General features: G+C 69.7%; 50 protein-coding genes and 3 pseudogenes (1 of these 53 running past the window's edge). 26 read left to right on the plus strand and 27 right to left on the minus strand.

Features of this window, described 5'->3' with window-relative positions:
* A partial coding sequence (locus ACZ592_RS37910) for a sigma factor-like helix-turn-helix DNA-binding protein (RefSeq protein ID WP_471586354.1) occupies positions 1 to 139 on the plus strand: 139 nt, incomplete at its 5' end.
* Between the two features lie 123 nt (positions 140 to 262).
* Here ACZ592_RS37910 and ACZ592_RS37915 read toward each other — a convergent pair.
* From ACZ592_RS37915 to ACZ592_RS37935, 5 genes are all read right to left on the minus strand, one after another.
* Positions 263 to 616: an STAS domain-containing protein gene (locus ACZ592_RS37915; RefSeq protein ID WP_471586307.1), complete on the minus strand. Its 354-nt coding sequence runs from the start codon at positions 614 to 616 to the stop codon at positions 263 to 265.
* Between the two features lies 1 nt (position 617).
* Complete coding sequence (locus ACZ592_RS37920) at positions 618 to 1898, minus strand: PP2C family protein-serine/threonine phosphatase (protein WP_471586308.1); 1281 nt, start codon at positions 1896 to 1898, stop codon at positions 618 to 620.
* A complete protein-coding gene (locus tag ACZ592_RS37925; RefSeq protein ID WP_471586309.1) occupies positions 1895 to 2698 on the minus strand; it encodes an alpha/beta fold hydrolase in 804 nt (267 codons plus the stop codon). The genes ACZ592_RS37920 and ACZ592_RS37925 overlap by 4 nt, the downstream gene beginning before the upstream one ends.
* Before the next feature lie 264 nt (positions 2699 to 2962).
* Complete coding sequence (locus ACZ592_RS37930) at positions 2963 to 3205, minus strand: DUF6411 family protein (RefSeq protein WP_471586310.1); 243 nt, start codon at positions 3203 to 3205, stop codon at positions 2963 to 2965.
* A 172-nt stretch (positions 3206 to 3377) separates the two neighbouring features.
* Positions 3378 to 4034, minus strand: a complete 657-nt coding sequence (locus ACZ592_RS37935) for a type III effector protein (RefSeq protein ID WP_471586311.1) — start codon at positions 4032 to 4034, stop codon at positions 3378 to 3380.
* Positions 4035 to 4134: 100 nt separating this feature from the next.
* Between ACZ592_RS37935 and ACZ592_RS37940 the strand changes: the two genes are divergently transcribed.
* From ACZ592_RS37940 to ACZ592_RS37960, 5 genes are all read left to right on the plus strand, one after another.
* A complete protein-coding gene (locus tag ACZ592_RS37940) occupies positions 4135 to 4566 on the plus strand; it encodes an Hsp20/alpha crystallin family protein (protein ID WP_471586312.1) in 432 nt (143 codons plus the stop codon).
* 220 nt (positions 4567 to 4786) lie between these two features.
* Positions 4787 to 5230, plus strand: coding sequence for a DUF2267 domain-containing protein (locus tag ACZ592_RS37945; RefSeq protein WP_471586313.1), 444 nt, complete (start codon positions 4787 to 4789; stop codon positions 5228 to 5230).
* A 124-nt stretch (positions 5231 to 5354) separates the two neighbouring features.
* Positions 5355 to 5483: an LPFR motif small protein gene (locus ACZ592_RS37950; RefSeq protein WP_471586314.1), complete on the plus strand. Its 129-nt coding sequence runs from the start codon at positions 5355 to 5357 to the stop codon at positions 5481 to 5483.
* Between the two features lie 243 nt (positions 5484 to 5726).
* Positions 5727 to 6908, plus strand: a complete 1182-nt coding sequence (locus ACZ592_RS37955; RefSeq protein ID WP_471586315.1) for an FUSC family protein — start codon at positions 5727 to 5729, stop codon at positions 6906 to 6908.
* A gap of 642 nt (positions 6909 to 7550) precedes the next feature.
* Positions 7551 to 7889: a MerR family transcriptional regulator gene (locus ACZ592_RS37960; protein ID WP_471586316.1), complete on the plus strand. Its 339-nt coding sequence runs from the start codon at positions 7551 to 7553 to the stop codon at positions 7887 to 7889.
* A gap of 351 nt (positions 7890 to 8240) precedes the next feature.
* On the opposite strand, the gene ACZ592_RS37965 is transcribed toward ACZ592_RS37960, so the two are convergent.
* Entirely contained in the window at positions 8241 to 8435 is a 195-nt protein-coding gene (locus ACZ592_RS37965) for a DUF1214 domain-containing protein (RefSeq protein ID WP_471586317.1), read from the minus strand.
* Positions 8436 to 8521: 86 nt separating this feature from the next.
* Between ACZ592_RS37965 and ACZ592_RS37970 the strand changes: the two genes are divergently transcribed.
* Positions 8522 to 8845 (plus strand): DUF1330 domain-containing protein, encoded by a 324-nt coding sequence (locus ACZ592_RS37970; protein ID WP_471586318.1) that lies wholly within the window; start codon positions 8522 to 8524, stop codon positions 8843 to 8845.
* A 152-nt stretch (positions 8846 to 8997) separates the two neighbouring features.
* Here the strand turns inward: ACZ592_RS37970 and ACZ592_RS37975 are convergent, their stop codons facing one another.
* Both ACZ592_RS37975 and ACZ592_RS37980 read right to left on the minus strand, forming a co-directional pair.
* Positions 8998 to 11013: a HEAT repeat domain-containing protein gene (locus tag ACZ592_RS37975; protein WP_471586319.1), complete on the minus strand. Its 2016-nt coding sequence runs from the start codon at positions 11011 to 11013 to the stop codon at positions 8998 to 9000.
* Positions 11014 to 11691: a DUF7019 family protein gene (locus tag ACZ592_RS37980; protein ID WP_471586320.1), complete on the minus strand. Its 678-nt coding sequence runs from the start codon at positions 11689 to 11691 to the stop codon at positions 11014 to 11016.
* Between the two features lie 722 nt (positions 11692 to 12413).
* Between ACZ592_RS37980 and ACZ592_RS37985 the strand changes: the two genes are divergently transcribed.
* Positions 12414 to 13826 (plus strand): hypothetical protein, encoded by a 1413-nt coding sequence (locus ACZ592_RS37985; RefSeq protein ID WP_471586355.1) that lies wholly within the window; start codon positions 12414 to 12416, stop codon positions 13824 to 13826.
* A gap of 145 nt (positions 13827 to 13971) precedes the next feature.
* Here the strand turns inward: ACZ592_RS37985 and ACZ592_RS37990 are convergent, their stop codons facing one another.
* Entirely contained in the window at positions 13972 to 14511 is a 540-nt protein-coding gene (locus ACZ592_RS37990; RefSeq protein ID WP_471586321.1) for a YbhB/YbcL family Raf kinase inhibitor-like protein, read from the minus strand.
* A 149-nt stretch (positions 14512 to 14660) separates the two neighbouring features.
* On the opposite strand from ACZ592_RS37990, the gene ACZ592_RS37995 reads away from it, so the two are divergent.
* The 3 genes and pseudogenes from ACZ592_RS37995 to ACZ592_RS38005 form a co-directional block, all read left to right on the plus strand.
* Positions 14661 to 15365, plus strand: a complete 705-nt coding sequence (locus ACZ592_RS37995; protein WP_471586322.1) for a GntR family transcriptional regulator — start codon at positions 14661 to 14663, stop codon at positions 15363 to 15365.
* A 70-nt stretch (positions 15366 to 15435) separates the two neighbouring features.
* Complete coding sequence (locus ACZ592_RS38000; RefSeq protein ID WP_471586323.1) at positions 15436 to 16299, plus strand: SCO6745 family protein; 864 nt, start codon at positions 15436 to 15438, stop codon at positions 16297 to 16299.
* 134 nt (positions 16300 to 16433) lie between these two features.
* A pseudogene (locus ACZ592_RS38005) lies at positions 16434 to 16810 on the plus strand (helix-turn-helix domain-containing protein); the annotation flags it as partial.
* Positions 16811 to 17013: 203 nt separating this feature from the next.
* Here the strand turns inward: ACZ592_RS38005 and ACZ592_RS38010 are convergent.
* Positions 17014 to 19686, minus strand: coding sequence for a hypothetical protein (locus ACZ592_RS38010; protein ID WP_471586324.1), 2673 nt, complete (start codon positions 19684 to 19686; stop codon positions 17014 to 17016).
* A gap of 974 nt (positions 19687 to 20660) precedes the next feature.
* On the opposite strand from ACZ592_RS38010, the gene ACZ592_RS38015 reads away from it, so the two are divergent.
* From ACZ592_RS38015 to ACZ592_RS38025, 3 genes are all read left to right on the plus strand, one after another.
* Complete coding sequence (locus tag ACZ592_RS38015; RefSeq protein ID WP_471586325.1) at positions 20661 to 22220, plus strand: class I adenylate-forming enzyme family protein; 1560 nt, start codon at positions 20661 to 20663, stop codon at positions 22218 to 22220.
* Positions 22221 to 22926: 706 nt separating this feature from the next.
* On the plus strand, positions 22927 to 23091 hold the full coding sequence (locus ACZ592_RS38020; RefSeq protein ID WP_471586326.1) for a hypothetical protein: 165 nt from the start codon (positions 22927 to 22929) through the stop codon (positions 23089 to 23091).
* Between the two features lie 185 nt (positions 23092 to 23276).
* A complete protein-coding gene (locus ACZ592_RS38025) occupies positions 23277 to 23660 on the plus strand; it encodes an acyl-CoA thioesterase (protein ID WP_471586327.1) in 384 nt (127 codons plus the stop codon).
* A gap of 477 nt (positions 23661 to 24137) precedes the next feature.
* Here the strand turns inward: ACZ592_RS38025 and ACZ592_RS38030 are convergent, their stop codons facing one another.
* Positions 24138 to 24383 carry a hypothetical protein gene (locus tag ACZ592_RS38030; RefSeq protein ID WP_471586328.1) on the minus strand — a complete coding sequence of 82 codons (246 nt, stop codon included), beginning with the start codon at positions 24381 to 24383 and terminating at the stop codon, positions 24138 to 24140.
* Positions 24384 to 24937: 554 nt separating this feature from the next.
* Complete coding sequence (locus tag ACZ592_RS38035) at positions 24938 to 26080, minus strand: FAD-dependent monooxygenase (protein WP_471586329.1); 1143 nt, start codon at positions 26078 to 26080, stop codon at positions 24938 to 24940.
* Between the two features lie 173 nt (positions 26081 to 26253).
* Between ACZ592_RS38035 and ACZ592_RS38040 the strand changes: the two genes are divergently transcribed.
* Positions 26254 to 26589: an ArsR/SmtB family transcription factor gene (locus tag ACZ592_RS38040; protein WP_471586330.1), complete on the plus strand. Its 336-nt coding sequence runs from the start codon at positions 26254 to 26256 to the stop codon at positions 26587 to 26589.
* Between the two features lie 875 nt (positions 26590 to 27464).
* Here the strand turns inward: ACZ592_RS38040 and ACZ592_RS38045 are convergent.
* From ACZ592_RS38045 to ACZ592_RS38060, 4 genes are all read right to left on the minus strand, one after another.
* Entirely contained in the window at positions 27465 to 27719 is a 255-nt protein-coding gene (locus ACZ592_RS38045; RefSeq protein ID WP_471586331.1) for a hypothetical protein, read from the minus strand.
* Positions 27720 to 27794: 75 nt separating this feature from the next.
* Positions 27795 to 28511: a hypothetical protein gene (locus ACZ592_RS38050; protein WP_471586332.1), complete on the minus strand. Its 717-nt coding sequence runs from the start codon at positions 28509 to 28511 to the stop codon at positions 27795 to 27797.
* Positions 28508 to 29089 carry an RNA polymerase sigma factor gene (locus ACZ592_RS38055; RefSeq protein ID WP_471586333.1) on the minus strand — a complete coding sequence of 194 codons (582 nt, stop codon included), beginning with the start codon at positions 29087 to 29089 and terminating at the stop codon, positions 28508 to 28510. The genes ACZ592_RS38050 and ACZ592_RS38055 overlap by 4 nt, the downstream gene beginning before the upstream one ends.
* Before the next feature lie 202 nt (positions 29090 to 29291).
* Positions 29292 to 30596 (minus strand): MFS transporter, encoded by a 1305-nt coding sequence (locus tag ACZ592_RS38060; protein WP_471586334.1) that lies wholly within the window; start codon positions 30594 to 30596, stop codon positions 29292 to 29294.
* A 55-nt stretch (positions 30597 to 30651) separates the two neighbouring features.
* On the opposite strand from ACZ592_RS38060, the gene ACZ592_RS38065 reads away from it, so the two are divergent.
* Entirely contained in the window at positions 30652 to 31188 is a 537-nt protein-coding gene (locus ACZ592_RS38065; RefSeq protein ID WP_471586335.1) for a CGNR zinc finger domain-containing protein, read from the plus strand.
* Between the two features lie 1021 nt (positions 31189 to 32209).
* On the opposite strand, the gene ACZ592_RS38070 is transcribed toward ACZ592_RS38065, so the two are convergent.
* Positions 32210 to 32590: an ArsR/SmtB family transcription factor gene (locus ACZ592_RS38070; RefSeq protein WP_471586336.1), complete on the minus strand. Its 381-nt coding sequence runs from the start codon at positions 32588 to 32590 to the stop codon at positions 32210 to 32212.
* Between the two features lie 92 nt (positions 32591 to 32682).
* Between ACZ592_RS38070 and ACZ592_RS38075 the strand changes: the two genes are divergently transcribed.
* The 5 genes from ACZ592_RS38075 (at position 32683) to ACZ592_RS38095 (ending at position 36502) form a co-directional block, all read left to right on the plus strand.
* The gene (locus ACZ592_RS38075; protein WP_471586337.1) at positions 32683 to 34656 is read left to right on the plus strand and encodes a heavy metal translocating P-type ATPase; all 1974 of its coding nucleotides are present in this window, start codon (positions 32683 to 32685) and stop codon (positions 34654 to 34656) included.
* On the plus strand, positions 34653 to 35081 hold the full coding sequence (locus ACZ592_RS38080) for a (2Fe-2S) ferredoxin domain-containing protein (RefSeq protein ID WP_471586338.1): 429 nt from the start codon (positions 34653 to 34655) through the stop codon (positions 35079 to 35081). Before ACZ592_RS38075 ends, ACZ592_RS38080 begins: the two co-directional genes overlap by 4 nt.
* Before the next feature lie 302 nt (positions 35082 to 35383).
* Positions 35384 to 35734 (plus strand): hypothetical protein, encoded by a 351-nt coding sequence (locus ACZ592_RS38085; protein WP_471586339.1) that lies wholly within the window; start codon positions 35384 to 35386, stop codon positions 35732 to 35734.
* The gene (locus tag ACZ592_RS38090; RefSeq protein ID WP_471586340.1) at positions 35731 to 35913 is read left to right on the plus strand and encodes a hypothetical protein; all 183 of its coding nucleotides are present in this window, start codon (positions 35731 to 35733) and stop codon (positions 35911 to 35913) included. Before ACZ592_RS38085 ends, ACZ592_RS38090 begins: the two co-directional genes overlap by 4 nt.
* Positions 35914 to 36043: 130 nt before the next feature.
* On the plus strand, positions 36044 to 36502 hold the full coding sequence (locus tag ACZ592_RS38095) for a toxin-antitoxin system YwqK family antitoxin (RefSeq protein ID WP_471586341.1): 459 nt from the start codon (positions 36044 to 36046) through the stop codon (positions 36500 to 36502).
* Positions 36503 to 36729: 227 nt separating this feature from the next.
* On the opposite strand, the gene ACZ592_RS38100 is transcribed toward ACZ592_RS38095, so the two are convergent.
* Both ACZ592_RS38100 and ACZ592_RS38105 read right to left on the minus strand, forming a co-directional pair.
* A complete protein-coding gene (locus ACZ592_RS38100) occupies positions 36730 to 36915 on the minus strand; it encodes a hypothetical protein (RefSeq protein ID WP_471586342.1) in 186 nt (61 codons plus the stop codon).
* Between the two features lie 2169 nt (positions 36916 to 39084).
* Positions 39085 to 39306 carry a hypothetical protein gene (locus tag ACZ592_RS38105; protein WP_471586343.1) on the minus strand — a complete coding sequence of 74 codons (222 nt, stop codon included), beginning with the start codon at positions 39304 to 39306 and terminating at the stop codon, positions 39085 to 39087.
* Positions 39307 to 39824: 518 nt separating this feature from the next.
* Between ACZ592_RS38105 and ACZ592_RS38110 the strand changes: the two genes are divergently transcribed.
* The 3 genes from ACZ592_RS38110 (at position 39825) to ACZ592_RS38120 (ending at position 43211) form a co-directional block, all read left to right on the plus strand.
* Complete coding sequence (locus ACZ592_RS38110; RefSeq protein ID WP_471586344.1) at positions 39825 to 42581, plus strand: DNRLRE domain-containing protein; 2757 nt, start codon at positions 39825 to 39827, stop codon at positions 42579 to 42581.
* Entirely contained in the window at positions 42575 to 42781 is a 207-nt protein-coding gene (locus ACZ592_RS38115; protein ID WP_471586345.1) for a hypothetical protein, read from the plus strand. Before ACZ592_RS38110 ends, ACZ592_RS38115 begins: the two co-directional genes overlap by 7 nt.
* Positions 42782 to 42860: 79 nt before the next feature.
* Entirely contained in the window at positions 42861 to 43211 is a 351-nt protein-coding gene (locus ACZ592_RS38120) for a hypothetical protein (protein ID WP_471586346.1), read from the plus strand.
* A gap of 60 nt (positions 43212 to 43271) precedes the next feature.
* Here ACZ592_RS38120 and ACZ592_RS38125 read toward each other — a convergent pair.
* The 7 genes and pseudogenes from ACZ592_RS38125 to ACZ592_RS38155 all read right to left on the minus strand — a co-directional run.
* Positions 43272 to 43568: pseudogene (locus tag ACZ592_RS38125) on the minus strand (transposase); the annotation flags it as partial.
* 246 nt (positions 43569 to 43814) lie between these two features.
* Positions 43815 to 44659 (minus strand): annotated as a pseudogene (locus ACZ592_RS38130) (DUF6192 family protein).
* Between the two features lie 291 nt (positions 44660 to 44950).
* On the minus strand, positions 44951 to 47362 hold the full coding sequence (locus tag ACZ592_RS38135; protein ID WP_471586347.1) for a preprotein translocase subunit SecA: 2412 nt from the start codon (positions 47360 to 47362) through the stop codon (positions 44951 to 44953).
* A gap of 469 nt (positions 47363 to 47831) precedes the next feature.
* On the minus strand, positions 47832 to 48662 hold the full coding sequence (locus tag ACZ592_RS38140) for a hypothetical protein (protein ID WP_471586348.1): 831 nt from the start codon (positions 48660 to 48662) through the stop codon (positions 47832 to 47834).
* Between the two features lie 119 nt (positions 48663 to 48781).
* Positions 48782 to 49768 (minus strand): ATP-binding protein, encoded by a 987-nt coding sequence (locus ACZ592_RS38145; RefSeq protein ID WP_365771354.1) that lies wholly within the window; start codon positions 49766 to 49768, stop codon positions 48782 to 48784.
* 116 nt (positions 49769 to 49884) lie between these two features.
* Complete coding sequence (locus tag ACZ592_RS38150; protein WP_365771343.1) at positions 49885 to 52041, minus strand: transposase; 2157 nt, start codon at positions 52039 to 52041, stop codon at positions 49885 to 49887.
* Positions 52022 to 52876, minus strand: a complete 855-nt coding sequence (locus tag ACZ592_RS38155) for a TnsA-like heteromeric transposase endonuclease subunit (protein ID WP_365227088.1) — start codon at positions 52874 to 52876, stop codon at positions 52022 to 52024. The genes ACZ592_RS38150 and ACZ592_RS38155 overlap by 20 nt, the downstream gene beginning before the upstream one ends.
* A gap of 184 nt (positions 52877 to 53060) precedes the next feature.
* Between ACZ592_RS38155 and ACZ592_RS38160 the strand changes: the two genes are divergently transcribed.
* Positions 53061 to 53801 carry a TIGR02391 family protein gene (locus ACZ592_RS38160; protein ID WP_365227086.1) on the plus strand — a complete coding sequence of 247 codons (741 nt, stop codon included), beginning with the start codon at positions 53061 to 53063 and terminating at the stop codon, positions 53799 to 53801.
* Positions 53802 to 53915: 114 nt separating this feature from the next.
* On the opposite strand, the gene ACZ592_RS38165 is transcribed toward ACZ592_RS38160, so the two are convergent.
* Positions 53916 to 57266 carry a Helicase associated domain protein gene (locus ACZ592_RS38165; protein WP_471586349.1) on the minus strand — a complete coding sequence of 1117 codons (3351 nt, stop codon included), beginning with the start codon at positions 57264 to 57266 and terminating at the stop codon, positions 53916 to 53918.
* A gap of 111 nt (positions 57267 to 57377) precedes the next feature.
* Between ACZ592_RS38165 and ACZ592_RS38170 the strand changes: the two genes are divergently transcribed.
* Positions 57378 to 57671, plus strand: the beginning of a protein-coding gene (locus ACZ592_RS38170; RefSeq protein ID WP_471586350.1) for a hypothetical protein. Its footprint extends 705 nt past the window's final position; only the first 294 of its 999 coding nucleotides appear in the window; it begins with the start codon at positions 57378 to 57380; the stop codon falls past the right edge of the window.

Raw genomic sequence — 57671 nt, forward strand, 5'->3', positions numbered from 1 at the left:
TCTGATCCACATGCGTTTCGTCGAGGAGCGCACCCAGAGCGACATCGCCGCCGAACTCGGCTACTCCCAGATGCACGTCTCCCGCCTGATCAGCAAGGTCATCGCCACACTGCGCACCGGCCTGACCACCGAGGAGTAGGCCGCACCCGCCCTCCTGGCCCGGGAGCTCCGCACCGCCTTCGGGCGGCTGCGGAGCTCTGCCGCGTACGGGGGAAAGCCCTCGCCGGCGCGGCAACCACCGCGGTGCCACGGGGGCGTTGGATCAGGACGCGGTGGAGGTGCGGGCGGTGGCCGTGGAGGTGTCGGGGTGGATGGCGAAGACCCGGTCCAGGCCGACGATGCGCAGGATGCGGGCGGTGTTGGCGGGGACGGCGGCCAGGGCTATGCCGGCGTTCCGCTCGATGGCCAGGTTGCGGGCCGCCAGGAGGGCGGTGATGCCGCTGGAGTCGCAGAACTCCAGGCCGGCCAGGTCCAGGACGAGCAGCTGTTCCGTGTCCAGGGTGAGGCTGTCCAGGACGTGGCGCAGTTCGGGCGCGCTGTGATGGTCGAGGTCACCGGTGATCTCCAGTACGGGGCCGGTGGCGGCGGAGTGGGAGGTGATCGTCAGCGGGGTCATCTCAGATTTCACTCACGGGGGCGGGAGCAGGGGCCGGCGGCATGCCGAGGGCGAGCAGCGCGGTGTCGTCGTCGAGTCCGTCACCGAAGGAGGCGAGCAGGGAGCTCAGGGCCGTGACCAGGGCTTGCGGGCCCGCCGGCGGTTGCGTGGTGGCGAAGGCGCGCAGGGCGTCCTCACCGTAGAGCTCGCGCTCGGGGCCGGTGCGTGCCTCGGTCAGGCCGTCGGTGTAGAGGAGCAGGGTGTCGCCGGGCAGCAGTTGGGCGCGGGCGGCGGTGAACTCGGCCTGGGGCAGCACGCCGATGAGCATCCCGCCGGGGGTGGGGAGGTAGTCGGCAGTGCCGTCCGCGCGCTGGATGAGCGCCGAGGGGTGCCCGCCGGAGGCCAGGTGCACGCCCACCTGGCCGGTGCCGGGCTCCAGGACGCCGAATATGGCGGTGCAGTAGCGGGTGTCGCCGCTGGTGTACCGCTGGTGGAGCACGGTGTTGAGCGTGCTCAGCACGGTGACCGGGTCGGGATCGTGCAGGGCGGCGGCGCGCAGGGTGTAGCGGGTCAAAGAGGTGACGGCGGCGGCCTGGGGGCCCTTGCCGCACACGTCTCCGAGGAAGAACGCCCACCGGCCGGTGTCCAGGGGGAACAGGTCGTAGAAGTCTCCGCCCAGCAGATCAGGGGAGGCCGTGTGGTAGTAGGAGCCGGCGTCCAGGCCCGGGATGACGGGCAGTTCGGCGGGCAGCAGGTTCTGCTGCAGGACGGCGAGGGCCTCCTGGAGCCGTGCACGGTCGGCTTCGGCCCGGCGGCGTGCCTCCTCGGCGGCCTTGCGGCCGCGCAGGAGCTCGGCCTCGTAGGCGCGCCGGTCCCGCGCGTCGAAGACGGTGGTGCGGATCAGCAGTGGATCGCCGCCCTCACTCACCTTCACTTTCGAGGTGATCAGCACCGGAAGCCGCAGGCCGCCGGCGGCCTTGATCTCCAGGGCGACACCGCTGACCTCGCCCTGCATCTGGAGCATCGGGGCGAAGTGCGTCTCGTGGTAGAGCTTGCCGCCCACGGTGAGCAGATCGGTGAACCGCATCCGTCCCACCACCTCGGTGCGGGCCAGGCCCAGCCAGTCCAGCAGCGTGGTGTTGATCTTCGCGATGGTGCCGTCCATCAGCGTCGACAGGTAGCCGCACGGCGCCTGCTCGTACAGCTCCTCGGCACTGTCCTCCAGCAGGGAGGTGAACGCCGCGTCCATGGTGTTCGCCTCCTCCTCACCCGGATCGGGCGTCTGATCGGTGCGGCGCATCATCGTGCCGTGCCGATGAACGTGGTGATGGCCTCGGCGGTGGCCTGCGGGGCGCTCAGGTGAGGGCAGTGGCCCGTCGCCTCCAGCGTCACCAGCCGGCTGCCGGGGATCGCGGCATGCACGTAGGCGCCGACCTCGCGGGGGGCGATGACGTCCTGCGTGCACTCCAGGACCAGCGTCGGCACCGTGACCGTCTTCAGCTCCGCGCGGCTGTCGGACAAGAACGTGGTGCGGGCGAAGACCCGCGCCATGTCCGGGTCCGTGGCGCAGAACGAGGCCGTCAGTTCCTGGCCGAGCTCCGGCCGGTCCGCGTTGCCCATGATCACCGGAGCCATCGCCGCCGACCAGCCCAGATAGTTCGAGTCCAGGGACTCCAGCAGCTCCTCGATGTCCTGGGTGCTGAACCCGCCGCGGTATCCCTCGTCGTCGATGTACCGGGGGGAGGGGGCGACCATCACCAGACGGGAGAAGCGCTGCGGCGCCGCGGCCGCCGCGAGGACACCGACCATCGCGCTGACGGAATGCCCCACGAAGGTCACGTCGTGCAGGTCGAGGTCCTCACAGATGTCCAGCACATCGCGGGCGTAGCCCTCAAGGGAGCTGTAGCGGCGCTCGTCCCAGGCCGAGGCGTCCGCACGGCCGGAGCCGACGTAGTCGAAGAGGACCACCCGGTACTCCTCGGCCAGGCCGGGGAGCAGCAGGCGCCACATGTTCTGATCACAGCCGAACCCGTGAGCCAGCAGGAGCACCGGCCCGTCCGCACGGCCGGTGACGGTGATGTTGTTCCTGCGACGGATGTCCATACCCGCCAGTTTCCCATCAGTCCCACCAGCGACAGAAGGCGCCCGATGTTCCGGCCGCCGGGCGTCCCGGCCCCCGGCCGGCCGCAGCGCCCGGAGTGCTGTGCGGCGGGGGAGGCGCACCGCTCACAGGGCGGGCCGGGGCGTCATCCGCGGCGTGCGTTCGGCCGTACGCAGCCTACGCAGCCACCGGCGCGGTGCTGCCGAAGCGGGGACGTGCGGCCCGCTCTTCGCGTGCGGGCGAGGGGTCCCGTACGGGCCATGGGGTCAGAAGGGCATGCGGCTGCGTGCGCGGCGGCCGGCGGAGCCGCTGCGGCCAACCGCCTTGGAGCTGCTGCGGAAGGGCTTGCTGAAGATCCGCCCCAGGATGCCGGGGGCCTTGCCGCCGGCGCGTGACCCGGCGCCCAGCGTGCGCTGGGTGCCGCGTTCGGGGTGCCGGGACAGCCGGGGTACGAAGAACGCGAGTATCGCCAGAACGACGCACACGGCGACAATGCCGACAATCACCATGACAGGCTCCTTGCGTTGAGGTGTGCCTGCCGATTGCCCGGTCGGCGCCGGAGCATGCCCCGTCTGCTGTGGTCTCCCGGACCGGCTGCCCGGGGGCGAGGCTCCGCGCGGCCCGGGCCGAGCCCCTCCCTCCCCTTGCGCGATGCGCTGGATGGTCCCCGGGGTCCCGGCTCTAGGGCGGCGTGAGGGCGTCGAGACGCTCGGCCAGGTCGGGATGAGGGGCGGCCAGGTGGGGGCGGGCGGCGGTCAGCGGGGCGAGGAGGCCGGCGGGGTCGTCGTGGGCCAGGGCCTCGTGGAGTTCGCCGACCGGACCGCGGGCCGCGGCGGGGAGGTCGGTGAGGGACGTGATCTGGCCGGCGATGCGGCGCAGGTCAGCCGCATGGCGGCGGGCCCAGATGGCGGTGGTGCGGTCGGCGGCGCGGCGCTGGCGGGTGGCCTGGACGCGCTGCTCGCCGGTGGTCCCGGCCGCGCCGGGGCGCCCGCGCAGGTAGCGGCGCTCGGCGGCCTGGCGGCTCGCCACACCGAGCGGGTGCGCCAGGTCGGCCCAGCTGGCGCCCGCGTCGCGGGCCGTTTCGATCAGGCCGGTCTCCCATCCGGCGAGCTGCTCACGGACCTGCCGCAGCAGCAGCAGGGAGGCCAGGGCCTGGTCCGGGCCGGGTGCGCTGCCGGGCGGGGGATCGGGGTCTTCGTGCCGGGAGCTCCGCAGGGCGTCGTCGATGGCGTGCAGGGCCGCGGCGGCGGCGAGGAGTGAGGCCGGGGCGTGGGCGGCGGCGCTGGACGGGGGCGTCGGGTCGGCCGGTGTCACAGGAACCTTCCTCTCGTCATCCATGCGATGACCATCGTGTTTGTCATCCATTGGATGACATGTTACAACGGTTCCAGCACGGCGCATTGGCAGCAACTGCCCGAACCTCTGGAGGTGTCTTTCCGTGTTGATGCGCACCGATCCCTTCCGTGAGCTCGACCGCCTCGCCCAGCAGCTGATGGGCCCGGGTACCGGATCCCGTCCCTCGGCGATGCCCATGGACGCCTACCGCGAAGGCGACGAGTACGTGGTGGCGTTCGACCTCCCCGGCGTGAGCGCCGAGAGCATCGACATCGATGTCGAGCGGAACATGCTGACCGTCAAGGCCGAGCGCCGCCCGGTCACGAAGGCCGCCGAGGCGCACATCGAGCTGTCCGAGCGGCCGGTGGGCTCCTTCTCCCGCCAGCTCGTGCTCGCCGACACCCTCGACACCGAGCACATCAAGGCCGACTACGAAGCGGGCGTGCTCACCCTTCGCATCCCGATCGCCGAGCGCGCCAAGCCCCGCAAGATCTCTGTCGGCGCCGGCTCCGCCCCCCGGGAGATCTCGGGCTGACACGGCCGGACGGAAGCGGAGGGCAGACGCTCATCCCCCTCGCCGCCCTCCGCTCCCCGCCCTGCGCCTGTCGGCGTCGGCGCCGCCCCGGCGGGACGGCCTGCACCCCGGCACCCCGGCACCCCGCCCCGGGCGGGACCTCCTGCCCGGCCCCTCCCGCCCTCCACCCGGTGCCCTGGCGGCACCTCCACCCCCGACCTCACGAAAGGCATGCACCCCAGTGATCACCGACGCGCGCGCACCGCAGGAGTACCAGCAGCCGTACGGGGCGGCGTATGAGCAGATGCTGGAGAAGGTCCGCTACGAGGGCGCCTACCCCACCCGCGAGCGGGCCGACGAGGCCGTCCGCCTGGTCCTGGCGGGGCTGGGACGCCAGCTGACCGGGGACGAACGCGTCGAGTTGGCCGCCCGGCTGCCCCTGGAAGCCGCCCGCACACTGACCGCGCAGATCCCCGACGCCCAGCCGCTCACCGGATGGGCCTTCGTCAAGAACCTCGCCGCCCGCACCGGCGCCTCCCTGGCCACCACCCGCTGGGACACCGGATCGGTCTTCTCCGCGGTCGCCGCCCATGCCGGCCCCGACCTGGTCACCCGCATCCTGCGCCACCTGCCCTCCGGCTACGCCTTGCTGTTCGGCAGGGCGGAGCTCACCCCCGCCGCATAGACGAGGGGTCCAAGAAGACACAAGTTTCTGGTCGTCACTCCACGGGCAACCGGGAGGGACCAGCTTGTGCAGGAGTTCGCAGCTCGTGATGCAAGAAAGCAAGAACGTACCTGGAGGTCCCGACATGCTGAAGGCCATCGCAGATGTCCTGCGCGCCATCGGTGGAGCCATCGCCACCGTCGTCACGCTCCCCTTCCGCGCCCTCGCGCGGCTCTTCGGAGGCGCTTCCGCCAGCGCCCACGGACACCACTGACACCCGCGCGGGCCCAGGACGAGGGCGGTGCCGGCCACTGGCCGGCGCCGCCCTCGCGTATGCGCCCCCGGTGAGAGCCCGGGCGCCGGACAGCTCCCCACCGCGGGAAGGAAGGCACGGCCATGCGCGTGTTCGTGACACACATATGGAAGATCTATAGATAGATCTACATATTTGGCATATTTGCCTGATCCCGGGCTATTCCGTGGGTGACGGTGCGGAACGGAGAAGGGCAGCACAGAAGTGATCGGGCATCTGCAGAACGGCTGGGCCTGGCTGACACGGGCGTACGGCGCACCCGGCCACGAACGCCACCAGGCCTTGCTGGTGGGCAAGAGCGCGCTGGCGGCGACGCTGGCCTGGTGGGTCTCCCACGACCTGCTGAACGCCACATCCCCGGCGTTCGCACCGTTCTCCGCCGTCCTGATCATGAACGTCACGATCTACAAATCCGTGTGGCAGGCCCTTCGCTACGCGGCCGCGGTCTCCGTCGGCGTGGCGCTCCAGGCGGCGATCGGTTTCCTCGCGGGACCCGACCTCTTCGCCTTCGTCCTGGTCGCGGTGATCGCCCTGTGGATCGGGCAGTGGCCGGCACTGGGGGAGCAGCGCTCCCAGGTCGCCACCGCCGCCTTCTTCGCGTTCTCCACCTACGCCACGGCCGCCACGACCGGTGACAAGGTCACCCAGCTCGGCCAGATCGTCCTGCTCGTCCTCATCGGGTGCGGCATCGGCCTGAGCGTGAACCTGTGCATCGCGCCCCCGCTGCGCTACCGAAGCGCCGAGCAGGGGCTGCACTCCCTGGCGAGCGCGCTCGAATCCCTGCTGGACGACATGGCCGACGGCCTGTGCACCGGCGACGTGGATGCTCAGCGCGCCGAACAGTGGCGGGTCTCCGCGGAGAGCGCACAGCGTGCCGTCGGACAGGCCCGGGCCGGCCTGAGCACGGCGGAGAACAGCCTGCCCTTCAACCCCCGGCGCCTGCTGCCGTCCCACCGCAGCTATCTCACGTTCGGGCGCTACCGCCAGACCGCCGACGCCCTGGAACGCGCGGTGTACCAGCTGGGCTCGCTCACCCGGAGCCTGGGCCGGTGGCGCGAGACGGAGGACACCTATACCTACAGGCCCGCCCTGACGGCGTACGCCGAATTCGCCGCCAGCCTGCGCGACATCGCCCATGTCATCGCCGAACTCGACAGCGACACCCTGAGCGAACAAGCACGTCAGATGTGCCAGCTGGCCGACACGTCGCAGAAAGCGCTGCAAAAGGTCCTGGACGCGGCCCAGGACAACGAACTGCCGCTGCCGGACGCCTCACGGCCCTACGGAGTCCTGGTGGTGGAGGCCGTGCGGTTGATGGAGGAGTTCCAGAACACCTGCGACGTCCTCCAGGACACCGCCGACTCCGAAGAACAGTCACAAGCGTGAGCGGCCGGGCCTCGGGCCAACCTCCACCGCCTGCGATTACCTCACCAAGGAACACGCGGAAATCTATGCTGGCGCGAGTAGACATTGAGTGTCGGACTGGTTATGGTTTCTCTCGTAGCCCAAAGAGACCGCAAGGCCGGGCAGAGACGAACTGCCTGGCAGTACCCAGCAGAGTCAGTGAGCAGTACCTCGGTGAAGGCGTCGGCTGCGGGCGCGCGCACCGGGAAGTCCGGCAGTGGGGTTCCAAGCCAGAGCAGACGCAGGACGGGCGACGGGGCTGGCTGCCGGAGAGTGGCGCTGCCACAGGCCACCGAGCAGTACGCAACACAGCAGTACGCAGAAAAGCAGTACCAGCAATGAGCAGTTGATCGCCGAGGGAAAGAACGGAGGAGCCAGGCGCCATCAGGATCGCCCGGGTGGAGTGCTGAGCCCGGGTACCGCAGGACATCGACAGTGAGGTGGTCTCCGGTCAAGCAACCGCGATCCCCGCACCCCCGACAGCGTTCCGGTCGGGGCGGCGGACACAGAAGGCCGGCGCAGGAACAGGGCCGGCAGATGGTGTAGAAGTTCCTTCGGGGCCTTGGTGCCAGTACGGCACCAAGGCCCCTCCACGTATTTCCCACGCTCCACAGAGAGGTGCAAATGACAGCGGATGATTCGCTCGACCGTCTCGATGACGACGACTACCCCGCCTACACCATGGGCCGGGCCGCCGAGATACTCGGCACCACCCAGGGCTTCCTCCGGGCCATCGGCGAAGCCCGCCTCATCACCCCGCTGCGCTCCGCGGGCGGCCACCGCCGCTACTCCCGCTACCAGCTGCGCATCGCCGCCCGGGCGCGGGAGATCGTCGACCAGGGCACCCCGATCGAGGCCGCCTGCCGCATCGTCATCCTCGAAGACCAACTCGAGGAAGCCCAGCGCCTCAACGCCGAATACCGCCGCGCCGCCGAACCGGCGACCCAGGACACCGCGACCTGAGACGGCGCGGAACGCCGGGGCTGACACCCGCGGGTTCCACGCCCGCTGCCGGCGCCCCGGCCAAGCTCCGCAGGTACCTCAGGCACCTCAGGCACCTCAGGCACCCCGGTCCCTCGACACCGCCACCGGTGAGACAACGCTTGACCTTGCCGCGTATTGCCGCGTATTGCCGGGTGTCCGCGTGGGGCGGAGCGGAGCACCTCCACATGGACTGCCTGTTCCTGCGCGCTCGGGCCTGGGCGGGCCCAGTGGCGGACACCGCCGTGGAACACGGACACGATCAGTTTCTCCGACCGGCTCTTTGTCCCAGCCGGTTGGGGCAGGTGCTCCTGCCGCGCTGCGCGTCCGCGCTCAGCGGTCGACGCGGACGACGGCCGGAGGTGCGTAGCGACCGGTGAGGATGTCGGGGGTGGGCAGGTACTGGCGCAGGATGAGGCGGAACAGGACACCGGGTTCGGTGGTGGGGAGCCAGTTGGACTCCTTGTCCGGGCCGGGGTTCTCGCGCTGGAGGTAGAGGGTGGGGGAGCCGAGCAAGCGCGAGAACACTGATCCTCTGGTGCTCCTCTGGTGCGTCTCCCGAATAGTCTCGGCCCTGACATCAGTGCACGCCGCGCCCTAAGGACGGGGATCTCATGCCCGCTTACGTCATTGTCAACGTCGATGTGCTCGACGAGGAGGCCGGCCTGGCCTACGCACCTGTGGCTCAGGAGTCCATCCTCAGCCACGGCGGCCGTTACCTGGCCGCGGGCCCGACCCCCGAGCCCGTCGAAGGCACCTGGGATTCCTCCCGGTTCGTGGTCATCGAGTTTCCCGACATGGACCGGATCCGGGAGTGGTACGACTCCCCGGAGTACCGGCGCGCCCGGGGGATACGTGAGGGCAAGATTCGTGTGGGGATGCTGTTCGTTGAGGGCACGCTGCCCGAGGGCTTCTCGCTCCCGGCCCAGACCGTTTGAGGTGGCTCTCGGGCGGTGTCGCGGAGCCGCCGCCGCACGCTTTCCTCCTCGACGGCCCTTGGCCGGCGCCCCGTCGGGGTCGGCGACGTCAGGCGCGGCTGCCCGGCCGGAGCACTGATCCACCCACCCCGGCGAGAGCCATCAGGGACGACCTAGGGCCCGAGCCGGACCCCGCGCGCTTCGGCGATGACGTCCAGGGCGTGGACGTGCCAGTCGTAGAAGTGGGTCGTCCTGCGGCAGAACGCCAGCACGTGCTCGTACGCCTCGTCGGTGCCGATCTTCAGGAGAGCGGCAGCGGCGGGCTCGTGCGCGCCGAACCAGGAGCCGGGGGCGAGGAGCGCCGTCAGCGGTGTGAGGCACTCGGCCGTGCCCCGCTCGACGAGCGCGAGGGACGCGGCCTCCTGCGCGGGGCGGCCGGTGGCCAGTGGCCCTCCGAGGGGCGCGGCATACCGGACCCGATGCGGCGGGGGCGGTGCCGCGGCGAGTCGGCTCAGGGCGGCGGTCGCCTCGGCCTCGGGGCGCGCGGCGAGTGCCCCGACGAGCTGGGCACCCAGATCGTCGCCCAAGTCGTCCACGGGGCCCTCGGCGAGCGCGACGAGGACCGCCAGCGCCGGGGCGCCGATCCGGGACAGGGCCCGCACGGCGGCACGCGCGAGGAAGGGATCGGCCCGGGGAATGACGAACTCCCCGAGTGCCCGGGCCGCCTCCGTTGCCGGGAACTCGCCCAGGGCCACGACCGCCCGTGCCCGCACCGCCTCGTGAGACGAACGGGCGCAGCCCAGCACCACCACGAGACTGTCAGGGGCACCGATCGCGCCGAGGGCCCGCACCGCATGCGCGCGCAGGGTGCCGGGCTGCTCCTCGTCGGATGCCAGGGCTGCGAGCACTGCGGTGGCCTCCGCGTGCCGCAGGGTGCCGAGCGCGTCGGCGGCGGCCGCGCGCACGGCGACCGGTGCCGCGTCCTGCGTCAGGACGGACAGGAGGGCCGGGGCGGCCTCCGGGCGCCCCATGAGCCCCAATGCGCGTGCGGCGCCGCCGCGTTGGGCCGCGGAACCGTCCGGCCGCGTCAACAGCCCCACCATCTCGGGCAGCGCGACGGGCACAGCGGCGACGAGGCCCGCGACCGCGTCGCTGATGTGCGCGTCGCCCAGTGCCGCAAGGAGTGACCCGGCCGCCTCGGCGCCCGCGTAAGCGGCGAGGGCGCCGGCCGCCGCCCGGCGCACCGGCGGTGCCGCCGACTCGCGCAGATGGTGCCGGAGCGCGGCGATGTGCCCGTCCCGGTCTGCTCCCGCGAAGAGTTCGGGTTCCGCCGCGAGGTGGGCGCAGACGGCGGCCACGGCGTGCGGCGGGCACTCGGGGCCGGCGGACCGCACCGCTTGGTGGAGCACGGACCACAGGAGGTCCCGGCCTTCCCCGGTCCTGGCGAGCAGGGCGGTCGCGAGGCGTGCCGTCTCGGGGTCCGGGTCGCGCTGCGGTGCCTGCAGGAGCTGTTCGGCGGACGGCCACACATGCGTGGGCGGCCATGCGGCGGCGGGCAACGCGTGCAGCGCCGTGAGCGCCGCCCGGCGCAGGTGCGTGTGCGAGGCGGACGAGTGCGCCAGAACCAGGAGCGCGGAGGCCGCCCGTGGGTCACCGATCGCGCCGAGCGTGCGCACCACGCGTTCCGCACGGTCGGGCAGGTACTCCCACAGCGCGGCAAGGAGCGGCGTCACGGCCTGTGGCGCCCGCAGGTCAGCCAGCGCGTCCAGCACCCGCACCGTCCAGTGCCCGCGGCTGGTCGCCAACTGCCCGCACAGAGCGACCAGTCCACGCACGACGTCCGGTCCGCCGATGGCGACCAGGACCTCCACCGCGGACTCTTCCAACTGCTCGCGAGGGTCGTTCGGCTCGGTGAGAAGACGCAGTAGGAGGGGGACGGCGTGGGGGACGTGCAGCCTTGCCAGGGACCTGACGGCAAGCCAACGCACTCCGGTGTACGGCTGATCCCGTCTGTTAACGCACAAGTCGAGCGCCGCCACGACGTCCGGGGTGGGCGTGCCGCTCCCCAGCATCGCGGCGGCGTACACGGCGACGTCCTGGTTCGGGGACCGGATGGTCGCACACAGTCCCGCCACGTCGCCGGCCATCCGCATGTCCATCAGCTCCGCGATCGACGAGGCCCTTTCCACTCAGGCCCCCTCGCCCTCGGCCATCCGGTCCGACATCGCCACGAACAGCGGAGTCCCGACGACGATCGTCATCTCCCGCCCGTCCGCACGCGTCACGGTGTCCCGCAGCAACTCCCGTGCCAGGAACTCGCAGTACATGGGCGGTACGGTCAACGACTCGGCGCAGCGCAGCACGTTCTCGGTGATGCTTCCACGGCTCGGCATGCTGTTCCGGAACCTCACTTCGAATTGTCTTTCCCACTCGGGAGGGGCCTCCTGAAGCAGCCGGAAGAGCCCCGGCAGACCCGAGAAGCCGAGCTGCTTCATCTCGGGGGACGCCTGATGGCCGATCAGATGACGCGCTGACCCGATGAGGGCGACGACCGTGTCGCCGTCGAACCCCGTCATCAGCGTGGGGCCATCCGCGTCCCCGTACCCCGCGACCCGCAGAGCCGCTTCCCCCCGGAACCAGGCCGACGGCTCCGTCATCCAGCTGATGTCGTATTCCCGGTCGAGATACGCCTCCACGAGGTCGAGCTGGTCGTAGGCGGTCGTCTCGGAGCGCGGAGACTGGAGGGCCAGGCTGACGACCTTCAGGTCGAGCTTGGCCTCCACGGCGAGCCGCCGCAGGAGCTTCTGGGGGATCTGCCCGTACAGCATGTCCACCTTGGCGGTGGAGACGTAGAGGTAGTAGCGCATGGGCGTGGTCAGGCGCCGGGCCGGTGGGGGAGAGCGGCAAGGCGGATACCCCGAGCGGCGCGGGCGAGGCGCGCTCCCCAGGCGGTGCCCGCACTGCCGCCGCAGCTCGACTTGAACCACACAAGCGCGGTGCCGCCGCTCATCGCTCTCCCCGTGAATCGTCCAACAGGTCCTGGTGCAGGTGGTGTTGAGGAACTCCGAGCGGCAGCATCCCATACTCGTGTGCCGGGAGTGACGCATCATCCGGCCCGGGCGAGGCCAGGTCCCTGTACCGCTGTGACAGCTCCTGCCACTGTCAACACGCCGAATGCGACCCGCCCGCCCGGCGCGACGCGCCGGAGAACACGCCTTGCGACGCGGCGGCGGCAGCGCTCCCAGCGGCGAGCGCCGCCCCCGGCACCCTGTCGGCGCACCTGCGCCTCACATCACCAGTCGTCCCTCAATGTCTTTGCCGAGCAGGGGAGTGGACCGCCTTCCGGCCCCTGCAGCCTGCTCGGGGCTCGGTGGAGAAGGGAGACGATGTCCGCGATACGAGGCACAGCCACCCGTCCCCGAGAACTTCATGGTGAACACAATGACCGTAAGGCCCGGGGCGTAGCCATCCGTTCACCTCCTCCTTAGCGTCCTGTGCGCAACGCGATAAGCGTCGTGCACGGACTAGGAGCCGTATTTTGAACAGCCTGAGATCCTTTGCTTCCTTTCCCCGGCGGCCGCAATTCCGGGTGAAGCGCCGCATCGTATGGGCGGCCTTCCTCACCGGCGCAGTGGCCGGTGGCCTGACGAGCGCGCCGGCCGCCCACGCCGGTCCGGAGCGTCCCGCCTCCACCGCCTGCCCGGCGGACCTGACGGGTACCGCCACCTGCTACAGGGGGCAGGACGCCCATGGCGCGTACTACACCGTCGCTGTTCCCAAGAGGTGGAACGGTTCGCTCGTCGTGCACGCCCACGGCGGCCCCGACCTCGGCGGCAGTTCGGACCCCGAGCGCAGCGCCGGTGACCTGGAGCGCTGGTCGGTGATGGTGAAGGAGGGCTATGCCTGGGCCGGCTCGTCGTATCGTCGCGGCGGCTTCGGGACCCGGATGGCAGCCGAGGACACCGAGAACGTGCGCCGCCTGTTCGTGAAGAAGTTCGGCACGCCGAGGCGGACCTACGTGCACGGTCAGTCCTGGGGCGGGAACGTCGCCGCAAAGGTGGTCGAGACATACGCGTCCAAGCACGGCCCGTACGACGGTGCTCTTCTGACCAACGGCGTCCTGGCCGGCGCATCACGCGGCTACGACTACCGCGTCGACCTGCGTGCGGTGTACCAGTACTACTGCCGCAACCACCCCCGCCCGAGCGAGCCTCAGTACCCTTTGTGGGAAGGCCTGCGCGCCGACTCGGCCATGACCGCCACCGGCCTGCGTGCCCGGCTCCAGGAATGCACCGGCTACGCGTCGCCGTCGCGGGACCGGACGGCGCTGCAGCAGCGCAACCTCGACGACATCCTGGCCGTCACCAAGGTCCCCGAGCGGACCTTGGAATCGCACCTGAGCTTCGCGACCTTCACATTCCGCGACATCGTCCACAAGCGTCTGGGCGGCCGTAACCCCTTCAGCAACAAGGGTGTGACGTACGCCGGTTCGCACGACGACAAGGCCCTCAACGCCGGCGTCCAGCGCTTCGGGGCGGACCCGACCGCCGCGCGCGATCTGTCTTACGACAGTGACCTGACCGGCAAGGTCTCGATCCCCGTCCTGACGATGCATGCGACCGACGACCCGACCGCGTTCGTGCAACACGAGGCGGCCTACCGCGCCACCCTCGAGGGCGCGCACCGAAGCCGGTACCTCGTGCAGACGTTCACCAGGGAAAGCGAGCACAGTGAACTGAGCAACGCCGAATACGCCAACTCGATAACGGCGCTCGACACGTGGACACGTACCGGCAAGAAGCCGACCGCCCTGACCGTTGCCAACTCGTGCCCCGCATTTGACCGCGTCTACAGGACCGGCTGCTTCTACGATCCCGGCTACCGCCCGAGCGCCTACGCGTCCCGGGTCAACCCCCGGCCCGGCGGCTTGAGGTGGCCTGCCATGACTGCCGCCCAGGAGAAGTCCTGGAGCCGCATCGACGGCGTCGGAATCGCTTACTGACCGGGCCAGGCCTGGGGACTGGTGGCCGGGAGGCGACGCAGGTGGGGCGAGCGGCCGACCGGTTCACCGCGGTCCTCGGCGCCTCCCGCCGGACGTCGGCCGGGCGGAGGGCCCCGTTGCGCTCGGCGGGTCCCCCCGCTGTTTGTCAGGCGGAAGTCTCGGCGGTGGCGGTCAGGACCGCACGGCCCAGGATGTGGCCGGCCATGGTGAAGCCGAGGGCGGCCGGGGTGGCGTCGGCGGGGACGCCGATGGTCTCGACGTCGAGGGCGTGCACCACCGTGAAGTAGCGGTGCGGGCCGTGTCCGGCCGGCGGGGCGGCGCCGATGAAGCGGGCCGCGCGGGCGTCGTTGGGCAGCTGGAAGGCGGTCTCGGGCAGACCCGAGCCGGTGTCGTCGCCGGCGCCTTCGGGCAGTTCGGTGACGGTGGCGGGGATGTCGGCGACCGCCCAGTGCCAGAACCCGGAGCCGGTGGGGGCGTCGGGGTCGTAGACCGTGACGGCATAGCTCCTGGTGCCTTCCGGGGCGCCGCTCCAGGACAGCTGCGGGGAGGCGTCCTTCCCGCCGGGAACACCGGAGAGGCCGGAGTACTGCTCGATCGGCCAGGCGGCGCCGTCGCTGACGGTGGTGCTGGCGACGGTGAAGGAGGCCGCCTCGGGGAGGCGGGCGAAGGGGTCGTTGGCGTTCATGGCGTCGTTCCTTTCATGCCGTGCTGCGGGGTGGCGGTGATGCGGCCGAGGAGGCTCCGTCCGGGCGGACCCCGCCGGTGCGGCTCACTCGCCGAGATCGACGATAACACTAGTAATCGATTATCTATCTGATCGTCTACTATGCAGGTATGCCCCAGACGACCCACACCTCGCCCTCGGCGGGGAAGCAGATGCTCTCCGAGCAGATCCACACACACCTGCGGGACGCGATCATGCGCGGGGACCACGCCCCTGGTGACGCCCTCAAACCCCAGGACCTCGCCAAGGAACAGGGAGTGAGCCTGGCCGTCGTGCGCGAGGCACTCGTGCGGCTGGTCGGCGAGGGCCTCGCCGACCGGCTGCCCAACCGAGGCTTCGCCGTCCCGGCCTTCTCCGACCGCCGCTGGCAGGAGATCGCGGAGGCTCGCCGGACCATCGAACCGGCCATGCTGCGCATGGCCGTCGAACGCGGCGACGTCGACTGGGAAGCCCGCGTACGAGCCGCCCACCACCGTCTGACGCGCACCCCCGCGTACACACCCCAGGAGGGCGAGCACTACAGCAACGCATGGGCCGAAGCCCACCGCCTCTTCCACCGCACCCTGCTGGAGGGCTGCGGCAACCCCGTCCTGCTGGAGACCTTCGACCGGCTGTGGACCGCGAGCGAGTTGGCCCGCCGCTGGTCGGCGCACCGCCACCCCGACCGGGACGGTGCCGCCGAGCACCGCCGGCTGGAAGAGGCCGCACTCGCCCGTGACGCCGGCACCGCAGCCGAGGTCCTGACCCAGCACCTCACCCAGACCGCGGCCGGACTGACCCCCTGCACCCACCACGAACCCACGGACGACGCCTGATGCGCCTCGCCCACCCGGCACGACCCCACCCGGCACGACCCCACCCGATCACCGACACCGGAGCCACCGCATGACGTCCTTCCAGGCGAGCACGGGCCGCCACTGCCACAACGCCGTCAGCCCTCTGCACTCAGCCGTGTACTTCACGCCGGAACGGCAGGACGAACTCGCGGCACTCGGACTGGAGCGAGGCGCCATGTCCTACTACGCGGGCCGCGCTGCCCCGCTCGGCGCGGTCGGCGCGGGCACCGTCACGGCGACGTTCTACAACTTCAACCACGAGCATGTGAAGCGCTACATCCCCGCCGCGTGGACGGTCACCACACCGGAGGCGGTGCTCGCGGCGCTACTGCGCGGCGCGGACAGGATGCTGCGGCGACAACTCGGACAGGACGCCCTCGCGTCCAAGGAGATGGCCGAGGCGGCCTCGCTGGCGCTGCACGCCACCGAGGCGTGCCACCGCGAGGCGCGCCCGCTGTACGCCGCGCACGCCGGCCTCCCGGTGCCCGAGGAACCGCACCTGGCCCTGTGGCATGCCGCGACACTGCTGCGCGAGCACCGGGGCGACGGTCACCTCGCCGCCCTGGCGATGGCCGGCCTGTCCGGCATCGAGGCACTGGTCCTGCACAACGCCACCGGCACAGCACCGACATCGGCACTGTTCATGCGCACCCGCGGATGGTCCGCGCAGCAGTGGGCCGCCGCCCGGGAGCGGTTGCGCGAGCGCGGCCTGCTGGACGAGGCAGGGGACCTCACGGAGTCGGGTACGGCCCTGCGCGGTGAGGCCGAGGTGCTCACCGACCGCCTCGACGCCGCCCCGTACGACCACCTCGGCCCGGCCAACACCGCACGCCTCACCGAACTGGCCGGCGCCTTCTCCGGAACCCTCAGAGCGGCGGGCGCCTTCCCCGCGGTGTACTTCGGCAAGGGCTGAGCGCCCGGTTCGGAAGGCATGCACACGTAAGCGCCGGCCAGCCGATGTCGTCCACGACCGGGCCACCGCCGACCCGCGCGCCGCCGTGCTCCTGCGGGATCGCCCGCGAGGAGGCCCAGCGCTGCCTCCCGGGACGCGCCTGGCTGACCCGCCACCCGCAGGAACGGTCCGGCTCATGGCTGGGAGCGATGCGTGACATTGGCTGCTGCCGGTCCGGCGGCGGTGTGGTGCTTGTGGAACGGTGTCGGGCCCTGCCGTCGGCCGGAGGGAGCCGGCGCCTTCGCTCCCGCGGGTATTCCGGTCCCGGTGGTCCGGGGCTCCGGCTCCCAGCCGTACGTACGTGACGCAGTGGCGCATCGACCTGGCGTCCGTCCGGCTCCGCGATACCGATGAAGCGGTCGAGTCGCTCTCCGGCGCGGTCGGATACGGCTCACCGCACGCTTTCAGCCGCGCCTTCAGACGTGCCCGGGGCGCGGCACCCGGCCAGTACCGGTCCCGACTTCGCAAGTGATCCGGCCCCGGGACCGGTGTGCTCGCATGGTGCGCGCACCGCGCAGGCCCTGGCCGCCCAGCCGCCCCCCCCCGCATCCGGGCCGCGCCCCTGGTCTGGGCGGTCTGGGCGGTCTGGGCGGTCCGCGCGGGAGTTCGGCGCGGGGCGGGGAACCCCTCGAAAAGCTGACCGCGCACCTGCTTGCCGTACGGGGCGCCGGGCTGTCACAGCGGGATCTGGTAGCGGTTGAGCAGACAGCGGCAGGTGTCGGCGATCTGCTGGTCGGTCAGTGCCGCGTCGCAGAGGACCGCCGCGGCCACCAGGCCCTGCAGCCCATGGCCGTGGTCCGGGCGGTAGCCGAAGACCGGCCCGGACCAGCCCACCGTGCGGACCCGGTCGTCCCTGCGCAGCTCGTAGGGGTACCCGTTGGTGTACGTCTGGAGCCTGCGGGCCGCGCCCGCCGTGCAGCGCACGGCGTACACCGCCCACTGGTTGTCCGACTCGGCGCTGCGGGACATCAGCAGGTGGTCCAGCTGCCACCCCTGCCCGTTGCTGCGCAGCGAGCCCGGGCGTCCGGGGGCGGAGTCGAAGGTGGGCAGGCGCTTGGCCACGAAGAACCAGGTCGCGGCGCCACTGGAACCCTGGAGGGCCGGGAAGGCGTAGTGGCCGCCGGTGAAGCGCAGGGCCGCCAGGCCGTTCACGGCGTCGGTCTGGAGCACGGCGGGACTGCCCACCGGCACGCCGTGGCGGTGGGCGGGGCTCAGGTCGGTGAGCTCGGTGACGGCGCTCCCGTCGCGCAGCGGGATGCCGTCGCTGTCGCGCAGGGCGTCGGCGCGGTAGTAGCCGATCAGACCGGGCAGGCTCGGCAGCGGATCGTGGGGCGGGGGAGCGAGCGGCGGCACCGACACCGGGGGCGGCACCGCACCGATGCCGATCCTGGCGGAGGCACCGGGGGTGGCCGTGTTGACGGCCAGGGCCATGCCCGCAGGCGGGAGGCCTTCGTACAGGCCCTGCCAGAGCGGGCCGTCCACCGCGATCAGGGCCGGCATCCGCGGATCGGCGTGGTGGTTGAACGACCGCTCGACCTTGCACCAGCCGACGCCTTTGTGCGTGTCCGCGAGCGCTCCGCGCTCGCTGCCGACGAGCCGGATCGCGACCGTGTGTTCACCTCCGGCGCTTCCGACGCAGTCGCGCACGACCAGCTGGGTCGGGCCTCCGACGTCGTCCGCGAGGCTCGCCCAGATGTAGCTGTCGCGCGGCAGGTCCGCGTGGAAGCCCTCGAAGTCGATCATCCAGTTGTCGAGCACCGCCTCGGTCTGGAACAGCTTCACCACCGATTCGCACACGTTGGAGTCGGTGCAGGGGACATCGCGGTAGGCCACCCGGGACCTCAGCGCCTTGAACGCGGAGCGGCCGTAGTGGGCGAGGGCCAGATCGGTGGCCGTGGTGTACTGCCCGAAGCTGTAGATCGCGCAGTCGGTCTGGTGCTCGAAGCTGCAGGAACGCAGCGACACCGGGTAGTTCACTCCGAAGTGGTGCGAGCTCAGGCCCTGGGCCCCGAACTCCACGACCACGTCGTCCATCGAGAAGTTGTAGACGAGCCCGAGGCCGATGGCCTGCCCGTAGTGGGTCGCCTTGGGCGCGAAGGAGAAGCCCCTGACGTTGAGCTTCTCGCAGCCGTTGCCCTCGACGTACTCGCGCAGGTCGTCCGGTACGAAGAAGCCGCGTCCGAACACCCCCACGTCGCCCTCCCACAGCATCTGCAGATCGGGCACGCCCGAGGCGCTCTTGTGCACCGGATCCCTCATCGTCAGGGCACCGAAGACCCGGCTCTCGACGGTGAGGCAGCGCAGGTCGTCGACCTTGCCGCGCGCGTCCTGCTGCTCCTGGCCCTCTTCCAGGACCTTGTAGCGCAGGACGTCGGAGAAGCGCAGCGCGCCGAAGGTGAGGTCGACGGGACTGTTCTCGCTGCCGGGCAGGCCCGCCCGGCCCGACGAGTTCTGCCCGATCGCGGCCAGCCGGAACGGGGCGTACCAGTTGGGGGTGAAGGCCAGATCCCGGCCGGGCTCCCGCGGGTCCCAGCCGTCGTTGACCAACGAGAGGTCGGGCTGGACCTGGACGCGCTGGGTCGCCTGCCGCCTGTTCGTCCACGCGGTCACGGTGCGGGCGTCCAGGTCGAGTTGGAAGGAGCAGCGCAGCACGGGCTGCGCCGGATCGAAGGGGATGCGGATCTCGCGGTGCAGGCCGTCGCCCGTGCGGAAGACGAAGACGACCGCCGGCGGGTTCTCGTGCGCGTTGACGTACGCGTAGAACGGGGACGGCCGGTTGAAGGCGTCCTTCATGCCGAACAGCGGCTGCACCGACCAGGGCATGACGTCGTTGCGGACCACGAAGTCGACGGTGAACTGGCGCACCGCCGACCAGTAGGCGCCGTCCGTCGGGCCGAACTGGAAGGGCGAGCAGGGCAGGGTCACCGTGGCCTCGCTCGTCGGCCCGCCGGCGACCGGGGAGGGCACGCGGGTGCGGCAGCCCCAGCGCTGGTCGGTCACCGAGGCGTCGAGCATGCCGCGCAGATCGGCCCAGTGGCCGTCGCTGAGCGGCTGCCCATGAGTGACGCGGCGCAGCCCGAAGGTCAGCGGGGGCGTGGCCCCGATGGCCCGCAGCGCGCTGGTGCGCCTGCCCTCGCCGACGATGCGGACCCGGTTGCGGTCCACCAGCACCGAGCGCAGGAACTCATAGGGCTGGGGGCCGGCGGGGACGAACACGACTCCGCCGGTGTCCTTGTCCAGGGCGTCCACGGCGTTTTGGAACGCGTCCGAACAGGTCGAGCGGCCCTCGGGGCCGGGGATGGCGTGGAAGTCACGGACATTGACGAATACGGGGGCCGAAGGCGCCATGACCCGAGCATATGCACGCCCGGTGCGAGGGCAGAAGGCGTCAACTCCTCTTCATATAAGGCGACTTACTCGCTCGTCGTCCCTTACTCCTGCGCGGCGCGGGGGCCCGTCGCAGGTCGCGACAGCTTCGCGGGGCTGCGTACGAAGCGCAGCCCCGCTGACGCGTCCAGCGCTCCTCGCCGTGCGCCCGCGCGGCCCCCAGGGCCACAAGGCCTGCGCACGACCCGCCAGGACCGGCAGCCCGGCCGGCCCCGTGCTGCCCATGTACGAAGTGCGCTCGTAACCGAAAGACGCGCCCCCGGGCGGGGTGTACCACTGCTGGGCCTGAATCCTCTCCACCAGGAGTGTGGGCTTCCGTGTCCATCCGGTCCGGGACCTTTGGGCAGGGGCCTGACCGGGCCACAGGCCCGTATCGCGCGGGAGATCTGGCAGGTTCACACGTACACGCCGCTCGCTGGTCACCTTGCGTGTTCGCATTGCCGATCATGGAAATTCTGTTCCTGATATCGCCGCGCTGCCGCCAACGCGCAGTTCAGGGCACACATGTGAACCGCCGTCGGCAAAGCTGGGTGCATCAGCGCGTCCGGCAGTGGCTTTGCGGGCGGTGGTTGTGCCGTTTCTGAAATGTGCCAGGCTCGAAAGCCGAACGACTTCCCTGGCCAGGCGAGAGCCGCCCCCCCCGTACGCGGTTTCCGCACGGACCGGCCGGGAGGCCCGCTCCGGGGGCGAAAGGGGTTCTTCCCCGTGCACCATTCTGTGAGCCATCCCAACGATCCGCCGGAAACGGACTCCGGGCCGGCGCCGGAAGAAGCATCGCGCGCCGATCCGACACGCCGCGTGTCCGAGTTCGCCTCACCCGCAACACGCTTCCTCTCGCCTCAGCCGCTGCCCGATACCACCGGCCACCCGGCGGCCGGCCGTACGGCTGCCGGGCACGACGAGCCGCTGTCCCTGCCGACTGGAGATGATTACTGATGTTCCGTCTGGGCCTGCTCAACGCCATCACTGCCGGCACACAGCAGTATGCGGTCGTCGACGACTGGGGACGCTGCTCGTACCAGGACCTGGACCGGTGGTCCGCCCACCTGGCCGCGGACATCGGCGCTCAGGGCGCCGGCGACGAGCCGGACTGCGTCGCCGTGCTCGCGCCCAACGGCGCGAGCTGGATCGCCGCGTACCTGGCAGCGTTCAAGGCCGGGGCCACGGTATCCCCGCTGAACATGCTGCTCACCCCCGACGAGATCTCCCGCGCCCTGCGCCTCACCCGCCCGCGCCACCTGTTCGCCGTCGCCGAACGGGCCGAGGAGATGCGGGAGTTGTGTGCCGCGCAGGGGCTGTGCACCGAGGTCCACGTCATGGAACTCGCGCTTCCCCCGAAGTACGCACTGTTGCCGGAAGCCGATTCCGGCGGGGCCGAACCGACGCCGACCGGGGCCGAATCGACGCCGACCGGGGCGGGACCGGAGCAGCCGTGCCTGGTCATGCTGACCTCCGGCAGCACCGGCACCGCCAAAGGCGTCGTCCAGACCGAGGAGTCCCTGCACCTGGCGACGGAACTCTGGCGCGGCCTGCACCGGGAAGCGGACGACAGGGTCGCGGTGACCTCCCCGCTGGCCCACACCTACGGGCATCTCGCCGCCATGAGCACCCTGCTGTCCGGTGGGTGCCTGGTGCTGACCGGATCCAACGATCCGGTCCGCTGGACGCAGTTGATGCAGGAGTACCGGGTCACGGTCATCGAGGGGGTGCCCGCGCTGTACGACTCCCTGTTGCGCGTCCTGGAGGCGGGCCCCGTCGAACTTCCCCACGTGCGACGCTGCCTGACGGCAGGTCGGGCGGCCAGTGAGGCGGGCAGGGAGGACTGGAGCCGCCACACGGGTCTGGACCTGATCCAGAGCTGGGGCATGACCGAGCTCTCCGGACCCGGCCTCTGCGCTCCCGCCGACGGATCCATGCCCGGCTCGGCCGGCACGCCCGTGCCCGGCATCGAGCTCCGCCTCACCGACCCCGCCGCCGAAGGCGAGGAAGCGGCGGCGGGCACTCCGGGAGAGATCTGGGTACGCGGCCCGCAGGTCACCGCCGGATACCGGGTCAGCGCCTGGGACACCCAGCGGGCCACCGACTCCGACGGGTGGCTGCACACCGGCGACCTGGCACTGCGCGACGAGCGGGGCGCCGTCCGGATCGTCGGACGCAGCAAGGACACCATCGTCAGCGCCGGTTGCCACATCAATCCGACCGAGGTGGAGAACGCCCTGCGCTGTCACGCCTCGGTCCAGGACGCCGCCGTGCTCGGCCGCGCCGATCCGCACCGGGGCGAGATCCCGCACGCCCTCGTCGTCCCGGCCGACGGCGAACAGCCCGAGACCGACGCCCTCGTCGAGCACTGCAACGGCATGCTCGCCCGCTGCGAGGTCCCGCGGACCGTCGACGTCGTCACGAACCTGCCGACCTCGCCGACGGGCAAGATCGACCGCCGGGCCCTGCGTGAGCAGTACGCCGACACGACGGCCCCCGGCGAAGAGTGTGAGTGAAACCGATGGCCGCACAGCACGAGCATGCCGTGAGCACCGGACCCGTCGGCCTGCTCACCGGCACCACCGGCACCACCGGCACCACCGGCGGCCTGGGCTCGGCCGTGGCCGCCCGGCTCGCGGGCCAGGGCTGCCGCGCACGGCACGGAGCGCTCGCGCCGAGAGCGCCCTGGACGCCCTGGCGAGGAACCTGCGGAGGGCGGCGTCCGGTGGGAGAGGGGCCGTGTTCCGCAGTCGTACGGTGCCCTCGTCGCTGCCACCCGCCATGTGCTTCCCAAGCCTTCGGGTTCACCGATTCCACGAATGACCGCTGCCGACAGGCGCGATACGCCGCGTGGGCACTCTGATGCACCGCATGTGAACGGCATGCATTCAACACTTTCACCGATTGGACGCCCATAAAGTGCACGTCGGCAAGACGCTCGGGGAATTTTCGTGCACTCTTGATAAATTGAAGGAGGGATGTGAGATGCGTGCTGATCGCGGATTCAATCAGGCCATTTTCCCTCGGCGCTCCCTGGCATGCGCTCTGGGATAGCAATGGATTAAGCAATTCTGCAGGTCCCTCTGCCGTTCGAACTGGGAAAGTTCCTCGGTGCGCATCCGGACAACATCGGTGATCTCTGAGAGGTGGCTGCCCGTGCCGCGCTGAGATGTAGGTTCCTGCGCCTGTATATTCCCGGGAGGGATGAAGATGAACGACCCCATGATCGAGAAGATTGTCGAGAAAATCGAGACGGAAATGTCCATCATCCAGCCGGCGGCCAACCCCACTCTGAAGGCGCGGATTGCCGGACTTCGCATCGCGCGCGGAATCGTCCGGGACGTCAGTGGCTGGGTTGATCCAGCGGCCTCTTCGAAGGAATCGTAAAATATTTGCGTACGGCTGAGGGGCGAATCGATGAGTGGGCGCCGGACGGCCTTGAGCAGCTGGGCGGGCCGGGGCACGCAAGAGCCGTCGAACAGGTGATCAGTGACTAGCCAGGAGTTGAAATGATGAAGGGCCTAAAGCAGCCGGTGGCGCGTCCTCTGCCCTGTCACGTCTGGACTCAGACCGTGTCTCTGAGCGATCTTGACTGGCATGGAAATGTGAACAACGTGCGGATGATCTCCTGGGTCCAGGATTCCTGGAATGACATGGTGTCGCCCGGACGCGGACAACCGCCCTCTTTCGCGGTGGTCGAACACGAGGCGCGTTATCTGGAGCCGCTGCTGTACCAGCCGGCGGTGGAGATTCAGACAGTGGTCACCACGTTGCGCAGGTCGACCGTCATCGGCACGGCACGCATCCTTGACGATGCCCGCGTCTTTGCCGAGGTCACCACTCGGTGGGTCGCCATCGACGTCGAACGACGCAGTGCCCGTCCGGTCACGGACGCAGAGCGTGCGAACCTCGCGAAGTACTACGTCGCGTCCGACCCCTCCTCGGCCATCGCTTGATCGTGCTGGCCCTCCGCAGCATCATCACCGAGCTGGCCACGCTGCACCCGCGAACAACCGGCGTGCGGGAACTGCGCACTTGCAGCGGAACACGGTGGCGACCCCGGCATCGACCCCGGCAGCGTGTGACCGACACTCCGTCCATCAGGAGCGTCTTCTTGGTGCAGAGGTGTCCAACGTGCGGTCAGCGCCACGAGGTTGAAGACTCTCCACTGATCTCGGTCTGGCACGGGGGTTTCATGCGGAGGCTTCTTGTACGTGCCGTGGCAGTCGCCCACCGTCCGGCCGTCGCCGCCACCGAGCAGCACGAAGGCGGCCCCTCCGTCCCCCGCTCAGAGGGTGGAGGAGCCGCCTTCGTCCGTCACGTCGGCGGAACGTCCGGTGCGGGTGCGGGTGCGGCGTCCGGCTTCTCCGAAGTCCGCGCGGCCAAGGAGACCGGGGCCGGTGGAGAGGGCCGGAGGCGACCCGCCCCGTGACTCAGCCCCGGTAGAAGACGAACATGCTGCCCGGGCTCCGGGGATCGCGTTCGCAGTGGACGATCGTGACGTGGTGACCCGCTCCCATGTCCATCTCCCGCTGGGTCTCCTTGGTGAAGCAGTCCGTCGCGGCGTCGCCCTGCGTTTCAACGAAGGGGAGGTCGGCGGCCTGGGCGGCTCCGACGGCCAGGCCGGAGAGGACCAGGGCGCCGGTGGCGGCGACTGCTGCGCGCTGGAACTTGCGCATGTTTTCTCTCCTTTACGTGTCTACGTTCATTGGTGCGTGTGCGCCTCTGCGACCCACGGGCCCGCTGCTCGCGGAGTGCGGCCGGCCCGAGCCGTGTCCGGCCGTGGCAAAGCGCCGCGTCACGCTTCGAGTTCTTCGCGGGCACTGAGCAGTCGATCACACGAACGGTGGGACCCCAAGTGCTCGCGGTCCCTGTTGCGGGGGCTACAACAGACCACCCGGAGTCGATGCCCCGCGTGCGGGCCCGTGGCCGAAGCGGAATCCGCTCTGGGCTGTTCCAGGAGTTCAGATGCCGATCTGCGCCTCGGTCACCTGGACTCCCCCGGGGGGGCGTGCTGAGTTCGGGACGTGTCCGGAACCTCCACCGCGGACGGTATCGGGCGTGCAGGGCCGGGGCGCCGGCTTGGCCCTCCAGGCTTGTGCCTTGGCAGACCTGTCGCATCGGCGAAGACCCACTACGCCGAGCCGGGCCCGTCGGACATGGCGGCGCAGGCCCGGCTGAGAGCTGGCGCGGAGCTGCGCATCGGCCGGTGACCGGTCGGTGTGGACCCGGCCTACCGGTGCGCGGCTTGGCGAGAGGCGATCGGGTTCGTGCGAGCGACCGCGCGGCCCACCGTGTTGCGCATCGCGAGGCCGGGCCGGGTGCGGGGCACCATGAGCCGGGAGAGCAGACCGACGCGTCGCTGCCGCGGGCCTACCTCACGGCGGAGCCGCGACTCGTAGGCGGCGAAGGCGCGGGCGTGATCACCGGGGTGGGCGGCGAGCTCTTCTGCGAGGGCGTGCGCGCCCGCCATCGCCATGCTGGACCCGTCACCCAGCAGGGCCGTCGCGGCCGCCGCGTCCCCGAGCAGTACGACCCGTCCGCGGGACCACGAGGGCACCCGGAGGGTGGTCAGGGGGTCGAAGAACGGTGCCGGGTGGTCGAGGAAGGCCGTCACGAGTTCTGGTGCCCGCCACCGCACGTCGGCGTAGGCGTCGGCCACGGTCTGCTTGTGCAGGGCGATGTTCTTGCGGTCGTGGGGCGCCAGTTGTGCGGCCCGGAAGGTGAAGACCGCGAGCGGGGTGGTCCGCGAGGGGTGGACGACCAGCATCCGGTTCGGCACGGTCAGCATCGTCATCTCGCTCGGATCCTCGACGGCATCGGGTTCCAGCGGCACGGTCGCGCCGTACAGGCCCAGCTCGCTCGCGAACTGCCGCTCGGGTCCGAACACCAGGCGCCGTACGGCGGAGTGCATCCCGTCGGCACCGACCACCAAGTCGAAGCGCCGTGGCGCGGACCGCCGGAAGGTGACGTCGACCCCGCCTCCGTCCTGCTCAAGAGCAGTGACCGTGTCGTCGAACACGAACTCGGCCTCGGTCTGTGCCGACCGGTGGAGCACCTCGGACAGGTCGGCTCGGGTCACCTCGACCGTCGGTGCCTCGTCCGAGGTGAGCGGGATCTGCAGGATGCGCCTGCCGTCGGGGTCGAGCAGGGTCAGTGACCGATTGCGGGTCGCGAGCTCGCGGAGCTGGGGGAGGATGCCCATGCGCTGGGCGACCGGGACGGCAGGCCCCTTCACGACGATCGCGCTGCCACCGGAGCGCAGCTGCCGGGCATGTTCGACGACCGTCGGCCGGTAGCCGTTCCGGGAGAGCCAGTACGCGAGTGCGGGCCCTGCGATCCCGGCGCCGACTATCAGCACCTCGGGCTTCTTCATGACGATGACCTCTCGGAGTGTCGATGCCCAGGTCCCCGGCGAGTGCCGGGCCGGGCCGCAGGGCGTGGCAGCGCGGTGCAGCGCGGCCGCCGGATCAAGGTACGAAAGATTTCGTACCTGAGGAGAGCACACTCTTCAGGTACGATTCAAGTCGTACTTGAAGGGGGTGCCGCGTGGCCGGGAAGAACCTGGTCGGCCCGGAGGCCGATGCGCTCGATCTGGGTGCGGTCTTCCGCGCCCTCGCCGACGGACACCGGCGTTCGGTGATGGCGCAGTTGGCCGCCGACCGCAGCGACAACGAGCGGGGCTGCAACTCGTTCGATCTTCCGGTCTCGAAGCAGACCCAGACCCACCACTTCCGCGTCCTGCGCGAGGCAGGCCTCATCGACGAGATCGACTACGGCAACCGCAAGGGCATCCGCCTGCGACGCGCGGACATCGAGAAGAGATTCCCCGGGCTGCTCGCGCTCCTGGGAGCAGAGCCCCAGGGCGATACCGCTCCTCGCTGAGCACGGGCGAGCACAAGTGTTGGCCCTATGGCCCCTCGGCTCCGGGACTGCGTGCTTGATCCGTCTTCGCACGGACAGCGCCTGTGGCGGCGAGAGCCGTCAGCCTTGTCACCGCTGCCCGTGACCGGGGCCTGCTGTCGTTCGTCCGGAGGCGGCTGGGCGAGGGTGACGTCGTCCCGCGCGTCGCCACTGCCGCGGAAGTGCTGTGCCGCACCGGCCTGGGCCGGAACTGGCCGAGCGAGGCGCTCCGTGACCGCCCCCGACGGCTCATGCACGCCGGACATGTGAACGGCGCGCCTGTGGAGAGCGGGCGGAGCGAGGACAGCACGCTCCATCTGAGCTGCGGTCCGCAGGCCGACGTCCTTGCCGGACCGCTCCGCACGCATCGACCGCTGCCGGCCATGGACCTTCTGCTGGGTTCGCTCGCTCCCCCCGCCCTGCGCGCCGACGCTGAGCTAGGGGAGAGGTTGCGGCCGGCGCCGCCGCGGGTCGCGCTGATGGGCTGTGAGAGCGGCGGCGCTCTCCGGTTCGCCGAATCGTTCGGCCTGGCGACGGCATGCCGCACAACGGCGCCGAGCTGGTCACCGCCACCCCGCTGGGTGCTGCCGACCAGCTCTGCGTTCCACCGCCTCGCCGGACTGCCCGGGTCCGTATGCCCGCTGACGGAGGCGATCGTCACCGTCGACACCGCCCACGAGGACCCCGACCCCGCCCACCGGCCGGGCCGCCGGCAGCGCGAACAGCTCGGGCCTGGCGCACGGACGGCGGGATCGAACACTCGCCCTGCCGTGGGCGGCCCGCACCTCCATCGTCGTATGACCGACACGTCACCGACCTCATGGGCCTGGGAGTCCATGGCCTGCAAGCCCGCGGGCCTAGAAGGGGAAGTCGCCCCCGGTGAGCACCGCGAGCGCGACCACGGTGGCCATCGACAGGACCTGACGGGCGCCCTTGGACGCATGCCCCCGGAACGACACGCCGGCGATCGGCTCAGCGTCTTCGGCGGGCAACCGGGAGGCCCGCACGGGGAATTCCGACACCTCCACGTAGGTGCCGTCGGGGTGGACCAGGAACATCGCGCCGTGCTTGTCGTGCACCAGCTTGCCTGCGGGGGTCTTCTCGTCGGGCATGACTTCTCCTTGCGCATGTCGATGAGTACGAGATGAGTGAGCGAGGGAGGAACGGCGGTGAACCGTGCGGCCGGGCTACTCCTTGCCTTCCCGCTCCCTGGTGCAGTTTCCGGCGGGCGGGGAGAGGGGCATGCACACCATGGTGCGATCGCTTCGGTCGTGGGAGAGGTAGCGGCCCACGCAGTCGTTCGGCCGGAAGCGGTCGACGGTCCTGCAGAACGCCACGGCCTCCTTTCCGTCCCGGTAGGGGCCGGGCTCGTAGATGACCCAGTAGCCGGGGTTGAGGGAAGCGAAGTCATCGCTGTCGAGCAGTTGCGCGTAAGGGACGGACCTCCGTATCACGGCGAGCGTCCGCCGGGCCTGCTGTTCACCCTCGCGGTGTGCCACGGAGGCCAGTTGGGCGATCCACCGCGACGTCTGCGGCGTGGGCCGGGACGCGAGCGCGCTGGGCGAGGCGGAGACCGCGGGGTCGGCGGCCTGGAGGTCATGGGCCTGCCAGCCGACGGTGACACACGCCATCGCGGCAGCCACCCCCAGGCCCGCGAGCCATGCCCGGCGCGCCGTCCGCACCCGCGAGCGAGGGGCCGCCGCGCCGCGGCTTGCGGGGTGGAGCAGGACCACCCCTTCTCGACGGGTGTCCAGCTTCGAAGGGGCCGCCGGGGCCGGCTCCGCCGCGAGGAGTGCCCGCAGCTCGCCTTCGCTGTCGCCGGGGTGCTCCTGATAGTGCTGGACCAAGGCTGTTTGCAACGCCTCGAACCTGTCGTTCGGACGGTCGCGGTCGTGGGACTTCATCGGGGTGCTCCCTCCATCCGGTGGGCCGGTCCGGGCGGTTCGGGCGCCGCGGCGCGCTCGCGGAGTTTCTTCTTCGCGCGGCGTACGGAGGCGGAGACGGAGGCAGGGGCGATGCCGAGAGTTTCGGCGGTCTCGGTACGGGAGAGCCCGAGGTATTCGCGCAGGAGCAGGGCCCACCGCAGTTCGGGGTTGAGGGTGTTGATGTCACGGAGCATCTCGGAGATCTCCAGCGCCCGGTCCGGTCCGAGGGTTCTGCTCACCGAGGTCCACTCCCCGCTGTCCTCGGGGAGTTCACCCGCGGGTGCCCAGGGGGTGCGCCGGGCGGCACGGACGGCGTCGATGGCTTTACCAGAGGCGATCCTCCGGAGCAGGGGCCACGGGGACGCGACGGGCCCGTCCTCGCGGAGAATCTTGAGATAGCGCAAGAACGTGTCGTGGGCGACGGCGTCGATGTCCGCCTCCGGCCCGGCCACCGTGTAGATCACAGAACGCACTCCGGGCCGGTACTTCTTGTACGTCTCGGTGAACAGGGCATCCAGTTCGGACTGCGGTCGCGGGGGCAGCGTACGGCGTATCACCGGGCGCCCACCCCCCGACCGGGTCCACGTACTGTTCCGAGCCTCTTGTGCGGCTTCGCTCATGTCTATAGAGCCGACACGGACACGGGAAAGGCGACTGGCGGATCGCCTCAACTCCGCCTGTGTGCCTGTGTGCCTGTGTGCCTGTGTGCCTGTGTGCCTGTGTGCCTGTGTGCCTGGGGTCCGGGATCCGCCGGTGCGCTCAGGACCTTCGTCGTAGCGCAGGACAGTCCGACTCGCGGTCAGCGCCACCCGCTTGAGAAGGGCTCGGCGTTCCGCCGTTCAAGGGCTGGTGGAGTGCCCGGCGTCGTCCTCGCTCTCCGAGCAGGGAGACCGAGCCGACGGTCAGGGTGGTCAGAGCGCAGGCGAGGAAGCCGACCCTGGAATCCGCAATGCTGAGGAGCATGGCGGACATCAGGCCGGCGACTCCATAGCCAAGGCCGGCCGCGGCGTAGAGGACGGAGAATCCGGTGGCCCAAGCGCGCTGGGGGAGTTGCCCTTGCAGGGCCAGGTTCCGGATGACCATCAGGGGGCTGTAGAAGAGCCCTCCGAGAGCGAAGGCGAAGACAAAGGCTCCGGGATGGGGGGTCAACGCAGGCAAGGCGAAGGCCAGGGTGATGGCCGGAAGCAGGATCAGGGTCTGAGTGTCGGGAGTGCCGGGCCAGCGGCGGCTTCCGTACAGGATGGCGGAGATCACGCTGGCGATGGCGAAGGCGGCCATGACCGGACCGGCCAGGGCGGGGGAGGCGTCGACGTCGCTCAGGCGCGCGGGCAGGAGGACGTCGACTGTGCCGATGAGGAACATAACTGCTGCTGAAAGCAAGGCGGCGGGCCAGGCCAGCCGTAGGACTTCGACGGTCCGGATGCCCTTCGGCAGGGGGTGGTCGATGCTCTGTGCCTGATCGGTGTGGGGGATCCGGTGGGCGAAGAGCACCGGGGCCGCCGAGACGGCGGCCATTACGGCGAGTGCGGCTGGGGCGGAGAACGCCGCGTAGAGCAAGGACACCAGGGGCGGGGCGAGGGCCCAGATGGTCTGGCTGAGGGAGCTCTCCAGGCTGAGCGCTGTTGGGCGCAGCGACTCGGGGGTGGTCGCGGAGAGCTGTGCGCGCATCCCTCCGGGAGCGCCGGAGGCTGCCGTGCCCGCAAGGAAGGCCAAACCGAGAAGCACCGGGACGGCAGCGTGGGCGGCGCAAAGCGCGAGAGCGGCGAAGGCCAGGGCCTCGATGCCCAGGGCGAGACGGAGCTGGCCGGTAAAGGGGCGGGTGTCGAAGCGGCGGCCCATGAACGGGGCACCGGCAGCCTCGCCCAAAGCGTGGGTGGCGGCGAGGAGGCCGCCGGTGGCGAAGGACTGCGTGCTGTAGCCGAGGAACACCAGGGCCAGAGGGGCCATGACCACGGGGGCTCGCACCAGGGCGGCGGCCGCGTACCAGGTGGGGTGGGCGGGCAGTGCCAGGACGCTGCGATAGCTGGGTGTGCGAGCACTCTCACCAGGAGTGTTACCAGTCATAAAAGTAGACGGTAACAGCCTTCGCGGCGAGTGTTTACCGTCTACTCTTGACGGTATGGTTACGACGGCTATGGTCCCCGAGGCCGTGGAGCTGCAGAGCTTCCTGAACAGTTGGTCGATCCCCAACGACACCCGCACGGAGACCGACACGCTCCCCGTGCTCGCGGCAGACCCGGCTCTGTGGCGCCAGGCGTTCACCCTGACCTCGCCGCCCGGTCCCCAGGACAGCCTGGAGGAGCTGATGCAGCTGCGGGACGACCTCCGGGCCGATGTCGAGGAACGCGGCTGGGTTCGACTCGATGAGTGGCTGGAACGGCGTCCGCAGACGGTACGTGTCGAAGACGGAGAACTCGTCTACCAGGGAGAATCGTCCCCGTGCGGGCAACTGCTGCGCCTCGCGGTGGGGCTGGTGGCGCAGGGCCGGTGGCGCCGGGTGCGGGCATGCCCTGACTGCCGGTGGGTCTTCTATGACCAGTCACGGAACAACTCACGTACCTGGTGCAGCATGTACGCCGGGGAGACCGGCCGGGCCTGCGGCAGCATCGCCAAGGTCAAGGGCATGCGCTCGCGACGATCCGCGCACGCCGAGTAGGGGCGCCCGCCCGAGCCCCCGGCACACCGGGGCCCCCGGCTTTCCGCCCAGTGAGCGCCAGTTCGACTCCAGCGGCGACATCCCCTGAGCCCGCCGAATGGTGCGCCGCGCCCGCGGCCGCGTGGGGGCGGCCTGCTGGTCTCATCGAGTGAGACCTGATTCTCACCTTCAGGATGAGTCCGCCCATCGGTATGAGAGGGGCAGTGGTATCGATCGGGGGTCAGGAACCCTGAGGCCCCGTGCTCCCCCGGGACGGTGGTCCTCTTGCCCGCGGAAGAGCGGGACTGCCCGCACGCCAATCGCCAGCAGCATCATGCCGCCGAGGACGGCGGCACCGCCCCAGGTCATGGTGCCGGTATCGCTGTCCGGGCAGTCCGGGGTCGTATTCGCCGTCTGGGCGGCTGGGGAGTTGCAGCCGCTGTCGGTGGTCGCGGCCTTGAAGGCCAGGTAGAGCGGCGGCAGTCCGGGGACGCCGAGCAGCGGATTGACGAGGATGGGTGTTCCGCTCCCGGGTTCGGGACGTTCAGGAACTGCCGTCGGCCTTCGCCTCTTCGCCCCTTCGCATTGGATCGTCTGCGGGTGCGTGCGGTGTTCGGCATGTGCTTCATCACGCCCGGCACCGCCGGTGGGTTCCCGCTGTGTGCGATTGGCTCAGACCTTGCCGCTGGGACCGCCATAGCCTGGATCGACAGCGACAGCGACAGCGACAGCGACAGCGACAGCGACAGCGACAGCGACAGCGACAGCGGTGGCGTTGGGTGGCGGTGCACGCTGTGGAGCGCCGGTTCTCACGCGGGCCGGACGAGTTCGCCCGGCCTTGGACGGGTGGCGTTCGGCTGGGGCCGCCTTCGGGGCAGGCAGCGACAAGCCCCGGCCCCAGGCCGAGCATCCCCTCCGGGCCATCCATGGCAACTGTTGGACAGTGCTTACGCGCAGACCCCATGAGGCCACCGCCATGCACTACGTCACCGTCGCCCGCCCCGAGCGCGCGGCCAGACTGCCCAGGTCGCCGGCGCGCCGGTCAGTCGGCGGCGACGGTCGCGGGAGCGGCGGAATCGCGGATGCCCAGGCGCAGGTGCTCGACGTGGTAGAGGGCCTGGTCGAGGAGTTCGGCGACGTGGCTGTCGTAGAGCGCGTAGATGATCGAGCGGCCGTGACGTTCGCCGGTGACCAGCCCCAGGTTGCGCAGCAGCCGCAGCTGGTGGGAGCAGGCGGAGGCTTCCATGCCGACGGCCTCGGCCAGGTCGCTGACCGAGCACGGCCCTTCCTGGAGCCGGGCCAGGATGTGCAGCCGCGAGGGGGCGGCGAGGGCCTGGAGGGTGGCGGCGACGTCGGCGGTCCCGACGGCGTCCAGGCGCTCGCGGGTGGTGGCGCTGCTGGCGGTATCGGTTCCGTGGCCCATGGGGACAGCATACCGACGACATCTGAAGACCTGTTCAGACGTTCCTGTATGGTGAAGGTGTTGCCCATCCGCCCGTGAAGGGTTGTTTTGTCGTGCCTTCTGTCCTTGACCAGCGGCCCGCTCCGGCCGCCGCCGGACCGCGTCCGGCGCCACCGAAGCGGCGCACACAGATGCTGGCGCTGCCGGAGGCCCGGTGGGCGCTGGCCGCACTGGTGCTGTTCCTGGCCGCCCTCCCGCTGGATCTCCTCGGTACCCCGGTATGGCTGTGGGCGCCGCTGTATGCCGCCGTCTACGTCACAGGCGGCTGGGAGCCGGGACGGGAGGGTCTGAAGGCCCTCAAGGACAAGACCTTGGACGTGGATCTGCTGATGGTCGTCGCGGCGCTCGGCGCCGCCGTCATCGGCCAGGTCCTCGATGGGGCCCTGCTGATCGTCATCTTCGCGACCTCCGGCGGGCTGGAGGCCATCGCCACCGCCCGGACCGCCGACTCCGTGCGCGGGCTGCTCGACCTCGCGCCGGCCACCGCGACCCGGCTCCTGCCCGGCGACGCAGAGGAGAGCGTCCCCACCGATGCCCTCGCGGTCGGCGACGTCATCCTGGTGCGGCCCGGCGAGCGGGTCGGCGCCGACGGCCAGGTCCTCGAAGGCGCCAGCGACGTCGACGAGGCCACCGTCACCGGCGAGTCCCTGCCGGTGGCCAAGCAGGCCGGGGACGAGGTGTTCGCCGGCACGGTCAATGGCACGGGCGCCCTGCGCGTGCGCGTCGAGCGTGATCCGTCGGACTCGGTGATCGCGCGGATCGTGAAGATGGTCGAGGAAGCCTCCGAGACCAAGGCACCCACCCAGCTGTTCATCGAGAAGGTCGAGCAGCGGTACTCGATCGGCATGGTCATCGCCACCCTCGCCGTCTTCGCGATCCCGCTCGCCCTCGGCGGCGAACTCCAGGCGGCCCTGCTCCGCGCGATGACGTTCATGATCGTTGCCTCGCCGTGTGCGGTGGTGCTCTCCACCATGCCGCCGCTGTTGTCCGCGATCGCCAACGCCGGACGCCACGGCATCCTGGCGAAGTCGGCCGTCGTGATGGAACGCCTCGGCCAGATCGACGCCGTCGCTTTGGACAAGACCGGCACCCTGACCGGGGGAACCCCGCGCGTCACCGACGTCCGCCCCCCTCTCGACTCCGGCCTGGACGAAGGCGGGCTGCTGGCGCTGGCGGCAGCAGCTGAGCACCCGAGCGAGCACCCGCTGGCCCGCGCCGTCGTCCAGGCCGCCCGCGAGCGCGGACTCGCACTCGCCGAGACGACCGGCTTCACCTCCACCCCCGGCGCGGGCATCACCGCCACGATCGACGGCCGCACCGTTCAGGTCGGCTCCCCGGCCCGCCTCACCACCAGCGATCCGCAGACCATCAGCATGGTGCAGGAGCTCGAAGACCAGGGCCGCACCGCAGTCCTCGTCCTGATCGACGGCGCACCGGCCGGAGTACTGGGCATCGCCGACCGGCTCCGCCCGGACGCGAAGAACACGGTGGCCGCCCTCACCACCCTCACCGGCCGGACCCCGGTCCTGCTGACCGGCGACAACGAGCGCGCCGCGCGTCACCTGGCCGCCGAGGTCGGCATCACCGACGTCCGCGCGGGGCTGCTGCCGCAGGACAAGGCGGCCGCCGTCCAGGGATGGGGGGCCGAGGGCCGGCGAGTGCTGGTGGTCGGCGACGGCGTCAACGACGCCCCCGCCCTGGCCGCCGCCCACACCGGCATCGCGATGGGCAAGGCCGGCTCCGACCTCGCCCTGGAAACTGCCGACGCCGTCGTCGTCCGCGACGAACTCGCCACCGTTCCCGCGATCGTGGGCCTGTCCCGCAGAGCCCGCCGCCTGGTCGTGCAGAACCTCGTCATCGCAGGGATCTTCATCACCGCGCTCGTAGCCTGGGACCTGATCGGCACCCTCCCGCTACCGCTCGGCGTCGCCGGCCACGAAGGCTCCACCGTCATCGTCGGCCTCAACGGCCTGCGCCTGCTGCGCGAGCGAGCCTGGACAAACTCCCTCACCAAGGACACCGCGTGAGCAGGCACACCCGCCGGGAGCGTACGGCCGCCTCCGCAGGTGCGGCCGGTGCCGCCAGTGCGCGGTGCACGGTCACCGTCTGCCGGGGCTGCTGCTGCGGTACCCCTGGCAAGGTGCCCCGCCTGGACCACGAGGCCCAGCTCACCGACCTGCGCACCGCGCTGGCCGGAGTGGCGACGATCCGGCGCACCGACTGCCTCGACACCTGCGAGCGCGCCAACGTCATCGTCATCCAGCCCTCCGCCGAGGGACGCAAGGCCGGAGGCCGCCCAGTCTGGCTCGGCCAGGTCAACGACCCCGGCGCCGCCGACATCACCGCCTGGGTCACCGATGGCGGCCCTGGCCTGGCCGATCCGCCCGGCGTCCTCGACCTCTACGCCTTCCGTCCCTCACGCCGCGTCCAGGCCGAACTCCACGACGACTAGCACCCGCCCAGCATCATCGAACCCGCGCGCTTCCCGTAGTCCGGGGAGGAACTGGCGGCCGGGGTGCAGGCCGGGCACAAAGGCGTCCAGGACGATGCGGCGGAAGCGCCGGCGTTGAGCGGGGGAGCGGGGGAGGTGCTGGAGATCGGCGGTGAAGCGGGGGAGGGTCTCGAAGGTGAGCACGGGGCGCCTCCGGGCAGCACGACGAAGCCCCCTGCGGGCGCCGGGAAGGAAAGTCCGGCCGTTGCTCCGGGTCGGCGGGACGTACCGCTGACCGCCCTTTCCTTACAGGTCAGGGCCGTGTGACGGGGTCTGTATGGCGGCGGATATCAAGCTCATCCGGGCCGGCCGGAGCCGGTCACCTGTACCGGTGCTGCGCACACGAGACCGTCGTCGTCGACGGCCGCCGACCGGCCCGCATGCCGCTGCGCGAGGCCCAGGAGCAAGCCGGTGTTCCGGCCGAACGGTGGATGGGCCGCGGCCTGGCCGCGCTCGGACTGACGCCGGGCGAGGAGGCCACCGAGAGCCGGCTGCGGAACCTCTTCGGCGAGCCGGGCCGGCACCCCCACGCGGACCGGATCGAGGCCGACCTGCCCGCCGAGGGCAAGTCAGTGAAGACGGCGTTCAGGGCCGGCGCACTCGGACGCCAGTGACGGTCGATAGCGCGCAGATCGTCGTGCATCCGCCGTCCGGGACGGGTGGACGGCGGGTGATGGTGCACGGGCAGGTCCTCGGGCTCGCGCACTCCGACGCGGACGCCCTGGAGCTCCGGCGCCGGGCCGGACTGCCGGACGCGGAGGGGCTGTTCGATGATCCGTCGTGGGTGACGTAGCGGGGCGGCAGGGCACACCACTACGAGGCGGCTTGAACCTCCGCTAGCCTCCGGGCATGTTGTGGTCGCGCCGCTGGGACTATCGCCGCAGGACCCCCGCGAACCGAACCCCTGCAGTAACGGAATAATCATGCGAGTCAACCAAGAAGACATCTACGTGGACGAAGATTTGATCGCCTATCACGAAGAGGATGAACCGTTCACAGGTGAAGTCGTGTCGCACGACAAAGAGGGACGGATGATACGCCTCGCAACCTACGTGTCCGGAATCCTCTCCGGTCCACAACTCCAGTGGTATCCGGACGGCACGAAAAGAAGCGAAGGAAAAGCCAAGCAGGGCGTGGTCGTCGGCGAGTGGCGCAAGTGGCACCCGAACGGCCGACTGGCAGAGCAGACCTTCTACAGTGCCATCGGGTTTGAACAGGGTTTTCGCGAATGGGACAAGGAAGGGATCCTTGTCGACGAGGGCGGCCGAGTTCCCGAGGACGATTCCCTTGACGCGCCTGACGCGCCTGACGCGCCTGACGCGCCTGACGCGCCTGACGCCGATCGATCCAGCCGGGCTCAATTAGATCTCGGCGCGCACTGACGTGCCGAGCATCAGTCGAGTCGCCCGAAGGGCGTGTGAACCTCCGGTGACCGAAGACCAGATGCCCAGAGCGGTACTCAGCCACCTCCAGGCCATCGACCTGCCCGATGACAAGCCGAAGTCTGATCCGCCGAACCGGCACGAGGGGCCGTGTCAGGGGTACCTCCATGGCCATTGCCCCAATGGCGGGCCGGGCGGCGTGCGGTCAGGTCCCTGCCGAGCAGCCGTCAGGCAGAGGACGGCACCCGTGCGGCGAGGTTCCCCAGCAGATACCCGGCCCCCTCGGGATCGGGCTCGCGACCGTCGCGCACGTCGGCCAGCAGGCCCATCAGTTCTTGGACGTCGTCGTGAGTGAGCACGGAGAGCAGTTCGGCCGGCGAGTCTACGGCGGTGGTGTCGTCGTCGAGGTTCACGGCCGGGTAACGGGTGCGCGGCCTGGCAAGTCACGCGCTCGGTACGCCCGCTCGGTGTGGGCGTACGGCCGTTGTGCGCCACAGCGGGGGGCACCCTCGACGGCCCGCCGTACCCATGGGGAGCGGCGGGCCGCGTGCTGCCCGAGATCGTCAGGCCGCGAGCCGCGCCCTGAGCCCGGCAATGAGCGCCTCCCGGCTCAGGCTGAGTACATGGCCGCAGTCGGTGAACGTAAGGCTCCTGCCGTCCGCCCGGTGAATGACCTGGTGGGAGATCAGGGCGCAGGTTGGCAGCGGCGCGGGGTGTCGAGGAGTTGCTTCTGCTGTGTTTCGATGTCCGCGAAGAGGCGGGTGGCACGCGCGGGGCGAAGAGCGATCATCGCGTCGAGTTCTTCTCGTTGGGAGCACAGGTGCGCTCAATGACCCGGCGCGGGCTGTTGCGGACAGTACTCGTGTGGAGGATCCGTGTCTACGGTCGTCAGTTGGGCCCATGCGGTGCTGGCTGGTCTCGCAGACGGCGCAGACGGGGCAGAGCGTTGTGGTCTTCTTGACGTGCGGCTCAGGCGCCCGGCTCCTCCCCGTCGAGCGCGTCGGTGATCGAGATTTTCCTCCCACCCACCGGAAACCGGTACGACGGGGAAACCTTCTCCGGCATGCTTGCGCGTTGCACGTCACGTAACCGCGTCCCCGGGGCTGTGCCAGGAATCATCTTCTGCCTTTCGCGGTCTGACGTCTGATCATCAAGCCGCCGAGGAAGAGACCGAACCCTACGGCGGCCACACCCGCTCCCAAAAGCCAGTAGTCCCCCTGGCTAGCGCCTATTGATATGCAGAGAACCCCGAACAGTGTTGCCAGAACGGTGAACACGGTCAGTTTCACTTCGGGTCGCACGGGATTCCCCTTTAACCAGGTTGATAGGAGTGGCCGCAGACTCTTCGCAGCCACTCCCAGTCAAGCGTTCCGATGAAGCATTATCCGTAGGAGATGATGTCAGCGTTCATGAATGCAGCCCCCGCTCCGACCGCGCATGCGGCACCACCTGCGGCTACCGTGCCAGGAGTCCCGAAGAACCCCGTAGCAGCGGTAAGGATGCCGGATTCACCTGCAGCACCGACCCCAGCGAGGCACCCTGTGGCTGCGGTGACGACCTTCTCAGCCATCTTCAAGAACCGGGCCGAGGCGACTCGAGTCCCCGAACGCTTCCCCTACCAGCGTGGCTGTTGCGCCCTGTGCACCCAGGCCTGACGAGGGAGCGGCCTGAAGAATGCGAAAGGCGCCTCCCACACACGGGAAACACTGTCTCAATCCGGGAGCCCGCGACAGGCATACCCCTCTACCCGGGCGGGCCCGACCAAAGATCACACCGGGCTCCACAACCACCCCCCGCCGGACAGTCACCGCACGGCGGGTTGACTGCTGGGCAGTACCCGGCATCGAGGCGTTGGAGCTGCGCGAGCGCTTTGCACGCTGGACATGCGCTGGCCCTCGGAGGCCTTGAAGCAGCCGCGGTAGTCGGCCACGCTCGCGATCTTCGGAGTGACCTCGGCCTCCGTCGCGACGACCCATAGTGGGAGAGGCCCGGCTTCTTCCCCGACTCAGGCGGGGCCGGAGGGCCCTGTACACCGGGCTTCCGGGTTTTCGGCGCCGGCATTGCCGTCTCGGCCGCGGTTTCGGGCGGTTTGACCGCCGTCTTGGGCTCAAGCCAGGCGAGGAGGGGTTCCTGCAGGTGCGAGTGGATGGGGTTGACGTAATGCACAACCCTCTTCGCTCCCCGGAACGTCAACCGCCCGCGTTCTGCTACACGACAACGAACGCGCCCCCGGGCCAGGACAGCCGGAAGCGGGGGCTGCGGGTGGCCTCGCAGCTGAGGACGAGGGGGCGAGCGTGGCGCCCTGATCGACCGAGATGAAGCAGCCACCCTCATGGGCCAGCGGCGGTGGTGATGGCCCGTTTCAAGGGTCAACGATGGTCGATGAACCGCGACTTCAGAACCCGATACGGCACTTTGCAGCGCTCGTCGCGACTCCACTCGGCGAGAGTCTTCTTCACGCCCCACCCCCCGTACAGGGTGCCTCGGGGGGTGGGAGGGCCGATCAGCCAACTGCAGCAGCTCGGCGCGAGGAGTGCTGCTGACCAACTTGGTCACGCTTGTCCCGCGCGCATAGTCGGCGATCAGGAGGCCTGCCTCGAACAAAGGCGTGACAATGCGTTGCACTCAAGAGCACCGGGCGGGTCCTGGTTGCAGACCGCCAGGTATTCGCCGTCCCCGAGCTTCGCCTTGGCCTGCCCCATGGTGGTGTTGGGGATGTCGTCGGCGAAGGCCGCCGGGGCGGCGCCGACCGCGGCCGTGGCGACCATCGCGGCCACGACGAGGACTTTCCGGAATCGAGTCATGCACCGGATATCGGTGATGACCTACGGATACCGGTAGGAGACCGATGTGCCCCAGCAGTCCGCAGCTGACCGCCAGAGCCCACGGGTGAGCCGACCGATGGTCCGCACCAACCTGGCCGCGCCCCGTCGTCCAGCACGCGCTCCCGCTCCCGCCGCCCCACCACCGCGCCGCGCCCCCGTGGAAAGTCATATGACATGGGGCTGCTTCGGGAGGAGGGGGCGTAATAGCACTCGCCCTCGGGCACGTAGGACTCGGTCAGATTGAAGGTCGCCGATGTCCGGGTGGATCGACTCGATGCGGCTGTGCCAGGGCCAGTTGACGGTGTACTGCGGCTCAGCGCGGCGACACATTGATGACTATTTCCTGCCTCTTCAGCAGAGAGAGGTGATCAATACCACTAGGGAGAATTGAGCTCTTTGCCCCTTCCGTGTTGATCTTGCTTAATTCGTGATCTTCGGTGCGGGATAACTTCCCCTGCGAACACCTCCATTCCTGACCAGATTGGGCTAATCCCCACATGCACCATCTGCAGTCCGCGCGTACGTCGCGCGGTCGCGCTTCGGGCCGAATATCCCTGCGCGCAGCGTCAGCCAGCGGGCTGTCCGCACTGACCGCGCTGACCCTGCTCGGCCCCGCCACCCCGGCTCTTGCCGAGGGCAGCGAAACCCCCTCGATGCCCGCCGCGCAGGCGCATGCTGATGAGGGCGGCACCATCACCGAGGCGAACACGCCCGAGGCCGCCATCGCCGCCGCTCAGGCGGGCCACCGCAAGGTAGAGGTGCTTGAACGCCGCACCGAGACGTCCACGACCTGGGCGAACCCGGATGGAACGCTGACGACAACGCTCAGCGCGGGGCCCATCCGTATGGTGCGGGACGGCAAGTGGGTCGATGTCGACGCCACCTTGGCCCATCAGCCCGACGGCAGCGTCGCAGCGAAGGCGCACCCGCAGGACCTGCGACTGGCCGGGGCGGGCGGCGTCGAGGCACGCTCCATCGCCGCAGCCGCGGCAGCGCCGGATTCCAAGGCCCGTGACCTGATCTCCCTCGGCGTGGGTGATCGGCGCATGGCCGTCCAGTGGAAAGGGGGCCTGCCCAAGCCGGTCGTTGAGGACCACCAGGCCGTCTACCCGCAGGCCGTGCCGGGCGCCGACCTCGTCGTCGACGCCACACGAACGGGCTTCGAACAGTTCCTTGTCCTCAAGGAACGGCCGAAGGACGACAAGGCCCCGTGGACGGTGCCGCTGACGCTGCCCGGGATCAACGCGGCGCAGCACGAGGACGGCTCGGTCTCCTTCAAGGACAAGAGGACCGGTGACGAACTCGCCACCATGCCCGCACCCGTCATGTGGGACTCCCAGGTCGACAAGCGTTCCGGCGAGCGAACGAACTCCAAGCCCGTCGACATGAAGCTGTCCCAGGACGGCGACACGGTCGAGCTGGCCCTGACTCCCGACAGCCGTTTCCTGGCCGCCCCGGACACCCAGTACCCGGTGACCATCGACCCGGCCACCGACGGAGTCAGCACGCTGTTCGACACGTTCGTCCAGCAGGGCGACACCACCGACCAGTCCGCGTCGACCGACCTCAAGCTCGGCTGGCCCGGGGACTGGGCAGACACGGCGAAGAAGCAGAAGCGTGTCGCCCGCTCGTACATGACCTGGGACACCTCCATCTTCGCCAACGCCCTGGTCAACAAGGCAGAGCTGTCGCTGTACAACTACCACTCCTGGTCGTGCGAGAAGCGCGCATGGGAGGTGTGGGCCGCCGGCGCGGCAGACACCAAGACCCGCTGGGCCGACCAGCCGGCGCTGACCGAGAAGGCAGCCACGTCGGCAGAGACGCGCGGCAAGTGCAATGACGCCGGCTGGGTGACTGCCGATATCACCCAGCTCGCCAAGACCTGGTCCAGCGCCAACGCCGAGGAGGGGCACATCGCCCTCAAGGCCGCGGACGAGGCCGACACGTACGCGTGGAAGAGGTTCTACTCCTCGGAGTCGACCGCCGACCAGATCCCGCAGCTCACGGTCGACTACAACTACCGGCCCCGTAACGGCGCCAACCTCCAGGCAGGGCCTCCGTACGTTGCCGAGGGCGGCATCTACAAGGTCAACACCCTGACTCCCACCCTGCGCTTCACACCGCAGGACGCCAATGACGACGACATGGTCCGGGGCACCTACCAGATCACCGACAAGGAGACCGGCAAGGTCGTCGCCACGGTGATCGCCGATTCCGTGGCTACCGGAGAGACGTCCCAGGCCGTCGTTCCGGAAGGCAAGCTGGTCAATGGCAAGACCTACACTTTCCGCACCACGACGGACGACGGGACGCACTGGAGTCCCGGGTGGTCGGATCCGGTGACCTTCACCGTGAACACCAAGTGGAAGCTCACTCCGGAGCTCAAAGCCCTTGGCGCGGTCAACTCCGCGCTCGATGCCGCGGACGTCACCGCCGCGACCACCAGTGACAGTAAGTACGCGGCCATCGCCACCAGCGAGGGAAACACCGTCGAGCTTCCCTGGGGCGCCGATGACGCGATCTCCGTGAAGTCGACCGGCCGCGGCGACCTGGGCGTCACCCTGCCCACCGCGCAGCCGCGCGGCGTCAACGTGAACGGCAACGTCGTCTACCACAGCCCAGATGGCCCGGTCGACACCGTTGCCCAGCCCACCGTCGAGGGCGGCGCCAGCATCTTCCAGGTCATCAAGGACGCCAAAGCTCCTCGCGAATACACCACCAGCATGAAGCTTCCTGCCGGAGCCTCGCTGAGCACGCTGGAGAACAACCGCATTCTGATCTCGTCCGGCACAGGCGATGACACCGTGACTCACGGCGTCATCGACGCACCCTGGGCAACGGACGCCAACGGCAAGGCTGTGCCCACCTCGTACCGGATCGAGGGCAAAAAGCTCGTTCAGACGGTCGGCTTCGACAGCAAGACCGCGTTTCCGGTCGTCGCCGACCCCAGGATCAGCTTCGGCTGGGGCGTGTACCTGGCTGCCAGGGGCCTCGAATGGAAGGCATGGTCCAGCGCGGTAGTCACCGCCGGATACGCTGGCATGCTCTACACCTGCACAGCCGCGAAGATTCCGGCGAAGATCGCGGGTGTCACCAAGATGGTGTGCGGCGCTGCATCCCTGAACGGCCTCAAGAACCTCTTGAAGATCCTCAAGCAGATCAAGAAGAAGAAGCTTGACTCGAAGGGCTGCTACCAGTCCAAGATCCTTCCCAGCAACGGGAAGCTGAGCAAAGTGAGCAAGAAGAAGTGCTAGCAGGTCACCGTCACGAAGGTTCTCCCGTCATCCTGCGCACGCCCTGGTGGCTCAACCTGACTGCACTGGCAACCGCGATCGTCCCCTGCCTGGTCCTCGACCTCCCTTGGTACGTCGCCGCCGTCGCGGCGTTGGTCACCGGAACCATGGCCGACCGGGCGTGGGCGGCGGTCGAACGCCGACGCAAACAGAACGGCTAGGAGCTCTCTTACGGATCACTGACAGAGAGATCGCAGGGCCTGTTGGTGGCGGCGGATCCGTGCCTGCGACGATGCGTCTGTGAGCTACGACCTTGCTGTGTGGGATGGCGACTGTCCATTTGGCAATCGTGCTGCGAGTTCGACGTATGACGAGCTCTACGAGCGCTATCTGGAGTCGGACGATGTCGTCGTGCCTCCGGCGCCGCGCATCGCGGCGTATGTGGAAGCCCTCGTCGTGAGTTACCCGGACGACGTCGACAGCAGTGGCGTGTGGGCGTCGCCGCCGGTCATCAATGAGGCATCGGGCCCGATCGTGTACCTGCTCATGTCCTACGGCAAAGCTGACGAAGTATCCGAGTACGCCGCTGCGCTGGCTGGCGAGCACGGTCTCGTCTGCTTCGATCCGCAGGGAGAGTGCCTCCGGCCGTGAGCTGCCTGTACTTCAGCGAGCGGACCAGAGGAAGATGCCCGCAATGAGGAGACCGGCGCGCTAGACCGTGGCGGTCTTCTCGTAGCGGGTGGCCAGGCCGCGCCATTGCTTGAGGCGGTTGATACAGCGTTCGACGGTGTTGCGTTGCTTGTAAGCATCGCGGTCGAATCCGGGCGGTCGCCCGCCGCCGCGGCCCTTGCGCTTGCGGTTGGCGATCGGGTCGGCAGGCTGCGGGATCACAGCCCGCACTCCGCGTCGTCGCAGATGGTCCCGGATAGCTCGCGATGAGTACGCCTTGTCTGCCAGCACCACGAAGGGCCTGATCCTGGGCCTACCAAATCGACGCGGGGCCCGGATGCCTGCCAGCAGTAGCCGTCCTTGCGGCGCCAGATGATGGGCGTGAGATGCTCGGCAGCCCCGACGTCTCGCAGGTCACGCACTCCCCGGGAGACCTGCGAAGGGCTGAGACGGGTGGCGGCGACCAGCTGTTTGGTCTGCAGTCCGGCCGGTCTGGCTTCGATCAGTGCGACGCGGACCAGGTCGCCGTAGTGCTCGCTCAGCGGCTGAGTCCCGCCGCCGCGGCGGCGCCGGGCAGGCAAGGGTTCACTCGCCCTTGAGGAGCTGGGCGATTTGCTCGTCCAGGGTGAAGTGACCGGTGTCGAGCGCGGCCTCCAGCCAGTCCGTGGCGCCGCGGACCTTCGCTAGCGTCGGATCGTCTCGCGTTCGTCTTCGCTGAACTCCTGGTCGCGCAGGCGCGGAACGAGGCGGCCCAGGGTGGCGACGTACTGGTGGCAGGAGCCGACCAGGTCCTGGTATTCGAGGGTGTGCTCGATCTGGCGGACCGCGGGGACGCGGTCGCGGATCTTCTCGCGAGTCTCTTCGGAGTTGTCGAACTGGGCCCGGTTGACGGTGAAGCGGGTGGTGTCGTCGCGCATGGCCAGCCGGGCGACGCGGGGCCGCTGCAGGAGTTCGGAGGTGATGCTGGAGGCGACCTTGTCGTCGCGGGTCAGTTCCTGGACGACGCGGACCCGGTCGGCCGGAGGCAGGCTCTTGGCCGTGTCCGGCCGCCGCAGCAGGCTCGCTGTGACCTGGGCGGCGACGTCGTCATCGCGGGTCAGGTCGGTGACCGTCCGCACCTTCTCTTCGACTGTGACCGGCCGGTCGACCTGCTGTCCGACTAGGCGTTTCGCACCGTCGGAGGTCCACTGTTTCCTGCCCGAGCGGGAATTGAACGGGGCGTCCTCGATCGCTACCCAGCGTTCGGTCTCGTCCTGGATGGAGGCGAGGAACTCGAAGCGCGTGTGGGCGGATTGGTACGCCGTGTCGTCGGGCTCGATGACCTGCAGCGGCTGTGAGTGGGCGTGTTGGTGGCAGGGGTTGTGCGTCAGCGGTGTTCGGTTGTTGATTGCCTGGTCATGTGCTGTGGGCGTGTGCTGGTCTGCTGTCATGAGGTGACCAAATGGTTGCCGTTGAGCGGCTGGGGCGGGGCGGGTTGGCTGTCGTGGGGGTGGCTGTTCCTATCGAGGGTTTCTCGTAGGCCGGTGTTTTCGGCGTACCGAGACGGAGATCATTCCAGGCGCTCGGGGACGAAGCCGAGGGCTGCAGAAGGCGCACAAGCCAGTCCTGCGGATCCGGCTGCTCACCGACGCGGGCGGCTCCGCGCAGTGCGTCGAGATGTGGCGTAGGCCCATGATCGTCGGCGCTGGTGTCGCCGGAGGAGCTTCTGGCGAGGGTCGTTCCTACCGCTTCCGTTTGTGCCGTGCTGCGTTTCTCGTGCCGCCTTGCGGTCGCTTGGCGTTCGGGTGGATTGAGCGATGGAGCTCTGAGGGCGGCCGCAGGGTCGACAAGCTGGCCGTCAGCGCAGCATCAAGCGGCCCGGTGTGCCCGTCGTAACAGATGTCGAGGAGCTTGCGGGTCGGTTGGTCGTAGAGGAAGACGACGCCTCTGGGTAGATCGAGCTGATGCATTTTGGCGCGGAGATAATTGCGGAGCCTCCCGTCGGTCTCGTTGGGGTCGGCTCCAGCCGGGCGGGTGGCCCACACGAACAGCCAGCCCTCTGCTGGGTCGACGCTGGCCGTGAGCGGCACGGTCAGGCTACGGCCCTTGGGGCTCGGACTGTTGAGGAGTTCGTCGCCGTGGCGGGCGAATTTGTGCTGCACGTCGGTTGCCCCAGATAGCAGCGTGGCGCCGATGCTCAGCCACCCAGTGACATTGCGGGACTGCAACTCGTCGACCAGTGGCGCGAGCGGCGATGGCACCATCGCCGGCTTGGGCGCCAGTGCTGAGCGCGCGCCGTCGCGGCCTTGGGTGTGGAACCACTGGTCCAGAGCATCGGTTCGGCTGGTCAGGAACGCAGGCTGTCTTGTTCGGTAGCGGCGCAGTTCGGCTGTGGCCGGCTCGGGTAGGAAGGGGAACGCCGCGCGCACCTGCACCGGGTCGGGTTCCACCCAAAGGCCTGCCTCGAAGAAGTATAGGAACAGATCCATTTCGTCAGGCGCGTGGAACATCACGGTGACGTCGGGGTTGCGGCGCCGACGCAGGTACAGCAGGAACTCGGCCGGACGTGCCACCAGTTCGGTGATCAGCTCGAGATCGTGCAGAGATACCGTCCATGGAATGTTGCTCTCGGCCAGCAGACCGGCCCGCACCAGCTCGGCGGTGGCAGTCAGGACCGTTGATATGTCATCGAGACTGACGGCGATGGTGTGGATCTCACGGATTTGGCTGAGGTCGATCCATCCCTCGTTTTTGGTGCGGAGGCCGCCGTCCCGCTCGATGGCGTCGCGCATGCGCCCGGCCTGTTCGGCTGCTTTGGTGATGATGCCGGTCAGGTCGGTACGGATCCGTGCCGTCTTGCCCCCGCGGGATAGGGCGCTCAAAGCGACGGCCTTGTCCTCCACGATGATGGCGACATCGTCGAGGACGATGAGGTGGTCGCCCTCGGCCCGTTTGGTGTACTTCGACGGGTCGGCGGCCTCAGCTTCATCGTCGCTCGCGGGTAGGTAGTACTCCACTCCGTCCCGGAATCGAGCGCCGGGAAGGACACGCTCCAGCGCGGCGTGTGTGCGGGATTCGAGAAGGTCTCCGCGATGCTTGGCGTACTGGCTCCACACCGGAGCTGTCTTCTTCAGGTGTTCCTCGAGGTTCTCCCGCACAGCGAACACGTTCAACGCCGGGTGTGGCAGCATCAGACGCCCGTCTGCGCCCACGATAAGTGGCCGCGTTCGCAGCGGGTTCCTTCCGCTGGTGAACGCCTCGATGACATCTATCGGACTGTCCGTCCCCGGGTCCAAGCGGAACCGCTCGACAACGGCCCGGACACACTCTTCCGGCAGGCTCGTATGCGCAACGATGTCGTCGATCGTGACAGTGGCCTGCTCGGCAGGTGGCTCGAACATCGACGTGACGCTGAGCATGGCCTGTTCCGTCAGTTGCCTGTCCGCCCGGCCTTCGTCCTCCGCCGCCATCGCGTCCAGGACCGCATTGCCCATCGCCTCAATGCGGTCGTTCAGCCTGTCCTGCTGCAGGTCGTGGCAGGCGTTGAGGACGGCTATTGCATCCGCGGCGTCGAAGCCCAGTTGCGCCTGCAAGGCTGCGCGGACGCTCTCAACGCCGTCAAGGAGCGCCAGATTGGTTTCCTCTACCATTTCCGGATATGACGGATTGCGCATCCATACTTCGGCGCCCCGAATGAACAAAGACACCATGGCGAGCTTGTCGGTCGGGTCAGCACGTGCGAATGAACGCAGCTGAGCAAGGTAGAGGACCTTGCTCAGCTCTTCCTTCGCGCTGGAGACGAAGTGGCTCATCTCCTGAAATCCGGCTTCGGGCCCGGCCGTCGTCCCTGCCTCCTGCCGGGCGGTCAGAGCAATCAGCGCCAGCAGTTCGACGTAGACCGCGCCCGCTTCCGCAGTGACAGGTATCTCGCCCTCGCGGGCCATCGGCAGGAATCGCTGACGAGCCACCTCGATAAGCCGCATCGCGTCGAAACGCTGCACCTCCACGACGAACTCCTCGATCGCCGCGGCGAAGGCCGCGTCAGCCTCAGATACAGGGTCGTCGCCAGTGAAGAAGGACATGAGCGTGGTCATGGTGGTCAAGGAATCCGCTATGACCTGCGCGTGCGGATCGAGCACCAGCGTCTCCGGCACGGAACGGCGATGTCTCTTGTTGCGCGCTTCGCGTCGCTTCGTGCGAGAGCCCATGGGGCACTTCACCACAAAATAGGGGCGGCCAGCAAAGGATTTGGCGTTGCACAGCAGCCACTTTCGACAGCTGTCTGCGGTCAGCCGGGTCGGCGGTCGCGGGTGGAGACCGGCTGCTGTCATGGGGTGACCAGGTGGCTGTCACGGTGCGGCTAGTGTGACGGAGCGGTGATCTTCAGAGGGCTGGGCTGCTTTGGTCTGGTGTTTCGTTTTTGGGGATGGGATTCGGGACGGCTGGAGCGGTTGCGTGTGGGCGTGGTGGGCGTGGCTTGGGGGCGTGTTCGGTTTGGTTGTTCGGGTGTCTGACCTGCGGTCCGGTAGTTGTGTGGGATTGATCTTGGGTTTCTCGTAGGTGTGGTGGCACGTCTATAGGCGGCTGTGTTCTCTGGGGGTTTGGGGTTCCGGATGATGCTGGTCAGTGGCGTGGGTGGGTGAGGAAGACGCGGAGTGGGTCGTTCGCGTTGCTGGCCAGGCGGGGCAGTCCGAGTCGGCGGGCGATGAGGTTGAGGGCTTTGTCTGTGTCGCGGTGTGGCCGGTTCGGGAGAGCGGCGAGAGCGCGGGCCAGGGTGGCGGTTTCCGGGTAGATCACCAGGTCGCGTGCCAGGAGTGCGGGGGAGGCGCTGCTGGTGGTGGCGAGGTGGGGGTTGGCTGTGCAGAGCCGTGCCAGGCGGGTGTGCCAGCGGTGGGTGAGGTGTTGTTGGTGGTCGTACCAGCGTGTGGTGATGGCGCGCGCCGCGGTCCAGGCGGTGTTGGCACGTGAGTGCCGTAGGAGTCGCCGGTGGGTGTGGTGCGCGGCGGTGAGTTCGGGCGCGGCCCAGGTGCGGATGGTGGTGGTGAGTCGTGGGTCGGGGGCGGCTTGGTGGTGGCGTGGGCACATCAGCCGTTGCGGCGCCGGGTGGACCCAGGCGGTGTCGGTGGCGCCGTGGCTGTGGTGGCGGGTGCACAGGGTGCAGGCGCGGACGGGCTGCTGCTCGGTCTCGAGCCGCTTCCAGTGCGCGGCTGCTCCGGTGCCGTGGGCGTCGCCGAGCAGGGCGAGGTGGGGCAGGGCACGCGTCAGGTGGGGGAGTGGGGTGCGGGCCAGGATGGCGAGGTGCTGGGCCGCGTTGTGGTTGAGGTGGAGTTCGGCTGCGGGCAGCGTGCCGTGGCAGTGGAGGGTGATGCCGGTGCTATCGAGGAGCTGGGGCAAAGTCAGCCGGTAAGCGTCGGCGAGGCGTTGGGCGTAGGAGGCGGTTGCTTCGCCGGCCACTGGCCGTACACGGAGCACGCCTGGTGCGGCTGACGGGATCCGCAGCCATGCCCCTGTGACGACGATTCGCTGTGCGGCGCCGGCCCCTGCTGTGGCACGGGTCGTGACGTCTGTCCGGCTCACGAGGTGCCGGTACTCCGGCTTCGCGGCCGCGTGTGGGGGCGGTAGTGCTGTTCGGCGAGGTGGTCGAGGCGGATGGCGTCGAGGGTGGTTTTGGTGATGCGTTCGGTGCCGTCGATGAGGGCGGTGATGGCTGCTTGGCGGATGAGGCGGGCGAGGCTGCCGATGCGGCCGGCGGTGCGCTCGTGCAGGTAGGGGGCCAGTTGGGGGAGGGTTCCGGGCCGGTGGTGGCGCAGGTCGAGCGCGCTCTCCATGGCGGTGATGAGGTCGCGGAAGGGCTCTTCGTCGCCGAGGCGGGCGGGGAAGGGGTCGCAGTCGATGAGGGAGGCGCGTCCGGCGAGCTGGGCGCCGCGTACCCCGGTGAACAGGGGTGTGGTGGTGACGTCGATTCCGGCGTAGACGAAGGTGGCGCCGATGCGTTCGGTGAGGTCTTTGATCAGGTCGGCGCTCTGGGCGCCGGTGGTGGTGCGGGGGTTGAGGCGGTGGATTTCGTCGATCATCACCAGCTGTACCCGGGCGGCTGTGTAGGTGTGGCAGACGGCCCCTGTGATCTGGGCCTGGGACATGCCGGCGGCGACGGGGATGCCGAGGTAGCGGGCGAATTCGGCGGCGAGGGTTTTGGCGCTGGCGGCGGGCGGGACCAGGACGTAGGCGACGGGAACATGCTCGGCCGTTGCTGCAGCGCCGTGGCGGCGGATGTGGGCGAGGTGGCAGGCGCGGCCGACCTGGAGCAGGGCGGTAGTTTTCCCGGCGCCGGCGGGGCCGGTGACGATCAGGGAAGGCCGTGCGGTGACGGCCTGGTGGCGGCCGAGGATCATCAGGGTGCGCACGTTCTTGGCGAGGGTGTCGATGGCGGGGGTGCGCACGGTGACGAACCGCGAGTGATAGGCCAGGCGTTCCTCAAGGCTGCGGTGCGGCGTGCCGGGTGGGGGAGGAGCCGCCACGGGTGTGGAGGCGAAGGCCTGGAAGCCGTCCCAGGTGGTCACCGCTTGTGGCTGCGGATCAGGGGCGTCGCCGTCGGCGCTTGCCGCGGCACCGGGAGACCGCTCCGCCGTCGACAGCGACTTGCCGGCCCGCGCATCGTTCGGGCCCGGCGAGGCGTTCACCACTGCTCGGCTTCCGCTTCGGCGTCCCACAGCCCGTAGCCGCCTGCCGTTCCCGGCAGCACGCTCGCGCCCTCCGGCTCGCTTGTGCCGGTCTCGGCCGCGGTGCCGACGCTGATGAGGTCGTCCAGGCTCTCGCTCCAGTCCGGTGCCGGGGCCGGTGCGGTCTCTGCGTCGAGTGGGCGCCGCTGGCCTGGAAGATCGGGCAACTGTGCTGCCGTACCGGAGCGGGAGGCTCTCCGGCGGCGGGTTTTCTGCTCGGTCTCGGCGGGGTGGCGGGTGCGGCGCAGGAGCTGGTCGAGGGCGTCGGCGAGGTCGGCCTCATGCTGCTCACGATCCCCGCGTTGTTCGACCTCGGCCTGGACATGGCGCCAGATGGCGTCGCTGAAGGGCTGGTGGACGTGGTCGCGGTGGATCCACGGGATTTCGTGGAGGTGTCCGTCGGTGAGGCGGATGAAGATCTGGCGGGCGTCGTGGGGGTTGTGGTGGACCTCCCACTTGCCGTCCCTGGCCGCGACGGGGGAGTGTTGGCTGCGGTGGGGGTCGAGGATGTCGTGGTTGTAGGTGCGGTAGTCGAGGCGGATGCCGCGTTCGGTGATGGGCTGCCAGCGCACGGGCAGTAGTTCGAGGTAGTCGGCCCCGGTGAGCGGGACGGGCACGTAGCCGCTGATGGTGATCAGCGCGGCCCACATCTGGTTCGGGGTGAGGGCGGTTTTGGGCAGGACGGGGTGGCGCAGTCCGTCGTGGGGCCGGTTCTGCCAGCCACAGGTGATCCATTCGTCGAGGAAGTCCTGCAGCTGCGGGATCGTCCACCGTGTCTCGGCCGCCGTCGCGGAGCCGCGACGCTGCGGGTTGGAGCCGGTATGGCCGGCGACGTGCTGGCAGAACAGGTCGTTGATCGCACCGAACGTCCGCTCCACTACGGCCTTGGCCTGCGGCCGCCTCGGTGGAGCGGGCTGCACACTTACCCCGAGTGTTTCGCAGGCGGCGACGAAGCCCTGCGAGAGGTAGATCTTCCCGCGGTCGACGACGATCATCTCGGGCACGATCACTGGACGGGCGGCCGCGCCTTCCAGGCGCTCGTCCAGCGACAGCATCCGCTCATAGGGCACTTCAGCCCGCGACAGATGCAGCGCTGAGGGCCAGGTGGGGCGGGCAGGATGCGGAACAGCCATCTCGGCCAGGAGCAGTGCGGCGTCGACGGCTTTGGTGCTGTGCGGGCGCAGGACGGCGGCCAGGATGGAGCGGGTGGCGACGTCGACGGCGATCGTCAGCTCCGGCCGCCCCAGCGTGCCGTCCTCCAGGACGGCCATGATGTCCAGGCGGGTGGTGTCGATCTGCACCTGCTCCCCGGGCCGCAGCACCACCGGCGCCGACGATGAGGCGCGGGTGGGGGCGGTGGCGGTGCGTGCGGGACGTCCCGGACGCTCGGTTGGGTCGGCCAGCACACTCACCAGCCGGTAGAACGTCGACCGTGACGGCATCTCCACCACCCCGCGCCCATGGGTGTCCTCCAGGACCTGCCCGACCAGTACCTGCAGTCCCTTCACCGTCCCCTTCGACCGGCCACGCTGGCGCCGCAGAGCCTCCAGCACAGCGGCCACGACCCGTTCGTCGGCATACCCCGTCGGATGACGGCCACGGGCCGGCACCACGCGCTTGTCGACCAGCCCCCACAAACCCTGCTTCCGGTAGGCGTACCGCATCCGCTCCACCGTCGTACGCGTCACCCGCGCGAAGCCGAGCGCCGCCAGCTCCTGCGCCTTGGCCGCATCCCGCTGCGCCAGCGTCCACCGCGCGGGGTCGTACTCCGGCCGCATCGTCTGGCCATCACGGCCACCCTCAGGGTGCGGCCATCCGGTCTCCACCTCTCGGATGTGGGGCAGCCAGGCCAGCGCCCGCTGCTGGGCCGCCACCGGAACGGTCTCGAACAGCCCCCACTGCGGCACCGCGTCCGGCGCCCGCGCGCCCACCACTTCGAAGCCCGGATCGGCGAACAACCGCCCCAGCAGCAGGCTCACTTCGGCGCCAGTCTCCTGCACCAGGTAGACCCGCGGCCCTTGCAGGGCGGCAACCTGCCAGGTCTGTCCCCGGTAGGTGACGTGCGCGCCGACCTCCACCACCGGCCGTTGGCTCTTACCGTGTGTGCCGCCCACTGCACTCGCCCCTTCCTTGGCCGCTCCCGGCGCCCAGCCGCTTTTCAACACTCTCACCACTGCGTTCTGCGTCAGCGCAGACCAGCGCCTCCTCGTGCAGCGGCTCATCAAGAGGCGTCGTCAGATGTCCGCACCACAGCGCGTGATAGACAGCCGGCAGGCCCTGCAGGGGATCGCCTACCGCGGCTGCGCCGTCGGCCAGCGGGCAGGGCACGGCGAATACTTCGGCCAGCGCGGCCCGCAGCCCGGGCGGGCCCTGATTGCGGGGGTGGCGGTAGCCGGCCAGCCACCGCAGATTCGCCGCCACCACCGCCGGAGGCGGCTCGAGGCGCCGGTAAGCCCAGCCCACGCGCGCGCACGCTGCTTCCAGGACCACCCGCGCCCGCTGTGCCCTGTCTCCGCCGGCGGCCGGGCTGGCGGGGCAGTCGGCGAGCAGGCCGGTGCCGTCCGCGTACCGGGCGAACAGCTGGGGCACCCACGAACGCACCCGCCCGTCGGCATCCCGCCACAGCAGCCGTACCGGGCGCGCGGACAGGCCGGTCACGTCCGGATCCCGGTCCAGGATCATCAGCTGGATGAGCATCGCGGCCGAACCGTGCACCACGTGCCGTCCGGTGGTCGCCGACCACCACCAGCCCGGCCCCCACCGGCGGCCCGGCACGACCGGAAACGCGGATACCGGCGCCAGGTCCTCGAACCGCACCGACATCGCCGCCTGATCCCACGCCAGCTGTGTCGCCTGTCCGGCAGCAGTGGCGAAGGCGGCCTCGACTCCCGCACTGCTTCCCCCTGCGGCAGCCTGCCGCACCAACCTGCTGTGCCCGTGCCCCTCCATCCCCAACACCCAAGCGCACGCAAGCCTGTTGAACGCCGTGATCCGAATCCGCCACCCGAACGGGTGAACGGTGCTCCGTCATGACGGCGTGTCCGTCCCGTCAGGACTCCGGTGATCCTGACCGCAGGCCGTCGAGTCTCGGTGCAGGTGAGGCGATGTCGGTGGTGTGCGGCAGCATCAGAGCATGACGCAGATGAACAGAGAGTGGGCGATCGAGAAGCTCAAGGGCTTCCTCCACACCGCAGCAGTCGAGTGGGTCGCGCCACCACACGGCATGGTGAGTGCTGGGAGCTTCAAGTTCAAGAATTCTTCCAAGCCGGAGGCGCAGGCTGCTGCGCACATCGCGGAGCAGATCTTGGACCGGGTGATCCCTGACTGGCGATCCGCAGACTGGGAAGAAGCCAAGAGACAGCCGATGTGGCGCCACCGGGAGGCGGCCCACCGCGCGGTCGCCTTCCTGGAGGCAGAACAGGAATTGCAGGAAAATCTCGGCAGTGGCGCGCCCCAGCTTGACGCAGCCACGCTGCACCCATGGGTCTGGGGCAGCGTGCAGGGCCTGTGGAGCAGCGGCCACTTCCGTGAGGCGGTCGGCGCTGCCGCCAGGGCAGTGAACGTTCAATCCCAGGCGAAGCTTGGACGACGGGACGCCTCTGAGGCCAAGCTCCTCTCCGATGCTTTCTCCACCAACCAACCCGCCCCAGGGCACCCCCGCTTGCGCCTCAGCGAGAACGACGGGGGCGACACATTCAAAAACCGCCACGACGGTGCAGGAAACTTCGCAAGGGGTGTCTACTCAGCCATCCGCAATCCCATCGCCCACGAAGAGGATGAGGAACTGGAAGAGAACGAGGCACTGGAGCAGCTCGCCGCCTTCAGTATCTTGGCGAGATGGGTGGCCGCCGCCGCGGTGGAGAATGCCAGTTGAGAGCCGAACTATGCTCCCCGAAAGGGGCGTTCTCCACGCCAGAGGCGAGCGCGCCGCTACGCCGACGACCGAACCTCGGACCTCTACACGCGCCAAGTGTTCTCCCCGTCAGTGTCACGGAGCAGTAGTGATGCGCGCGGTGGTCAGCAGCGCCTGCTGATGCGGGTGGAGCCGGTCCCACTGGGCGATCTGCAGGTGCGCCCAGTGCCGCAAGCTCTCCGGGACGGGCCCGCCTGCGGAGCCGAGGGTGCGGTATTGCTGCCAGGTGCGGTGCCAGGTGTAGGGCCAGGATGGGTTCCACCACGGGTCCAGGTGGGTGAGAGCGGCTGCCGTGGTGGTGGAGAGGGTGCCGGCGCGGGCTTTGCGGCGTTGCTGGCACAGCCATCTGCCGAGGGGGAAGCCGTCTTGGCGGGCGTGCTTGTCCGGGGTGAGGTGGCCGTGTCGGGCGGCGTAGGCGCGTGCGTGGTCGATTCCGGGGCTGACGGGGTAGGAGCGTGTGGCCGGGGCGGGCCGTTCGCCTACGACAGCATCGGGTGTGATGCCGAGGGCGGTCAGGAGGTCCTGCTGGCCGGGGTGAAGATGCTCCCAGGACTCCTGCTGGACACGGATCCAGCGGCAAAGGCCTCGGGGAAGGTTCGTGGCCGGTACGCCGTCGGCACCCGTAGCTGCTGTGCGGAGGCGGTGGTAGGCCTGCTGCCATTGCAGGGGCCAGGGCGGATTCCACCACGGATCGATTGCGCTCAGGGCCTCGGCACGGGTGGGGGAGAGGCGGCCCTGACCGGCGCGTCGTCGTTGCCAGGCCAGCCACTTCCCCAGCGGGAACCCGTCGAGGACGGTGCTGACGGGCGCGGCGATATGGCCGTATTCGGCCGCGTAGGCGCGGGCTTGTGCGAGCGCGGTGTCCAGCAGACCGGGCCCAGCGCGGGGAGCCGATGGTTGGGCGGCTCGGGCTGTCGCGGCGGTGATACCGATCTTGGTCAGCAGGCGGTGTTGTTCGGGGTGGAGTGTGCCGTAGTCGGTGCACTGACGCTTCAGCCAGTCGGCCAGCTCCTTCTCAAGGTCCGCAATGCCGCTACCACCGCCGTCGGCTGCGGACGCGGACTGCTCGCGTATGCGACTCCAATGGCGTTGCCACTCCAAGGACCAGGTCGGGTTCCAGCAGGGGTCGAGCGCTGCGAGGAGCGTGCTGACCGGCCATGTCCCGCCTGTACTGCGATGGTGCTCCCGCGTCCGGTGGCGCTGTTCGCTCAGCCACCGACCCAGCGGAAACCCCTCATAACAAGCTTTCAGCGGCGTGGCGAGGTGGCCATGTGCGGCGGCGTACGTGCGCGCGTGGGCCAGCCCGGGGCCCGTACCGCAGAGCTGGGCGATGATCTCGTGGGGGCAAGCAGCGGCGGTCTCGGCGGTGATGCCGATCTGCGCCAGCAGATGCTGCTGCTGCGGATGCAGCTGCTTGTAGCCGGTGCACTGTACGGACAGCCACGTGACCCAGCCGTCACTGCCGTCCGGCCAGCCTCCTTCTGCCGCCCGTTGGCGCCGGTCTTGGGCATGAGCGCGGATCCGGTGCCAGGTGCGCTGCCACGCCAGGGGCCACGGCGGGTTCCACCACACGTCGATCGCGTCGAGCACCTGAAGGTGCGCTGGTTCGTCCTGGTGGCGGGTGAGGCAACGCTGGGCAGTGAGCCACTTCCCGAGCAGAAACCCCTGGTACGAGATGTTCTTGGTGGCCAGGGCCAGGTATCCGTGTTCGGAGACGAAGGCGCGCGCACAGGCAACAGCCTTATCGATGCCCGCTGTCCGGCTCGTTCTGCGCGGCCGTGCGCTGTCGGCGGCCTGGGCCGTGAGGCCGATGTCGGCCAGCAGTCGGCGCTGTTCGGGGTGGAGTGAGCTGTAGTCGGTGCACTGCAGATACAGCCACTCCCCGGTCAGCACGTGGGTGTCGGGGAAGCCGTCGGCGGCGTTGAGGGGGCCGTGGCGCTGGACGTGGTCGCGGGCGCGGTAGTAGGAGCGCTGCCACTTCACCGACCAGGGGAGGTTCCACCACGGATCCACCTCTTTCAGGGCGGCGGCCTTTTCTTCAGGCAGGGCCAGGGCAAGGGTCTGCTGGTTGTGCACCCATTTCCCCAGGGCGAAGGAACCGACTCGGGTGTCGCGTTGGGTGGCGAGGTGGCCGTGCTGGGCGGCGTAGGTGCGCGCGTGGGCCAGCCCGGTGGCGAAGGCGACCTCGGCGTGCACGCTGTGGCCCCGCAGCCGCTTCTGAGCCGGCCAGCCCTCTGTGCCCTCGGTCTGCCGACGCGAGTAGCCCGCGAGAACGTCAGCGGGAGGCCGGGGCCGGAGCGCCAAGGGGACCTGCCACAGCCGCTGTTCGGCGTCTCCGCTGACGCCCTGCGCACGGATGCACTGGTACGTCCAGGTAAACAGCGGTCCGTGGGTACAGGCGGCCAGACGCTCGGTGAGCCACGGCCGCCGCAAGCGATCGCCCAGCTCGCCGGGCACGCAGGGCACATCAGCCAACCGGTAGGGGAGGTGACCACCACCGTCAGCCGCGACACGGAGCCGCCAGGCCCGGCTGGCCAGAAGCGTGGCGAGGGCGACGGTCTCTGGGTAGGTGACCAGATCCCGCGCCATGATCCGCCACCGCTGCGGAGCCTCGCCCGCGGGCATGGCCACCTCCAGCCGCATCGGCCACAGGCGCTCCCCGGGCCACTTCTGCGCCCACCACCAGGCCGTGACCGCCTCAGCGACCTCGAACGCCAAGCCAGCGACGGGGGAGCGGCGCAGCAGCCTGCGGTGATCCTCCTGCGCCTGGACCACCTCAGGGCATCCGGCCAGCCCGACGACACGGCCCCCGCTGCCAGGCACGCTCATCAGCCAGCACCGGTGGCGTGGGCAGACTCGCTGGTGCGCCGCCCGGTACACCCGGGCTGGTGCCACGCGATCGGTCCGCGCAGCCACACAGCCCGGGCACGCCGGACCCCAGGCGGCAACCGTCTCGACCCCGTTGCGGAGCCGCGCCGCGGGCCTCTCCTTCGAGGGGCCCAGCGGCTCTTCCCGCGTCCAGGCCGGCAACGCCCGGCGCAAGCTCACCTGCGGCACACGACACAGCGCCGCGACCCGGTCCCGGGCCGCGGCGTTCAAGAACACCTCGCTGTCGCCCTGGAGAACTCCGACGACGTCCTGCTGGCCGGCCACTTCGGTAACCGCCGACAGCAGACTCGACACCGTCAGGCCGTAACCGTCCGCGATCCGCCCTAGGAACGACAGCGTCATCTCACCCTGCAGGGGAGCCACCCGAAAGGCGCCTGCGGCCAGCAACAGCTCCCCACCCATCCCGTCGCTTGTGACAACTATCGTTCTTCGGCTCAACAAGCTGTGGCTGAGCGCCACAGTTGGCCAGTCTGATCGTTTCACTTGGCCGGTGCGGATCCGGAAGGCTGAGGCAGTCCCTCTGGTTGCCTCGCGCATGGTCTCTGATTCGAGGTGACAGGGGTCACATGGGGAGTTCTGAGATTTTTTGCCGGAAGCGGGCCGTGCCGGGACTGAGGGGCGAAGCTGTCCACGATCCAAGGAGTTCTCATGACCATCGAGGACACCCCGTCCCACTTTCCGCCGCCTGAAGCAGCGACGCGGCCGCGCACCCGCCCCGAGGTCGATTTCGACCTGGTGGCGCGGACAACGCAGTTCCTGGGAACTGCCCAGGCCCCGGCAGAACCCCTGTCCGAGATGCACGTGGAGGCCGTCATCCCCGTGCACTGGGGTGTCGACGGCGGTCTCGTCGCCGTGCACTCGGACGGAACCGTCGCCACCCGTCCGAACGGCAAGGTCCCACCCCTCCATGTCCTGGAGGCTGGCGCCCGCGAGCTGCTCACC

It is taken from the genome of Streptomyces sp. NPDC040622 (assembly GCF_055593965.1).

Bases quoted from the DNA above. Each gene is read 5' to 3' on its own strand.
- ACZ592_RS37915 (WP_471586307.1), bottom strand. From the start codon at position 616: ATGACCCCGCTGACGATCACCTCCCACTCCGCCGCCACCGGCCCCGTA.
- ACZ592_RS37920 (WP_471586308.1), bottom strand. From the start codon at position 1,898: ATGATGCGCCGCACCGATCAGACGCCCGATCCGGGTGAGGAGGAGGCG.
- ACZ592_RS37925 (WP_471586309.1), bottom strand. From the start codon at position 2,698: ATGGACATCCGTCGCAGGAACAACATCACCGTCACCGGCCGTGCGGAC.
- ACZ592_RS37930 (WP_471586310.1), bottom strand. From the start codon at position 3,205: ATGGTGATTGTCGGCATTGTCGCCGTGTGCGTCGTTCTGGCGATACTC.
- ACZ592_RS37935 (WP_471586311.1), bottom strand. From the start codon at position 4,034: ATGGATGACGAGAGGAAGGTTCCTGTGACACCGGCCGACCCGACGCCC.
- ACZ592_RS37950 (WP_471586314.1), top strand. From the start codon at position 5,355: ATGCTGAAGGCCATCGCAGATGTCCTGCGCGCCATCGGTGGAGCCATC.
- ACZ592_RS37960 (WP_471586316.1), top strand. From the start codon at position 7,551: ATGACAGCGGATGATTCGCTCGACCGTCTCGATGACGACGACTACCCC.
- ACZ592_RS37970 (WP_471586318.1), top strand. From the start codon at position 8,522: ATGCCCGCTTACGTCATTGTCAACGTCGATGTGCTCGACGAGGAGGCC.
- ACZ592_RS37980 (WP_471586320.1), bottom strand. From the start codon at position 11,691: ATGCGCTACTACCTCTACGTCTCCACCGCCAAGGTGGACATGCTGTAC.
- ACZ592_RS37990 (WP_471586321.1), bottom strand. From the start codon at position 14,511: ATGAACGCCAACGACCCCTTCGCCCGCCTCCCCGAGGCGGCCTCCTTC.
- ACZ592_RS37995 (WP_471586322.1), top strand. From the start codon at position 14,661: ATGCCCCAGACGACCCACACCTCGCCCTCGGCGGGGAAGCAGATGCTC.
- ACZ592_RS38000 (WP_471586323.1), top strand. From the start codon at position 15,436: ATGACGTCCTTCCAGGCGAGCACGGGCCGCCACTGCCACAACGCCGTC.
- ACZ592_RS38010 (WP_471586324.1), bottom strand. From the start codon at position 19,686: ATGGCGCCTTCGGCCCCCGTATTCGTCAATGTCCGTGACTTCCACGCC.
- ACZ592_RS38015 (WP_471586325.1), top strand. From the start codon at position 20,661: ATGTTCCGTCTGGGCCTGCTCAACGCCATCACTGCCGGCACACAGCAG.
- ACZ592_RS38020 (WP_471586326.1), top strand. From the start codon at position 22,927: ATGATCGAGAAGATTGTCGAGAAAATCGAGACGGAAATGTCCATCATC.
- ACZ592_RS38030 (WP_471586328.1), bottom strand. From the start codon at position 24,383: ATGCGCAAGTTCCAGCGCGCAGCAGTCGCCGCCACCGGCGCCCTGGTC.
- ACZ592_RS38035 (WP_471586329.1), bottom strand. From the start codon at position 26,080: ATGAAGAAGCCCGAGGTGCTGATAGTCGGCGCCGGGATCGCAGGGCCC.
- ACZ592_RS38045 (WP_471586331.1), bottom strand. From the start codon at position 27,719: ATGCCCGACGAGAAGACCCCCGCAGGCAAGCTGGTGCACGACAAGCAC.
- ACZ592_RS38050 (WP_471586332.1), bottom strand. From the start codon at position 28,511: ATGAAGTCCCACGACCGCGACCGTCCGAACGACAGGTTCGAGGCGTTG.
- ACZ592_RS38060 (WP_471586334.1), bottom strand. From the start codon at position 30,596: ATGACTGGTAACACTCCTGGTGAGAGTGCTCGCACACCCAGCTATCGC.
- ACZ592_RS38065 (WP_471586335.1), top strand. From the start codon at position 30,652: ATGGTTACGACGGCTATGGTCCCCGAGGCCGTGGAGCTGCAGAGCTTC.
- ACZ592_RS38070 (WP_471586336.1), bottom strand. From the start codon at position 32,590: ATGGGCCACGGAACCGATACCGCCAGCAGCGCCACCACCCGCGAGCGC.
- ACZ592_RS38095 (WP_471586341.1), top strand. From the start codon at position 36,044: ATGCGAGTCAACCAAGAAGACATCTACGTGGACGAAGATTTGATCGCC.
- ACZ592_RS38105 (WP_471586343.1), bottom strand. From the start codon at position 39,306: ATGACTCGATTCCGGAAAGTCCTCGTCGTGGCCGCGATGGTCGCCACG.
- ACZ592_RS38110 (WP_471586344.1), top strand. From the start codon at position 39,825: ATGCACCATCTGCAGTCCGCGCGTACGTCGCGCGGTCGCGCTTCGGGC.
- ACZ592_RS38155 (WP_365227088.1), bottom strand. From the start codon at position 52,876: ATGGAGGGGCACGGGCACAGCAGGTTGGTGCGGCAGGCTGCCGCAGGG.
- ACZ592_RS38160 (WP_365227086.1), top strand. From the start codon at position 53,061: ATGACGCAGATGAACAGAGAGTGGGCGATCGAGAAGCTCAAGGGCTTC.
- ACZ592_RS38165 (WP_471586349.1), bottom strand. From the start codon at position 57,266: ATGCGCGAGGCAACCAGAGGGACTGCCTCAGCCTTCCGGATCCGCACC.